This window comes from Ancylobacter sp. Lp-2, from assembly GCF_020523795.1.
In the GTDB taxonomy this organism is placed as follows: domain Bacteria; phylum Pseudomonadota; class Alphaproteobacteria; order Rhizobiales; family Xanthobacteraceae; genus Ancylobacter.
On sequence record NZ_JAJALI010000002.1, the window covers coordinates 342,795 to 398,801 of the forward strand.

A 56,007-nucleotide genomic window follows, 5' to 3' on the forward strand; every position below is an offset into this window, starting at 1 on the left:
GGACAGGCCGCGATGGGTGAACAGGATCGCCTCGTCGAAGCGGGTCTTGCCATGGCCGGCGCGGGCGGGCAGGCCGATGCCGGCCAGCGGCGCCAGCCGCTCCAGCAGCGCCGGATCGAGGGTGAGCGGCACCAGCGCCGGCCGCGTCGGCGTCACCGCGAGGCCGAAGCGCTCGGCGATGTCGTAACCGAAGCCGGTGGCGCCCATCTTCGGGATCGACTTGCCGCCGGTGGCGACCACGAGGCTGTCGCAGGCCAGCGCGCCGGAGGAGGTGGCGAGCCGGAAGCCGCCCTCGGTGCGCTCGGGCAGCGACGCCGTGGTGGCGAGGCGCAATTCGCCGCCGGCGTCATGCAACTCGCGCAGCAGCAGGTCGACGATCTGCCGCGCCGAGCCGTCGCAGAACAATTGCCCGAGCGTCTTCTCGTGGAAGGCGATGCCGTGCCGGCGCACCAGCGCGATGAAATCCTGCTGCGAATAGCGCTTCAGCGCCGAGATGCAGAAGCCGGGATTGGCGGAGAGGAAGTTCTTCGGCGAGGTGCCGATATTGGTGAAATTGCAGCGTCCGCCGCCGGATATGCGGATCTTCTCACCTGGTGCGCGAGCGTGGTCGATCACCAGGGTGCGCCGCCCGCGCCGCGCCACCTCGATGGCGCACATCAGCCCGGCGGCACCGGCGCCGATGACGACGACGTCCCAGGCCTCGGGGCGTGCGCTCACGGTATGTCTGCCGGCTCGGTCGCCGCCGTGTGGTCGGCGAGCGGATCATAGGCGTGCACGCCGCCGCAATAATCGGTGACGCGCCACCCCTCCGTCGCCGGCTCGATATAGCCGGGCCCGATCGGCACCTTGCCGTGGCCGCCGGGAATGTCGAGCACATAGGTCGGCAGCGCGAGGCCGGAGACGCGGCCGCGCAGCGCCCGCATCAGCTCCTGCCCGCGCTCTACCGGCAGGCGGAAATGCGTAGTCCCCGGCGCGAGGTCGGGATGGTGCAGGTAATACGGCTTCACCCGCGCCTCGACGAGGGCGCGGAACAGCGCCGCCAGCGTCCCGGCGTCGTCGTTCACCCCGCGCAGCAGCACGCTCTGGCCGACCAGCGCGACGCCGGCATCGGCGAGGCGGGCCAGCGCCGCGCGCACCTCGCCGTCGAGTTCGCGCGCATGGTTGGCGTGCACGGCGACATAGGTGGTGAGGCCGGGCACCCGCAGCGCCGCGACGAGGGCGGCGGTGACGCGCTCGGGCGCCGCCACCGGCACGCGGGTGTGGAAGCGCACGATCTTCACATGGCCGATGGCGGCGAGGCGCGCCATCAGCTCCTTCAGCCGCCGCGCCGAGGCCATAAAGGGGTCGCCGCCGGTGACCACCACCTCCCAGATCTCCGGGTGGGCGGCGACATAGGCGAGCGCGCGGTCGAGCGCCTCGTCCGACAGGCTGGCCTCGGCGCCGGGGCCGACCATCTCGCGGCGGAAGCAGAAGCGGCAGTAGACGGCGCAGACGCCGACCAGCTTCAGCAGCACCCGGTCCGGGTAGCGGTGCACGATGCCCGGCACCGGGCTGTGGGCGTCGTCGCCGATGGGATCGGCGAGCTCCTGCGGCTGCTCGTCGAGCTCACGCGCATCGGGCAGGAACTGGCGGGCGATCGGATCCTCAGTATCCCCGACCGGCATTTTCGCGACCAGCGAGGCGGTGACCGCCACCGCATAGCGCGCGCCGATCGCCTCCAGCGCCGGATCGGCCGGCAGCAGGCCGGCCTCGGCGAGCGCGGCGGCGCTGCGCAGCGTGCGCGGCAGGCGGGCGACGGGTGTCGCGGTGGTTGGGGTCGACGTCATGCGCGACCTTGTGACCTTTTCCGCCTTTATCGGCAAGGCGGGTTGTGCTGCATTGGGTTATGGTCCGTCACATATAAGGGAGGCCGTCATGGCGAGCGGATTGGCCGGCATGTCCACGGCGCGCGAGGACGACGTGCTGGAGGCGGCGGCGCGCTGGCGCCACGAAGGGCGCGGCGTCGCGCTGGCGACGGTGGTGGAGACCTGGGGCTCGGCCCCCCGTCCGGTCGGCAGCCATCTCGTCATCGACGAGGCCGGCAGCTTCCTCGGCTCGGTGTCCGGCGGCTGCGTCGAGGGTGCGGTGGTGGCCGAGGCGGCCGAGGTGATCGCCGACGGCGCGCCGCGCCTGCTCGAATTCGGCGTCGCCGACGCCACCGCCTGGCAGGTCGGCCTGTCCTGCGGCGGGCGCATCGCCGTCTATGTCGAGAAGCTGAACTGATGGATCTCGCTGTTCTCGAGGAGCTGAACGCCGAGCGCGCCGCCCGCCGCGCGGTCGTCGTCGTCACCGAACTGGGAAGCGGCCGGCAGCGGCTGGTCAAGGCCGCCGACATCGCCGCCGATCCCCTGGCGGAGCAGCTGGCCGAGGCGCTGCGCACTGCCAAAAGCGGACTGCTCACGCTCGGCAATGAGCGGCTGTTCCTCGCCGTCGAGGTGCCGCCGCCGCGCCTCGTCATCACCGGCGCGGTGCACATCGCCCAGGCTCTGGCGCCGATGGCGCGCCTCGCCGGGCTGGACGTCGCCATCGTCGACCCCCGCACCGCCTTCGCCACGCCGGAGCGCTTCCCGGATGTCGAAGTGCATGCCGAATGGCCGGACGTGGTGCTGCCGCGTCTCAGCATCGACGCCTACACCGCCCTGGCGGCGCTGACCCACGACCCCAAGATCGACGACCCCGCGCTCATCGAGGCGCTGGCGCGCGGCTGCTTCTACATCGGCGCACTCGGCTCGCGTCGCACCCACGCCACTCGGCTCGACCGCCTGGCGGAAAAGGGCGTGCCGCGCGAGGCGCTGGCCCGCATCCACGCGCCGATCGGCCTCGACATCGGCGCAGCGAGCCCGGCGGAGATCGCCGTCTCCATCATTGCCGAGATCGTCGGCGAGCTGCGCCGACGGCCGGCGGCCGACAAGCGGGCGAGCGGACAGGCGGCATGAAATTCGACCGCGTGCCGCTCGACGAGGCCGAAGGCGCGGTGAACGTGCATTCGCTCCGGCTCCCCGGCCTCGACCTGCGCAAGGGCACCCGGCTCGACGCCGGCATGCTGGAGGCGCTCGCCGGGCACGGCGTCGCCGACATCGTGGTGGCGCAGGCCGAACCGGACGACATTTCCGAGGACGCGGCGGCGGCGCGGGTGGCGGAGGCGCTGGTCGGCGCCGGGGCGCTTCCGGACGACGCCTTTACCGGACGTGCCAATATCCGCGCTGGCCATGCCGGGCTGGTGCGCGTCGACCGAGCCGGCATCGACGCGCTGAACGCCGTCGACGAGGCGGTGACGCTGGCCACCCTGCCGGCGTTCCGCGCCGTGCAGCCAGGCGAGATGATCGCCACCGTCAAGATCATCCCCTTCGCCGTGCCCGGCGCGGTGATGGCGGCGGTGGACCAGGCGCTGGCCGCCCGCCCGCCGCTGGTCGAGGTGGTGCCGTTCCGGCTCGCCCGCGTCGCGGTGATCTCGACATTGTTGCCGGGGCTGGCCGAGAAGGTGATCGCCAAGACGCTGCGGGTGACAGTGACGCGGCTCGCCGCCACCGGTGCCGTTTTGTGCCATGAGGAGCGGGTGCCGCACACCATCGAGGGCGTGTGCCACGGGCTGGAGCGGGCGCACGCGGCCGGCGCCGAGCTCGCCATCGTGTTCGGCGCCTCGGCGATCGCCGACCGTCGCGACATCATCCCGGCTGGGCTGGAAGCCGCCGGCGGCATCATCGAGCACCTTGGAATGCCCGTGGATCCGGGTAATCTCCTGCTCACCGGCCGGCTCGGGGCCATGCCGGTGCTCGGCGCGCCGGGATGCGCCCGCAGCCCGAAGGAAAACGGCTTCGACTGGGTGCTGAACCGGCTGCTCGCCGGGGTGCCGGTCACGCGGGCCGATATCGTCTCGATGGGAGTAGGAGGCCTTCTGATGGAAATCCCGTCCCGTCCGCAGCCGCGCGAGAGCGCGGCCCCGCATGCCGGCGGCCCGACCGCCGCCATCGTGCTCGCCGCCGGCCGCGGCACCCGCATGCCGGAGGCCTACAAGCTCACCGCCTCGCTAGACGGCGAGCCGCTGGTGCGCCGCGTGGTGCTCTCTGCGCTCGCCTCGCAGGCGCGGCCGGTGATCGTCGTCACCGGGCACGACGCGGCGAAGGTGCGCGCCGCCCTCGACGGGCTGCCGGTGCAGCTCATCCACAATCCCGATTATGCCGAGGGGCTGTCGAGCTCGATCCGCGTCGGGCTCGGCGCGGTGCCGCCGGAGGCGCCGGCCGCCGCCGTGCTGCTTGGCGACATGCCGAAGGTGCATGCCGGGCTGATCGACCGGCTGGTCGCGGCGCTGGCCGACAAGCCGGGCGCGGTCGCCGCCGCGCCGTCGAGCGAGGGACGCCGTGGCAATCCTGTGGTCTGGACGCGGCGCATGTTCCCGGCGCTGGCGGCGCTCACCGGCGACGTCGGCGCCCGACATTTGCTCGCCGAGAACGCCGAGGCGGTGGTGGATGTCGAGGTGGACGACGACGCTGCCTTCGTCGATGTCGACACGCTGGCGCAGCTTCAGGCGCTGGAACTACACCACATCGCCGAAGCCGCCCGCGTCGATTCCGGCCCGGCGCTGGACGGCATGGAGGCCGAGGACGCCTGAGGCAGGCAGCTCAGGCGCCGGAGCCGCACCACATCGCCGAGGAGGCCCGTGTCGATTCCGGCTCGGCGTTCGATGGCCTCGATGGCAGGAGGTTGAGGACGCGTAGGGCCTGACAGTCAATGTCTGGCGCGTCAGGGTCAGAAGAGCGACGAAACTCCCTCTCCCCGCACCGAACCCGGCTGAGGCCCATCCCGACCGATCCAAGCAACGTAGCTCCCTCTCCCCGAGGGGGAAGAGGGGTGGGGTGAGGGGGATCGACGTTCAAGGCTCCGCAACCGCGCGGCCCCTCACCGACCCGCTTCGCGGGCCACCTCTCCGCTGAAGCCGGAATCGAACTGGACAACAGCCGAGTTCAGGCGTGGAGAGGAAAGGGCCAGACCCTCAGGGCGAGAGGTGATCTACCTTAACATTCGTCATGCCGAGGTGCCGGCAGCAGGCCGACCTCGAAGCACGTAAAGCCCCACAGCCATACCCGCGTCACCGCCCGCCTCTTCAGAACGGCGCGTAGAAGGACAGCGTGCCATAGGCGCCGTCCGGGCTGTCGCTGCTCCAGCGCTGAGTCTCATTTCCAAGAGAACCGCCTCATCCTGAGGTGCGAGCGGTAGCGAGCCTCGAAGGATGCTCGGTGAAGCGCGCCCGAGCATCCTTCGAGGCCCGCCTGTCGGCGGGTACCTCGGGATGAGGTGGCTCTTGGTGAGAGGAGAGGTGGGCTCCTACCCGCCCGCGCCTCCTCAGAACGGCACATAGAAGGACAGCGTGCCATAGGCGCCGTCCGGGCTGTCGCTGCTCCAGCGCCAGCCGCCGGCCAGCCGCCATTGCCGGCCGGGCAGGGGATTGGCGATGTAGATGCCGGCGCCGGCGGTGTTGGAGAACCAGTCGGTGTAGGCCGTCGCCTCGGTGCCGAGTTCCACCTTGTCGGAAAGCGCGCGCCCGAGGCTCGCCCGCGCCGAGGCCGTATCATCAGCCGTCGAGGCGCTGGCGGCGGCGCTCGCCACCCAGCCGGGTGCCGGGCGGTGGAACCATTCGACCACCCCCTTGATGCCGATATGGCTGCCCTGGTCGCGGTTCGAGGGATCGGGCTGGTCGAGCGTGTCCTGGCGCAGGTTCACCCCGCCATAAACGGCCAGCGCATGGCCACCGGCAAGGAACTGCCAGCCGGCCAGTAACTCGCCCTCCGCCTTGGACGCGTTGTTCCAGCCGCCCGGCACGGCGTCGGTGCGATAGGAATAACGACCGCCGCCGCCTTGCGCGCGCAGCCGGAACCCCTCCGCGTCCATGGCGCCGAAGGGCGACCAGGCGGCGCCGGCCCAGCCATAGGAGGTGTCGCGGGCGACATCGACGCCGGAATAGAAATAGGAACGGTCGGCAAAGGGATTTTGCCGCGCCGGTTCCTCGGCGCTCGCGGCGCCCGGACCGAGGCCGGCCAGCGCGACGACGAAAGCCAGCTGCCACGCCAGACGGACGACACCCGCCATGCGCTCCCCGCCTCAAGAATTGCGATCCATGGGTTGTGGAATGTGAACCCGCAGCCGATACGAGCATCGATCGCCGCGCTCGCCAACGAATCAGCGCGGGTATTCCAGTGCCATACACGCAATAGTTGAGATCGAATCGCGGCGACAACGCCGGGAGTGCGGTGGCGCTACAGCGGCGACGCCATCAGATGCGTCACCGGCACCTCGACCTGCTCGCACACCAGATTGGCGACGATCAGCCGGTGGCAATGTTCGGGATGGCGCTCGAAGCAGAGCAGGCACACCCGCCGGCCGGCCTTCACCAGCTCGACCAACTCGCCCAGCTGCTCCTGCGCGGTCGGGGTCCGCATGTGCTCGGCGAAGATGCGCTGCATGGTGGCGTGCTGGCCGCTACGCGCCGCCTGCCGGCCTTCCGCCGGGGTGCCGAGGCCGCGCAGATGCAGGTAGGAGATGCCGCGCTCTGCCACCCCGGCCGCCAGCAGGCTCTTGGAGAAGCCGGCGCGGCGCGAGGCGGCCACCGCCCGCACGTCCACCAGCAGCTCGACGCCGGCGCGCGACAACTCGTCGAGCACCGCCGGGGAACTCGCCTGCTCGTAGCCGATGGTGAACAGCGCCGGATCGGACATGCCGTCACTGTGGCCGAGCCGCGAGCGCTTGTCGACGCCCGCTTGTCGACCGCAAGCGTGTCGGCAGCCTGCCGGTCTCCCCGTACCGTAATCGTCGGCCGCCCCTTGCCGGAAGGGTGCGAATCTGTGGACTTCTATGTCCGCGCCGTCATTCGCGCGCGCGGGGGTGCTAGAGCGTGCCGGCATAGCAGGAGCGCTAAGCGATTATCGGGACGCGACGCAGACCATGACCATCGCCATCGAGCTCGGGGCCAGTCCGGCCGGCCAGCCGGTGCGGCTCGATCTGGAGGAGCTGCTCTCGACCCGCCTGCTGGTGCAGGGCAATTCCGGGTCCGGAAAGTCGCATCTGCTGCGCCGCCTGCTCGAACAGAGCGCCGGCCATGTACAGCAGGCGATCATCGATCCGGAAGGCGACTTCGTCGGCCTCGCCGAGCGCTTCGGCCATGTGGTGATCGACGCCGAACGCACCCAGAGCGAGATCGGCCGCATCGCCGCCCGCATCCGCCGCCACCGCGCCTCGGTGGTGTTCAATCTCGAGGGCCTCGACGCCGAGGCGCAGATGCGCTCGGCCGCCGCCTTCCTCAACGGCCTGTTCGACATTGAGCGCGACTACTGGTTCCCCATGCTCGTGGTGGTCGACGAGGCGCAGCTCTTCGCCCCCGCCGGCGCGGCGGAGATCTCCGAGGAGGCGCGCCGCGCCTCGCTGATGGCGATGACCAATCTGATGTGCCGTGGCCGCAAGCGCGGCCTTGCCGGCGTCATCGCCACCCAGCGCCTCGCCAAGCTGGCCAAGAACGTGGCGGCCGAGGCCTCCAACTTCCTGATGGGCCGCACCTTCCTCGACATCGATATGGCCCGCGCGGCCGATCTGCTCGGCATGGAGAAGCGGCAGGCGGAAAGCTTCCGCGACCTCAACACCGGCTCCTTCGTCGCGCTCGGCCCGGCGCTGTCGCGCCGCCCGCTGCCGGTGAGGATCGGCTTCGTCGAGACCGGCACCCGCAATGGCCGCCCGGCGCTGATGCCGCTGCCGGACATGGCGCTGGGGGACATGCAGGACCTCATCTTCGAGGATGACGGCCTCGCCGCGCCGGCGTCGGCGCAGCGGCCCGCCGGCCCCTCGGCGGAAGAGGTGCTCGACCAGATCGAGCACGCCACCGCTCCGGTCGCGCTCGAGCCCGACGCCGAGGCCGCCGCTGCCATGGAGGCCGAGCGCGAGGCGCTGATCGAGGAGATCGTCCACCAGTTCGTGGCGGATCCCGATGCGCCGTTCCGCTCGGCGGCGACGCTCTACCCGGATTTCACCGTGCATTGCCGGGTGCGGCGCGTCGGCTCGCGCATGCCCGACCTCGCCGAGTTCACCCGTCGCCTCGCCATAGCCCGCGCCGGCGTCGCCGGGGCCGGCGGGGAGGGGCGCGATGTCGAATGGCGCCGGGCGGTGGAGCAGGCCGCCAGCCTGCCGGAGGAGATGCAGGGCGTGTTCCTGCTCATCGCCCGCGCCGGCATGGAGGGCGCGCCCTCGCCGGCGGACGAGGAGCTGGCCCGCGCCTATGGCAGCCGCTCGCCCTCGCGCGGGCGTTGGCTGCTCACCTATATGGAAGAGCGCGGCCACCTCGTCTGCGAGAACGACTTCCGCGGCCGCCGGGTGGTGCGCTTCCCGGCACTCGGCTGGAAGACCGCGCCGGGCGATCCGAAGGGCGCTTCCGCCACGGCCTGACGGGAGGGCGCGGCTGCGTCCCGAGGTGGCCGCTCCGCATTTACCTGCGCCTCGACCTTTCTTTCCTCTCCCCGTCGGTGAGAGGCTACGACATTGGGAAGCGTGGAAGACCCTTCACCCTAACCCTCTCCCCAATGGGGAGAGGGAACTCCGCAACCCGCTCACCCCCCGTACAGATAGCTCGGCAGCCACAGGGCGATGCCGGGGAAGATGTAGAGCAGCGCCATCGCCACCACCACGATGACGATGAACGGCATCACGCCGGAGAATATCTCGTCGATCGACACGTGCTTGGGCGCCACGCCCTTGAGATAGAACGGCGCCATGGCGACCGGCGGCGACAGGAACGAGGTCTGCAGGTTCAGCGCCACCAGCACCCCGAAGAAGATTGGGTCGATGCCGAAATGGTCGAGCAGCGGCAGGAAGATCGGCAGGAAGATCACGATGATCTCCGTCCATTCCAGCGGCCAGCCCAGCACGAAGATAATGACCTGGGTGAGCAGCAGGAAGCCGATCGGTCCAAGGTCGAGCGACATGATGAACTCTTCCACCACCCGCTGGCCGCCCAGCAGCGCGAACACCGCCGAGAACACCGCCGAGCCGACGAACAGCCAGCACACCATCGCCGAGGCGCGGGCGGTGAGAAATACCGAGTCCTTCAGCTTCGCCAGGCTGAAGGTTCGGTAGATCAGCGCCAGCAGCACCGCGCCGGCCGCGCCGATCGCCGCGGCCTCCGACGGCGTGGCGAGGCCGAGGATGATGCAGCCGAGCACGGCGGTGATCAGCATCACCAGCGGCAGAAACGAGGTCAGCAACGCCCAGATGACGGTCAGCGCCGGCACGTTGCGCTCCGCCGCCGGCAGCTTCGGCGCCAGCGCCGGATTGATCATGGCGCGGACGACGACATAGATCATGTACATCAGCGCCAGGCCGAGGCCCGGTATGAAGGCGGCGGCATAGAGCTTCACCACCGAGACGCCGGCGGTGGCGCCGTAGAGGATCAGCATCACGCTGGGCGGGATGAGGATGCCGAGGCAGCCGCCGGCGCACACCACGCCGGCCGCGATGCGGGTATCGTAGCCGGCGCGCAGCATGGCCGGGAAGGCGAGCAGGCCCATCAGCGTCACCACCGCGCCGACGATGCCGGTGGCGGTGGCGAACAGCGCGCAGGTGATCAGCGTCGCCACCGCCAGCGAGCCCGGCAGCCAGCCGGCGGCGAGCTGGATCGAGCGGAACAGCCGGTCGAGGATGTTGGCGCGCTCGATCACATATCCCATGAACAGGAATAGCGGGATCGAGATCAGCACGTCGTTCGCCATCACCGAATAGGTGCGCTGCACGAACAGGCTGAAGATGCTGGGCCCCTGGGTGAAGTAGCCGAAGCCGACACCCAGCGCCATCAGCGTGAAGGCGATGGGAAAGCCGAGCATCAGGAAGATCAGGAACAGCACCAGCATCAAGATGCCGAGGGCGGGCTCCGAGAGAAACATCACAGCGCCCCCCGCGTGGTGCCTTCGCGCTCGGCGCGGTTGGCGGCTTCCTCGAGGATGACCTTCTCCATCTCCTCGACATCGTGCAGCCGCTGCGGCCAGTCGCCGGTGCGGATGCAGATGATGCAGCGCGCCACCTCGACCACCCCTTGCAGCAGCATCAGCACCCCGGTGATCGGGATCAGCGCCTTGAACGGCCAGATCACCGGCCCGTCCGGGCTGAAGGAGGAGTGCTCGTTGAGCAGATAGGAGAGGTGGAAATAGCCCCAGCCGGAATAGATCAGCGCCAGTATGCCGGGAAAGTAGAACAGGAAATACAGGACGAGGTCGCTCTTCGCCTGCGTCACCGGCCGCCAGTTGCGGTAGAGGAAGTCGCCCCGCACATGGCCGTTGCGCGACAGCGTGTAGGCGCCGGCCATCATGAACAGCGCACCATACAGCATCAGGCTGACGTCATAGGCCCAGGTGGTGGGATCGCGCAGCACGTAGCGGCGGAAGACCTCGTAGCTGATGGCGAGCGTCAGCAGGACGATGCACCAGGCGAAGGCCTTGCCGATGAAGGCGTTCAACCGGTCGACGGCGAGAAGGACGGATTGCATGGAAAGCCTCGGGGAGGGCTGGCTTGCTGGGACGCGGTCGCTACTGGGACTGGCAGGTTTCCCGTGACGACGCTGTCCGGCGATGGGGGCGGCACGGCGAGGCGGACTGGCACTGCGTGACGGGGCGCGCGGGCTGGGCGGGCAGACATGACAAGACGGCGTGTCGATGCGTGACGGACTGGCGTGGCGATCTCGGCGTGATGGCCGCCAAAGCCCTCTCCCCGTGGGGAAGACGGTTGGATGAGGGAGGAAGACAGCCCCAGCCGCGATGAGCACCGGCGCATCCGGCCGACCGGGTGCGCTCAACCGTTTCCCTGCCGGATCTCCGCACCGACCCGCTTGGCGGGCGCCCTCTCCCCGACGGAGAGAGGTGGGTGCGGCCCCAACCTGTCCAACGTCATGCCCGGGCTTGTCCCGGGCATCCACATCTTGGGCCGGGTGCGCCGGGCGGAACGGCGTGGATGGCCGGGACACGTCCGGCAATGACGGCGTACCGGATGATGGAAGCGCGGCAACGCACGTCACCCGCCACCCATCCGACCCGCCGTCACTCCACCAGCCCGACGTCCGCCCAAGGCGGACCGCCGCGACGCCCCCGCTCGCCCTACGCGGTGGGGAAGAAGTGGTCGTAGGCCGTTCTGGAATCCGGCTCATATTCCAGCCGGAAGCCGACGATGCGCTTCGCCCACGCCTTCTGGCTGTCGACCACCTTCTTGAACACCGGGTCGGCGGAGAGGTTGGCGATCACCACGTCCCAGGCCTTCAGCTGCGCTTCCAGCACCGGCTTCGGCGTCGGCATCACTTTGACGCCGCGCGCGCGGATGGCGGCGAGGTCCTTCGAGTAGCGGTCCTGCGCCTTCCACATCATGGTGGAGGAGGTGGCGTCGGCCGCCGCGCGCAGGATCTCCTGAACGTCCTTCGGCATGGCGTCGAACTTGGTCTTGTTGAACAGCACCTCGAAGCATTCCAGCGCCTGGTGGTAGCTCTGGATCATGTAGACCTTGGCGACGTCGGGGAAGCCGAGCACCAGGTCGGAGGAGGGGTTGTTGAACTCCGCCCCCTCCAGCAGGCCGCGGTCGATGGCCGGCACGATCTCGCCGCCGGGCACGATGGTCACCGCCGCGCCGAGCTCCTTGAACAGGTCGGCGCCGAGGCCGACCGTCCGGTACTTCATGCCCTTCATCTGGTCGATGCTGGAGATTTCCTGCTTGAACCAGCCGAGCGGCTGGCTCGGCATCGGCCCGGTGAGCATGCCGACCACGTTGAGCTTCAGCGTGTTCTGCACCAGGTCGTCATAGAGCTCCTGCCCGCCGCCATAGCGGATCCAGCCGAGCAGTTCGTCGGCGTCCCAGCCGAAGGCGGGGGCGGTGCCGAACAGCGAGAACGCCTTGTTCTTGCCGTACCAGTAGGCGGCGACGCCGTGGCCGCCGTCGAGAATGCCGGCGGAGACCGCGTCCAGCATCTGGAAGGCCGGCACCACCGCGCCGGCGGGCAAGAGGTCGAGCTCGACCCGGCCGCCGGTCATCCCGTTGACCCGCTTGACGAAGTCACCAGCGAATTCGTGGAAGATGTCCTTGTTGGGCCAGGTCGACTGGAATTTCAGCTTGATCGGCGCCTGCGCGTGCACCGCCGGGCTGGCGACCGCCGCGGCGCCGGCGACGGCGGCAGTGGCGATGAAGCGACGGCGGGACGGAGTGGCGGTGGCCTGCGTGTCAGCAGTGGTAGGCGCGGCGGCGTGGGCACGCACGTCGGCGCTCTTCCCAGACGTATCGGTCATGGGGCGGTTCCTCCTGTGGCGTTTCCTCCGCGAGCCCTGCGGCCCGCCGGGCGGCGCTTGGCGCGCTCTGTCCCGATGTGACCAGCAGACGATGACCCAAGGTCAAGTGCAAGTACTAATTGCGCGGTTTGCATCAATCCCAATGATACGAAAGTCGCATTTCCTGGGCCTCATGCCGGCTTTTCCTCGGTGGTCGTCATCGGCGTGTCATCGGCCGCCGCTTTGAAGGCCGCAAGCGGGCTGACCCCGCGTCAGGATGAGGATTCCCCCATGCGCTCGATTTTGATGGCCGGCGTCTGCCTCGCCGTGCTCGCCTCGGCCGGCGCGGCTTCCGCGCAGAACGCGCCGCAGAGCTTCAACCGCGTCGCCACGTTCCACGTCGTCGACAACCTGCCGGCCGGCGCCGACGCCAAGAAGTCGACCGCCGCCGAGATCATCACCGTGACCGAGGACGGCAACACGCTGATCTACAGCGACAGCCCCGGCAAGCGCATCGGCTTCATCGACATCACCGATCCGGCGGCGCCCAAGCCCGCCGGCACCGTGGCGCTCGACGGCGAGCCGACCACGACGGTGGTGATCGGCGGCAAGGCCTATGTCGGCGTCAACACCTCCGAATCGAAGAGCAACCCGTCGGGTCACCTCGCGGTGGTCGACATCGCCTCCGGCAAGGTCGAGGACAAGGTCGACCTCGGCGGCCAGCCGGATTCGGTCACCAAGAGCCCGGATGGCAGCTTCCTCGCCATCGCGATCGAGAATGAGCGCGACGAGGACGTCAATGACGGCGTGATCCCGCAGATGCCGGCCGGCAATCTCACCTATTTCCAGGTGAAGGACGGCCGCGTCGTCGACGCCTCCAAGAAGGTCGTCGACCTCACCGGCCTCGCCGCCGTCGCGCCGGAAGATCCCGAGCCGGAATATGTCGACATCAATTCCCGCAACGAGGTGGTCGTCACCCTGCAGGAGAACAACCACATCGTCGTGGTCGATCTGCCCACGGGCAAGGTCACCGCGCATTTCTCCGCCGGCACCGTCGATCTCGACAAGATCGACACCAAGAAGGACGGCGTGATCGACCTGTCCGGCAAGATGACCGCGGTTCCCCGCGAGCCCGACACCGTGCAGTGGATCGACGACAACCGTTTCGTCATCGCCAATGAAGGCGACTGGAAGGGCGGCACGCGCGGCTTCTCGATCTTCGACAAGACCGGCAAGCTCTTGTTCGAATCCGGCACCGCGCCGGAGCACATGGCGGTGCGCATGGGCCACTATCCCGAGAAGCGCAACAAGAAGGGCATCGAGATGGAGGGCGCGGAGGTCGCGACCTTCGGCGGCGAGAAGCTCATCTTCGCCGGCTCGGAGCGCGCGTCGATCGTCTTCGTGTATCGCGACAAGGGTGGCGCCGAAGCGCCTGAACTGCTTCAGGTTCTGCCCGGCGGCATCGGTCCGGAAGGCCTGCTCGCCATTCCCGCGCGCAACCTGTTCGTGACCGCCAGCGAAACCGACGTCCGCGAGGATGGCGGCATCGGCTCGGTGGTCACCGTCTATCAGCGCGCGCCCGGCGCCGCCAACTACCCGACCATCGTCTCCGGCGACGACAAGAACGGCCTGCCGATCGCCTGGGGTGCGCTGTCCGGCTTCGCCGCCGATCCGAAGGATGCCGACAAGCTCTATGCGGTGACCGACAGCTTCTATGCGCAGGGCCGCATCCTCACCATCGACGCCAGCCAGAAGCCGGCCAAGATCACCGCCGCCACCGTGGTGACCAAGGACGGCCAGCCGGCCAAGGGCCTCGATCTCGAAGGCATCGCCATCCGTCCCGAGGGCGGCTTCTGGCTCGCCTCCGAGGGCAACCCGGAGAAGAAGGAAAACCCGACGCAGAACCTGCTGATCCGGGTCAATGCCGACGGCTCCATCGCCGAGGAGATCGCCCTGCCGGAAGCGCTCGCCGGGCAGGCGACCCGCTACGGCTTCGAGGGCGTCGCGGTGACCGGCACCGGCGCTGACGAGACCGTGTGGGTCGGCGTGCAGCGCGAGTGGAAGGACGATCCCAAGGGCGTCGTGAAGCTGATCGCCTACAAGCCGGCGGCCAAGAGCTTCGGCTATGTCCATTATCCGCTGGAGAAGGCGGACAAGGGCTGGGTCGGCATCTCCGAGCTCACCGCCCACAAGGACGGCCTGGTGGTGATCGAGCGCGACAATCTGGTCGGCCCGGCCGCCAAGCTGAAGAAGCTGTATTTCGTCTCGCTGAAGGGCGTCGCCCCCGTCGCGGTCGGCGGCGAGGCCAAGCCCCCGGTGCTCGCCAAGAGCGAGGTGAAGGACCTGCTGCCGCTGCTCGCCGCACCCAAGGGCTATGTGCTCGACAAGGTGGAGAGCTTCGCCATCGACGCCGCCGGCAATGGCTATATCGTCACCGACAATGACGGCGTCGACGGCTCCTCCGGCGAGACCCAGTTCATCCCGCTCGGCGCCGTCAACTGACGCCGCGCCGGCGCCCGTGCCGATCAGGCGGAACTGCCCGATCGATGGGAACAGGCTCCAGCGTCGCGAGACTCTCGGCAGGACAGGCGAGGGCGCCCCGCAAGGGCGCCCTTTGTTTTTGCGTGGGTGGACGAAAGGAGCCGGAGCCCGCATGCCGAGAGTACGGTCCAGCTCCCTCTCCCCGCGCCGAACTCGGCTGTTGCCGAGTTCGGCCTTCGGCAAGGTCAACATCGGATACCTCCGATGTTGACGGAGAGGGGTGGGGTGAGGGGTCTTCTTCGCTTCCCAATGTCGTCGCTCCTCACCGCCCCGCTTCGCGGACCACCTCTCCCCATCCGAACTCGGCAACAGCCGAGTTCGGATGGGGAGAGGGACGAGGCCGTCACCCGCCCGGAACGCCACGCAGAGCCGTGATCGCCTCCCGATCCGTGCCGCCCTGTCGAACCGGCGTCCGGCCGCGATGACCGCCGATGCCACGCGCGGCGCCTTGCCCTCTCCGCCAACGGACAGGGCAGGCGGCTTCCCGTCATCCCCTGATCATGTTATGACTGACTGGTCAGTCATAATGTGGATCGCGCCATGTCCGACGATGTGGAAGCTGATGGCAAGCCCTCATCCTCGCCCGTGCCCCCCGGCCGGGCGAAGAAGCGGCCGGATGCCGAGGCGCGCCGACGCGCCATTCTCGATGCCGCGCTGGAAGTCTTCGCCGAGCACGGCTTCAACGGCGCGCGGATGGAGGATGTCGCCCGCTGCGCCGGCATCGCCAAGGGCACGCTCTACCTCTACTTCAGGGACAAGACCGCGCTGTTCGAAGGGCTGGTGCACGACGCCGCCGACCCGATCCTCGGCAAGCTGGAGCGCGAATTCGCCGGCTTCGAGGGCTCGACCCGCGACTTCCTGCTGCTGCTGTTCCAGCACATCCAGACCGAGGCGGTCGGCTCGCCGCGCCGGCACATCATCCGTCTGATGCTGGCCGAGGGCGAGCGCTTCCCCGCCATCGCCGATTTCTACTACCGCGAGGTGGTCGCGCGCGGCCTGAACCTCCTGCGGGCGCTCAACGAGCGGGCGCTGGCGCGCGGCGAGATCACCTCCGACGCCGCGCTGCGCTTCCCGCAGCTGATCATCGCCCCGGTGCTGATCGCCGCCGTCTGGGAGGGAACATTCGGCCGCCACGAACCCCTGGACCTTGCCGGCATGTTCGCCGCCCATGCCGAGCTGATGCTGCGCGGGCTCGGCTGGAAGGAGATATGATGCGCCTTGCCGTCCTGTTGCCGCTGGCGCTGCTGCTCGCCGGCTGCGCCGATTCCGGCCCGCCCCGCTACCAGGGCTATGCCGAGGCCGACCTTCTGTTCGTCGGCCCCGACGAGGCCGGCCGCGTCATCACGCTGAAGGTCGACGAGGGCGATCGGGTGACGGCGGGCCAGCCGCTGTTCACCATCGATCCGTCGCTGCAGCAGGCCGATGTCGACGCCGCCAGGGCGAGCCTCGAACAGGCGCGCGCCGAGCTCGCCAATCTCCAGGCGGCGGCGCAGCGCCCGGAGGAGATCGCCGTGCTGGAGGCGACCCAGCGCCGCGCCAAGGCGGCGCTCGACCTGTCGCGCATCGAGCTCGACCGCCAGAAGGATCTCTATGCCAAGGCGGTCGGCTCCAAGGCGGCGCTCGATACCGCGCAGGCCACCTTCGACCAGAACACTGCCGCGCTCGACGAGGTGAACAAGCAGATCGAGGTCGGGCGTCTGGGCTCGCGCGAGATGCAGATCGCGTCCGCCCAGAAGGCGATCGACACCGCGCAGGCCAATCTCGCCTCGGCGCAGACCCGGCTCGACCGCCGCAGCCTCGCGGCCCCGGCCGCCGGATCGGTGGAGACGGTGTATTTCCGCCCCGGCGAATTGGTGCCGGTCGGCCGGCCGGTGCTGTCCGTGCTGCCGCCGGACCTGATCAAGATGCGCTTCTTCGTGCCCGAGCCCGACCTCGCCCGCTTCCGGCTCGGCTCGAAGGTGCTGGTCCATTGCGATGGCTGCGCCGGCAGCGTGCCGGCGACCGTGAGCTTCATCGCCAGCTCGTCCGAATACACCCCGCCGGTGATCTACAGCCTCGACGAGCGCTCCAAGCTGGTCTTCATGCTGGAGGCTAGGCCGGACGACCCACTGAAGCTGCGCCCCGGCCAGCCGATCACCGTCGAGCTCGTGCCGTGAGCGAGGCGGCCGACACGCTCCCGCAAGGATCGCTCCCGGACGTGCCCTATGCCATCGAGGTCGAGGGGCTGTCGAAGTCGTTCGGCGACCGGGTGGTGGTGCGCGACCTCACGATGCGGGTGAGGAAGGGGCAGATCTACGGCTTCCTCGGCCCCAACGGCTCGGGCAAGACTACCACGATCCGCATGCTCTGCGGCCTACTGACCCCGGATTCCGGGCGCGGCACCTGCCTCGGGCTGAATATACTGACGCAGGCGCGCGAGATCCGCCGGCATGTCGGCTACATGACGCAGCGCTTCAGCCTCTATGCCGATCTGTCGGTGCGCGAGAACCTCGAATTCGTCGCCCGCGTCTATGGCGTGCCGGAGCCGGTGAAGGCCGCCAAGGCGGCGGTAGAGCGGCTCGGCCTGTCCGGGCGCGACAAGCAGCTGGCCGGCTCGCTATCGGGCGGCTGGAAGCAGCGGCTGGCGCTCGGCGCCTGCATCCTGCCCTCGCCGCAGCTCCTGCTGCTCGACGAGCCGACCGCCGGCGTCGACCCCAAGGCACGGCGCGAATTCTGGGCGCAGATCCACGAGCTCGCCGCCGACGGCCTCACCGTGCTGGTCTCCACCCACTACATGGACGAGGCCGAGCGCTGCCACGAGATCGCTTATATCGCCTATGGCGAATTGCTGGCGCAGGGCACGGTGGATGAGGTGGTGGCCGGCGCCGGCCTGTTCACCTGGAGCGTGTCGGGCGGCGATCCCGCCCCGCTGGCGCGCGAATTGTCGGCGCTGCCGGGCATCGACATGGTGGCGCCGTTCGGCTCCAGCGTGCATGTCGGCGGCCATGACGCTGCCGCGCTGGAGGCCGCCATCGCGCCGTTCCGCGAGCGGCCCGGCCTCGTCTGGCGGCGCGACGAGCCGACGCTGGAGGATGTGTTCATCGACCTGATGAGCCGGTCGAAGGACAATTTCCGATGAGCGGCGGCATGGGCAGCTCGGTCGGAGGCCTCTTCCGCCGCGTCGGCGCGATGATGCGCAAGGAGTTCCTCCAGCTGCTGCGCGACCGGGTCTCCTTCGCCACCATGATCTCGATCCCGCTGCTGCAACTGGTGCTGTTCGGCTACGCCATCAACACCACGCCGCGCCATCTGCCGACGGCGGTGCTGGCCTATGAGAACACCGCGCTCACCCGCTCCATCCTCGCCGCCATCGAGAACACCAAATACTTCAAGGTGGTGAGCCACCCGACCAGCGCCGCCGAGGCCGATCACCAGATGCTGGCCGGCGAGGTGTCGTTCATCGTCGAGATCCCCGCCGGCTTCGAGCGGGCGGTGCGGCGCGGCGAGAGCCCGTCCATGCTGGTCGCCGCCGACGCCACCGATCCCGTCGCCTCCGGCAGCGCCATCGCCGCCCTGAATGCGCTCGTCGATACTGCGGTGAAGCGCGAGCGCTTCGCGGTGGAGGGCGGGCCGGAGGGCTCGGGGCTGGAGAGCGCGCCGCCGGCGTTCCAGATCATCACCCATGCCCGCTACAACCCGGCGGCGGTGACGCAGCTCAACATCGTGCCCGGCCTGCTCGGCACCATCCTCACCATGACCATGCTGATCTTCACCGCGCTGTCGGTGACCCGCGAGATCGAGCGCGGCACCATGGAGACGTTGCTCGCCATGCCGATCCGCCCGGTGGAGGTGATGCTCGGCAAGATCGCGCCCTATGTGCTGGTGGGGGCGGGGCAGGCGCTGCTGATCGTCGGCGCCGGACGGCTGTTGTTCAACGTGCCGATGATCGGCTCGCCCGGCCTGCTCACCCTGCTCACCGTGCTGTTCATCGTCGCCAATCTGTCGATCGGCTACACCTTCTCGACGCTGGCGCAGAACCAGCTTCAGGCGGTGCAGATGACCTTCATGTACTTCCTGCCGAATATCCTCCTGTCCGGCTTCATGTTCCCCTTCGCCGGCATGCCGGTCTGGGCGCAATGGCTGGCGGAGACCATGCCGCTGACCCACTATCTGCGCATGGTGCGCGGCATCATGCTGAAGGGCGCCGATGGCACCGACCTCGCGCAGGACATCGTGGCGCTGGGCGCCATCATGCTGGTGGCGATGTTCATCGCCGTGCGCCGCTTCCGCCAGACGCTGGACTGAGATGCGGGCCGTTGCGCGCAAGGCCCGGATCGTATCCCATGTCGTTGGCCACGCGCCGGATTTCGCCGATCCGGCCGTCACAGCGCGTTCATGCTGTCGGCCCTAGTTGGTCGGGACACATGGACAGTGGGGACGAGGATGGATCGCGTGGTGCCCGGCCCGCAGGCAGCCGGTTCCGGCAAGCGGGTGCAGGACTACATCGACGAGATGCCCGTCTGGGCCGACGGCACACCGGTCGGCCACGCCCCGATGACCCGGATGCAATGGCGGATCTGGTGGCTGGCGGCCTTCGGCAAGTTCTTCGAGGGGCTGGTCGTGTTCATGACCGCGGTGGCGATCCCGCTGATCGCCGTCGAGTTCGACATGAGCGCCACCCAGCACGGCCTTGTCGGCGCGGCCTCGCTAGCCGGAATCCTGGTCGGCGCGCTGGCGCTCGGCGGGCTGTCGGACACGTTCGGCCGCAAATTCATGTTCGTGGTCGAGATGATCATCTTCATGGTCTTCCTCGTCCTGCTGGCGCTGAGCCCCAGCTATTTCTGGCTGGTGGTGTTCCTGTTCGGGGTCGGGGTGGCGCTGGGCTGCGACTATCCCACCGCCCATCTGATCATTTCCGAGAGCATTCCGAGCGCCGCGCGCGGCCGGCTGGTGCTGGGCGCCTTCGGCTTCCAGGCGCTCGGGGCGCTGGCCGGCAGCGCGGTCGGCTATCTCGTGCTGGTCAATCTGCCGGACGTCTCCGCCTGGCGGTGGATGTACGCCACCGCCATTATTCCCGCCGCGCTGGTCACGATCGGCCGTTTCTACATCACCGAGAGCGCGCCATGGCTGTTCGCGCATGGCCGCTTCGAGGAGGCCGAGCGGGAGGCCACCAAGCTGCTCCGGCGTGATCCGGTCTATCCGCACCAGGTAAAGCTGGCGCACACGCCGGGCCATCGCCGTGGCCATCTCCCCGACGCCGGGTGGACGGCATTGTTCAATGCCCGCAACCGCCGCGCCACCATCCTCGCTTCAGTGCCGTGGTTCCTGCAGGATCTCGGCACCTATGGCATCGGCCTGTTCACGCCGACCATCCTTGCGGCGTCGCTCGGCCATGCGAGCACGCAGGCGCACGACCTCACCGATGTCATCGCCAACCAGATCCTGGCCGCCGAGGGGGCGGCGCTGATCGACCTGCTGCTCATCCTCGGCATCGTCGGGGCGGTGGTGCTGGCCGACCGGGTCGGGCGCATCCCGTTGCAGGCGGCTGGCTTCATCGGCTGCGCGGCCGGGCTGCTGATCGCCTCCTTTGCGAGCGGCTACCCGGATCCCGTCCGCACGGTGCTGATCTTCGCCGGCTTCATGCTGTTCAACTTCATGACCAATATCGGCCCGAACGCCCAGACCTACCTGCTGGCGGGCGAGGTGTTCCCGACCCATCTGCGCGGCAAGGGCGCGGGGCTGGCGGCGGCATTCGGCAAGGTCGGCGCCGTGCTGACCGCGTTCCTGTTCCCGCTCCTGCTGGCCGACATCGGCACCACCTGGCTGCTGTATGGCCTTGCGACGACCTCGGTGCTCGGGGCCGCGGTCACCTTGCTGTTCCGCATCGAGACGGCGGGCGTCAATCTCGACCGGGTCCACGACCCCGCGCTCGATGCCGGGCTGGACGCGGCGGCCGGCGCCGGCCGGGAGGCGGCGTAGGGGCGGGCCGGCATGCTGCAATCGGGCCGCATGGGCGCCCCTTCAATGGTATGGAAGGATGGTGACGCTCGATGATCGGAACCGGTGAGGAACGCGCGTGGCCTTCCCTCAGCTTGGACGTCTTGAAATCCTGAAGGCCACCGATGTGTGGCGCTTCGAGGCGCAGACCTTCACGCCGTGGCTGGCGGAAAATCTCGAGCTGCTGTCCGAGGAGTTGCAGATCGGCGATCTGGAGCTCCGGGGGACCGAGGTCGCGGCGGGCGATTTCCGCATCGACCTGCTGGCCGAGGACGGGGAGGGCAATCCCGTCATTGTCGAGAACCAGTTCGGCAGCACCGATCACCGGCATCTCGGCCAGCTGATCACCTATGTCGCCAGCCAGCCGGGCCCGGCGACCGTGGTGTGGATTGCCGAGCGCGTGCGCGAGGAGCACCGCGCCGCCATCGACTGGCTGAACGCCAGCACCATCGAGCGCCTCAACTTCTTCGCGCTGGAGCTGGAGGCGCTGAAGATCGGCGACAGCCTGCCGGCGCCCTATCTCAATATCGTCGCCAAGCCGAACAACTGGACGCGCGCCGTAAGCGCGGCGGCGCGGCAGGCAGCGAGCGGCATGCTCGCCGAGCGCCACCACAGCCGCGCGGCCTATTGGCGGGGGTTCGATGCCTATCTGCGGGCCGCCGGCGCGCGGTTTCGCGTGCGCCCGGACAATATCGCCCACTGGAGCTCCTTCGCCATCGGCCGCGCCGGTCTGGTGCTCAGCGCGACGATCACGCCGAAGCGGCAGCGGATCGGCGTCGAGCTTTATGTGCGGAACGATCCCCAGAAGCTGGTCTTCGAACAGCTGGAGCGGCGGCGGGCCGAGGTTGAGGCGGCCATCGGCTTCCCGCTGGAGTGGGAACGGCTTCCGAACCGGGCCGCCAGCCGGGTCGCGCTGTATCTGACGGGTGTCGATGCCTTCGACGAAGCCCAGCAACCGCGCCTGCATGCCTGGATGCTGGACATGCTCGGCCGGTTCCGGGCGACGTTCGCGCCGATCGTGCGGGAGCTGGTCCTGCCGGACGATACGGCCGGGCCGGACGATATGCCGGCCGCCGATCCAGCCTAGGGGCCGCTCTCGATAACTCCGGCGTCGATGCCGATTGCTGATCCAAGGCTCTTGGAAGGAGCCGCGGGATGGCGACGCGGGTTCAATGGCTTCGCGATGAAAAGTGGGTTCACATTGAGCCTCCGCTGCCGCGCGGTCGCAAGGGGGGCTCATCGTGTGAACGACCGTCGGGTGATCTCCGGGATCGTTCATAGGCTGAAGAACGGTGCGCGCTGGCGGCACTGTCCGCCGAAGTTCGGGTTCGACACGACGGTCTACAAGCGCCGCAACCTCTGGAGCCGGCAAGGGCTATGGCTGAAAATGTTGGAGGCCCGGACCGGCCATGGCGGCATCTTCGACGGGACGGCGATCGACGCCGTCCACGCCAAGGCGCGCCGCTTGGCGACGGGCGCGAAAGGGAGCCTTCGCCCAAGCCATAGGCCGCTCCGCAGCGGTCGCACGACCAGGGCCCATGGCGTGGTCGACGAGCGTGGCAGGCCGCGCGTGCCGCGGCTCCGCGCCGGCAACATCAACGATGTCGGCATGGCCGAGGCCCTGATCCAGGCCGCCTGTCCGTTCCGTCGCCTGCTGGCCGACAAAGGCTAGGATGCCGACCACCTGCGCAGGCGCGTCGCCGAACGGGGTCCAAAGGCCGTCATCCCCTCCACAACGTGAAGGAAGGCCCCGATCGCCTGTGACGCCAGCGCCGACAGGGAGCGCAACCGTGTCGAGCGCATGTGCCGCAGGCTCGAGCACTTCCGCCGCATCGCCACGCGATACGACAAGCTCGCCACCACCTGCTCCTATTCGCTCAATTGGGTCCGGCCCCCCAAGCGGATCTGGAGCAGGAGCTGACGGCCATAGCGAAAAGGGCGCGGCTTTCGCCGCGCCCTTCCGCATTTCCGAGCTGTCCGCGCCCTGCTCGCCGCCCCGCCGGACTTGCCCGGCTGGGCGCGCGAATCGCGGGCGCGGTATGGACGTCGATCAGAAGTCCATGCCGCCCATGCCGCCCATGCCGCCGCCCGGCATGGCCGGGGCCGCACCGGCCTTCTTGGGCGCCTCGGCGATCATCGCCTCGGTGGTGATCAGCAGCGAGGCCACCGACGCGGCGTTCTGGATCGCCGAGCGCAGCACCTTCGCCGGGTCGATGACGCCGGCCTTGTACATGTCGACATACTCGCCGGTCTGGGCGTTGAAGCCGTAGGAGTAGCTATCCTTCTCCAGGATGCGGCCGACGATCAGCGAGCCATCCTCGCCAGCGTTGGACGCGATCTGGCGAGCCGGATACTGCACCGCCTTGCGGACGATCTCGACGCCGGTCTTCTGGTCGGCATTGGCGGTCTTCACGCCTTCCAGCGCCTTGATGGCGCGGAGGAGGGCGACGCCGCCACCCGGCAGGACGCCTTCTTCGACGGCCGCGCGGGTCGCGTGCAGCGCGTCGTCAACGCGGTCCTTCTTCTCCTTGACTTCGATCTCGGTGGCGCCGCCGACGCGGATCACCGCGACGCCGCCCGCGAGCTTGGCCAGACGCTCCTGCAGCTTCTCACGGTCGTAGTCCGAGGTGGTCTCCTCGATCTGCGCCTTGATCTGCGCCACGCGGGCCTCGATGTCCTTCTTGCCGCCGTTACCGTCGACGATCGTGGTGTTCTCCTTCTCGATCACCACCTTCTTGGCGCGGCCGAGCATGTTGAGCGTCACGGTGTCGAGCTTGATGCCGAGATCGTCGGAGATCGCGGTGCCGCCGGTCAGGATGGCGATATCCTGCAGCATGGCCTTGCGACGGTCGCCGAAGCCCGGCGCCTTCACGGCCGCGACCTTCAGGCCGCCACGCAGCTTGTTGACGACGAGGGTCGCAAGGGCTTCACCCTCGATGTCCTCGGCGATGATCAGCAGCGGCTTGGAGGTCTGCACGACGGCTTCGAGAACCGGCAGCAGCTCCTGGAGGCCCGAGAGCTTCTTCTCGTGGATGAGGATGTAGGGATCCTCGAACTCCACGCGCATCTTCTCGGCGTTGGTGATGAAGTAGGGGGAGAGGTAGCCGCGGTCGAACTGCATGCCCTCGACGACGTCGAGCTCGGTGTCGGCGGTCTTGGCTTCCTCGACGGTGATGACACCCTCGTTGCCGACCTTCTGCATCGCCTCGGCGAGGAACTTGCCGACCTCGGCGTCGCCATTGGCGGAGATGGTGCCGACCTGGGCGATCTCGGCGTTCGAGGTGACCTTCTTGGCGTTCTTCTTGAGGTCCGCCACGATGGCCTCGACCGCGAGGTCGATGCCGCGCTTCAGGTCCATCGGGTTCATGCCGGCGGCCACCGACTTGGCGCCCTCGCGGACGATCGCCTGGGCCAGCACGGTGGCGGTGGTGGTGCCGTCGCCGGCGAGGTCGTTGGACTTCGAGGCCACTTCGCGCACCATCTGGGCGCCCATGTTCTCGAACTTGTCCTCGAGCTCAATCTCCTTGGCGACGGTGACGCCGTCCTTGGTGATGCGGGGAGCGCCGAAGCTCTTCTCGATGACGACGTTACGACCCTTGGGGCCGAGCGTGACCTTCACCGCATTGGCGAGGATGTCGACGCCGCGCAGCATCTTGTCGCGCGCATCGCCGGAGAACTTAACTTCTTTGGCAGACATGTCTTGAAACTCCGAGTGTCGTGTCTGGTTCGCGGTTCGGGAGCCTGGGCCGCGGCGCTCGGAGGAGCGCCGGGCACTCGGGCTCCCGGCGGATCACGCGGCCTTCTTGGCCGAGCCGGCGCCCTCGACGATGCCGAGGATGTCGGATTCCTTCATGATGAGGTAGTCGACGCCGTCGAGCTTCACCTCGGTGCCGGACCACTTGCCGAACAGCACGCGGTCGCCGGCCTTGACGTCGAGCGGGACGAGCTTGCCGGCTTCGTCGCGGGCGCCGGGGCCGACGGCGACGACTTCGCCCTGCGAGGGCTTTTCCTTGGCGCTGTCGGGGATGATGATCCCGCCGGCGGTCTTCTCTTCCGCATCGACACGCTTGACCACCACGCGGTCATGCAGGGGACGGAACTTCATCGGTTCTCTCCAGAAAGTCTTGAACGAGCGGTGAATCTGCCGAACGACACCGGGCGGAACGGCCGGATGGCCCTCTACCCCGCGTGTCGTCGGCGACCATCTAGGAGCCTGCTGCTATGCGCGCAAGAGGCCGCAGGCAAAAAACTGGCAGTCCCGGGGCGAGAGTGCCAGCGACGGTTAAGGCCATCCTGTTAGCACTCTGTCGCATATGCTGCCAATGCATTGATATCGAACGTGAAATACAAATTTTGCGCTTGCCGACCCCGGCGGGGCGCGCGCATCATCTCCTTTGCATATTCGCGAAAGGAGGTTCCGCATGGCATCCGATGCTGCGCCGGTCTCGGCGGATTTCGTCCGGCAGATGGGCGGTTACGGGTTGACCACCGCCCACATACTCTACCGCATGCCCGACCACCCCGTTCTCCTCCAGACCTATCTCTGGCAGCATTACGATCTCTTCCCGCATTTCCCGGAGCTGCAACGCTTTCTCGACTTCTGGGAGCGGGAGCTCGAAGGGCCGCTGCACTCCGTGACGGTGGCGCATTCGCGGCTGATCCGGCCGACGGAACTGCGCGCGGTGGAGGGGGTTTTCCGCCTGAACTGAGCACCCGGCCGCGCCTCCCGGGCGGGCCTATGCACAAAATGCCCTCTCATTGCCGCTTTCCGCGTGTTAAGAGGGCGCCGACGGGGTGCGCGTTTGCACCCCAAGGGTGTCGAAGGCATTTGGTCGGGATCGTGGATCATCGTTCTCCGCGCACGTCGGAGCTGCTCAGCGCATTGGCGACTGCCCATTCGGCAGAGCGGATCGGCGTTGGTGAAGTGGTGCACGCGCTGCGCAACCGCGCCTTCGGCCTGTCGATCCTGCTGCTCGGCCTGCCCAACGCCTTGCCGATGCCGCCCGGCATCCCGGTGATCTGCGGCCTGCTGCTCTGCCTCGTCGGCGTGCAGATGATGATGGGGCGCGACGAACTCTGGCTGCCCGGCTGGATCGCCCGGCGCACCTTCTCCCGCGCGCTGCTGGAGAAGATCGTCAACGGCGCATTGCCGTGGGTGCGGCGCTTCGAGAGCTATTCCCGACCGCGCCTGCACTATTTCTCCAACGGCTCGGCCCGCCTCGTGCTGGGCGGGCTGGTGCTGCTGCTCGGCCTGCTGCTGCTGCTGCCGATTCCGATCTTCGGCAATCTGCCGCCGGGAATCGCCGTGTGCATTCTCGGCCTCGGCCTCGTCGAGCGTGACGGCGCCTTCATCTGCGCCGGCATCGTCGCCACCGCGATCAGCGCCGGCGTCATGGGCATGCTGACCTGGATGCTCTACCAGGGCGCACTGGCGGTGATCTGAACCGCCTCGGCGCTGCCGGGCCGGATTCGGCCCGGCCGCCCGGCGGCCGGATCACCGGCGCGCCGCAGCCCTGCTGTTCCGCCTCAGCCCGGCGGATCGACCTTCACGCCCTTCGGTCCCACCTCGATCTGCAGCGTGTTCTGGTCGCGCTGATAGGCCTGGTAGGCGAACACGCCGGCGACCACCACCAGCACCGCGATGACGGCATAGAGTACGGAACGGCTCATCTCATCCCCTTGTCGGATGACGGGGTAGCTCGACTCGGGGGCCGGGCTCGCCCGTCGCGCCCGCCATCTGGCGGGCGGAGGTCGAACGCCGTTCGGTGGCCTCGGGTTCCATTCCGGCGGCGCACTCCTGCCGCAACGTCGGCTGCGACGCCTCTGCGGCAGGTACCGGTTTTCCCTAACGGTCGGCTCGCCGTGCAGGCGAATTTGTCGCACGTCCCGACCTCGTCTTAATGACGAAACGCTACGTCACGTCTTCCGGGATATTCGCCAACCGTCATCGCACCGGAAGAGCTCAGCCATGTAATACTTGTATATGCCTGGGCATACCCTAAGGTATCGACTAACGTATTATAAGATATACATCAAACAACACGTTAGAACACTTATATTTTTGGCTATCAAAAAGTTTAGTTTTGCTAGTATTCCCTCCGTGGTATTTTGTGTACGGTCATAGAAAGACGCAATCGGATTAGCTCCTCACCTAACCAATCGTAATTCATTACCTTGGGTTATGGGGTGCACGGCTTCAGGGGAGCTGTTCAAATCCGGTGCGACAGATCGTCCGGGCGGCGCCGAGAGGTGTTGGGCCCGCAAGCGGCCGGGAAAAGAGCCGTGGATTTCAGCATTCAGGTCGAGGAAAGAAATCATGCAGGCCACAGTTAAGGCGACGCGCCCGTGGGAGCCCTGGGTCCAGCTCGCTTGCGGCGTTCTGTGCATGGCGATGATCGCCAATCTTCAATATGGCTGGACCCTGTTCGTCGATCCGATCGACGCCAAGCACCAGTGGGGCCGCGCGGCCATCCAGACCGCGTTCACCATCTTCGTGCTCACCGAGACCTGGCTGGTGCCGGTCGAGGCGTGGTTCGTCGACAAGTACGGCCCGCGCATCGTGATCACCTTCGGCGGCGTCATGATCGCCTTGTCGTGGATCACCAACGCCTATGCCTCGTCGCTCACCATGCTCTATGCCGGCGCGATCTTCGGCGGCATCGGCGCCGGTTCGATCTACGGCACCTGCGTGGGTAACGCGCTGAAGTGGTTCCCCTATCGTCGCGGCCTCGCGGCGGGCGCCACTGCCGCCGGCTTCGGCGCCGGCGCGGCCATCACCGTGGTGCCGATCGCCAACATGATCGCCGCCTCGGGCTATGAGAGCGCGTTCCTGTATTTCGGCATCGGCCAGGGCATCGTCGTCCTCGTGCTGGCGCAGTTCCTCTATCCGCCGCGCAACAAGATCGCGGCGCCGAAGAAGCTGTCGTCGCTGCCGCAGAGCAAGGTCGACTACCAGCCCTCGCAGACGCTCTCCAAGCCGGTGTTCTGGGTGCTGTACCTCATGTTCGTCATGGTCGCTTCGGGCGGCCTGATGGCGGCGGCGCAGATCGGCCCGATCGCCCACGACCTCGGCGTTGCCAACACGCCAGTCTCGATCATGGGCATCTCGGCGGCAGCTCTGACGCTGGCGATCTCGCTCGACCGTATCTTCGACGGCTTCGGCCGGCCGTTGTTCGGTTATGTGTCGGACCGCATCGGTCGTGAGAACACCATGTTCATCGCCTTCGGCACCGCCGCGGTGATGCTGCTGATCCTGGTCTTCCACGGCTCGAACCCGCTGGTGTTCGTGCTGGCGACCGCCTGCTTCTTCGGCGTGTTCGGCGAGATCTACTCGCTGTTCCCGGCGACCGCCGGCGACACCTTCGGCTCGAAGTTCGCCGCCACCAACGCCGGCATGCTCTACACCGCCAAGGGCACCGCCGCCCTGCTGGTGCCGGTCGCCAGCATCGTGGCGTCGTTCTACGGCTGGTACGCGGTGTTCGCCATCGCGGTCGGCCTCAACGCCACCGCGGCACTTCTCGCCCTGTTCGTGCTGAAGCCGCTGCGTGCGCGCTTCATCGCCCAGAGCGCCAATGAAGTGTCGGTGGAAGCGCCGTCGGCGGCGAGCGGCCAGCCCGCTCACTGAGCCTTCGCGACAAAAAATGAAGCGCGTCGTCCCCCCGGACGGCGCGCTTTTTCTTTTGGTCGCCAGTGATTGGGAGTGACGGCGCGAGCGCGCGGGAGGAGATGGCGCCGTCCGGCCGTCTCGGCGGCTTGGTCGATACCATCGAGGCTCACCTCGGCCGGCTCGCAGAGATTGGCCGAGGCGACCATCATGACGAACGATCGCCCCCCGATGCATCGGCAAGGATCAGGCGCCGGAGACATCCAGGAAGGGCTTGCCGGGCCCGGGGGGCGCGATGATCCGCCATCACTGCACGTTCGTAGAGACGGCGGGGGAGGCGACCATGAAGACGAAGGTCCAATCCCCCTACGTTATAGACAGGAACCGCGCGGCTCCGCTCAGCCGGGGGCGAGGCTTCCGTAAAGCTCCGGCCGCCGGTCGGCGAGATGGCCGTTGGTGACCCGCGCCGCCGCCAGCGCCGCCGGGTCGAGGTCGGCATAGATGATCCCGTCCTCCTCGCCGGCGAGCACCAGATGCCCGCCGCTCGGCTCGCCGACGCAGCTCATGCCGAGATAGGTGAGGTCGCCCTCCTGGCCGACGCGGTTGGCATAGGCGACGTAGAGCAGGTTCTCGAAGGCCCGCGCCGGCACCACCACATTGGAGACCCCGACGAAGGGCTTCATGTTGGCGGTCGGCACAAGGATCAGGTCGGCGCCGTTGAGCGCCAGCGCCCGCGCCGCCTCCGGGAACTCGATGTCGTAGCAGATCAGCAGGCCCATCTTCAGCCCGGCGATCTCGACCACCTCGCCGATCCCGTCGCCGGGGGCGAACAGGTCGCGGTCGAGCGAGCCGTAGAGATGCGTCTTGCGATAGGTGAGCCGCACCGCGCCGGTACGGTCGACGAGGCGTGCCGCATTGTAGATCGCCCCGTCCGGCCCACGCTCGGGATAGCCGTAGCATAGCGCGATGCCGTGCCGGCGGGCGAGGATGGCGGCATGCCGGGCGGCGGGGCCGTCCGGTGCCTCGGCCCGCGCCTGCAGCGCGGCGCGGCCGATATTGTAGCCGGAGAGGAACATCTCCGGCGCCAGCAGCAGGTCGGCACCGGAGGCGGCCGCCTGCGCTGCCGCGGCGCCGAGGCGGTCGAGATTGGCGGCGGGGTTGCCGTGCCGATCCCCCGCCGTCTGCAGCATGGCGAGACGCATCAGCCTGCCTTCCGCGCCTTGTGCGCCGTTACCGCCATGCAGAAGATCTCGAACAGCACCTGCGCGGCGGCGTGCGGGGTGTTGGAGGTCGGGTCGTATTGCGGCGCCACCTCGACCACGTCGCCGCCGACCACGTTCAGCCCGTTGAGGCCGCGGAAGATCTCCAGCGCCTCGCGCGAGGTGAGGCCGCCGATCTCCGGCGTGCCGGTGCCGGGCGCGAAGGCCGGGTCGAGGCTGTCGACGTCGAAGGAGACATAGACCGGCCCGTCGCCCAGCACCTGCTTCGCCTTCTCGATGATGGCGGGTACGCCGAGCCCGGTGACCTCCTCGGCGTGGATGACGGTCATGCCGCTCTCATAGGAGAACTCCCACAGGAACTCCGCCCCGCCGCGAATGCCGATCTGGATGGTGCGCTCGGGGTCGAGCACGCCGTCGAGCACCGCGTTGCGGAATGGCCCGCCATGGTGGAACTTGGCGCCCTCATAGGTGCCCGAGGTGTCGCAATGGGCGTCGATGTGGAGCATGCCCACCGGCTTCTTCTCGCCGACCGCCTTGAGGATCGAGCCGGTGATCGAGTGGTCACCGCCGACCGAGAGCGGGATCACCCCCGCCGCGACGATCTTCTTGTAGAACGCCTCGATGTCGGCGTGGCAGGCGTCGAGGCTGAAGCGCGAGCGGAACGGCACGTCGCCGATGTCGGCGACCTTCACCTCGGCGGCCGGCACCATGCCGAGCACGTGCTCATAGGGGCCGATGCGCTCGATGGCGCGCACGGCGCGCGGCCCGAGCCGGGCGCCGGCGCGGTTGGTGACGCCGAGATCCATCGGCACGCCGATCAGCGCCATGTCGAGGCCGCCGAAATCGGCGAGCTCCTGCACCTCCGGCCGATAGGGGGCGTCGAGCAGGGTGGCGGCGCCCGCCCATGGCCAGACCCGCTTCTCGCCGTCCTTGAACTGCAGTTCGGCGACGCGCTTGAAGGTGGCGTCATAGACGACGCCACCGGCGACGTCGGCATATTTCGCCCGCAGCTTGGCGAGCTTGTCCTGGTCCGACATAGGGCCCTCATCAACAAAGGATGCGGGCAATCTATCCGGGTAGGGCCAAGCCGGGGAGGGGGCCTAAGGTCGCCCCCGCCATTTATCTGTGCATCTCACCCGATGCTCATCAGGCTGGCATTGCCGCCGGCCGCCGCGGTGTTGGTGCTCACCGAGCGCTCCAGCACCAGGAGGTCGAGCGGATAGCCGGCCCCGCGCGCCAGTTCGTCCGGGTTCAGCCCGTGCACCAGCGCGATCGGTCCGTCACGGTCGGCCACGGACTGGTTGAGCTGGCGCAGCGCGTCGCCATCGCCTTCGAACAGCACCGCGTCGAAGCGGGCGGTACCGATGTCGCCGGTCGTCTGGATCCGCCCCTTCAACGCCTCCGGCAGAGCCGGCGGCGTCGCCGAGGCGATCAGCGCGCGGTTGCCGGTGGCGAGCGCCGAGCAGACCTGCACGGCGAGGCCCGCCTCCGTCTGGGCGAGGCACAGCACGGTGCCGCGCGGCACCAGTTCATAGGCGTTGCGCTCGCCCACCGGGCCGGGCAACACGGTGGAGGCCAGCAGCGCCGGCGCGCCCAGTACCGCGCCGCACAGGTCGCGCGCCGCCGGGTCGGAGACGAAGTCCGTCCAGGTCCGCGCCGCCTCGGTGGCTTCGGCGGAGACCGCCGGCCGGCTGGCCGCCGGGCGGGTGGCGAGCAGCCGGCCGAGATAGAGCGGCCCGCCCGCCTTCGGCCCGGTGCCGGAAAGCCCGTGTCCGCCGAAGGGCTGCACACCCACCACCGCGCCGATGATGTTGCGGTTCACATAGATATTGCCGGCCTCGATGCGCGAGGTCACCTCGCCGATGGTCTCGTCGATGCGGGTGTGCAGGCCGAAGGTGAGGCCGTAGCCGGTGGCGTTCACCGCCTCGATCAGCTCGCCGATCTGCTCGCGCTTGTAGCGCAGCACGTGCAGCACCGGGCCGAACACCTCGCGGGTCAGCTCGGCGGTCGAGCTGATCTCGATCAGCGTCGGCGGCACGAAGGTGCCGTGCGCGCAGTCCTCCGTCAGTTCCAGTTGCTCCACCGTGTGGCCGGAGCGGCGCATGCGCTCGATATGCGCCTCGATGGTGGCCTGCGCCTCCGAGGTGATCACCGGGCCGACATCGGTGGCGAGATGCACGGGGTTGCCGATGGCGAGCTCGTGCAGCGCGCCCTTCAGCATGGTCAGGGTGCGCTCGGCGATGTCGTCCTGCAGGCACAGGATGCGCAGGGCCGAGCAGCGCTGGCCGGCGGAATCGAAGGCGGAGGCGAGCACGTCGCCCACCACCTGCTCGGCGAGCGCCGAGGAATCGACGATCATCGCGTTCTGCCCGCCGGTCTCGGCGATCAGCGGGATCGGCTGGCCGTCCGGCGTGAGTCGCCCGGCGAGTTGGCGCTGGATCAGCCGCGCCACCTCGGTCGAGCCGGTGAACATCACGCCGCGCGTGCGGGCATCGCCCACCAGCGCCGCGCCGACATCGCCGGCGCCGGGCAGCAGCTGCAAGGCCCCGGCGGGTACCCCGGCCTCGCGCAGGATGTTCACCGCGGCGAAGGCGATCAGCGGCGTCTCTTCCGCCGGCTTGGCCAGCACCGGATTGCCGGCGGCGAGCGCGGCGGCAACCTGCCCGGTGAAGATGGCGAGCGGGAAGTTCCACGGGCTGATGCAGACCACCGGCCCCAGCGGGCGGTGGGTGTCGTTGGAGAAGCCGTCGCGCGCCTGCGCCCCGTAATAACGCAGGAAGTCGACCGCCTCGCGCACCTCGCCCACCGCATTGGGGTAGGACTTGCCGGCCTCGCGCACCACGATGCCGATCAACTCGGGCATCCGCGCCTCGAAGGCGTCGGCGGCGCGGGCGAGGCAGGCGGCGCGCTCGGCCGGTGTGGTGGACTGCCAGATCGGCGCCGCCGCCACCGCCAGTTCCATGGCGCGGGCGCACAGTTCCGGCGTGGCGTCCTCCACCGCGCCGACGAAATCGCGCCGGTCGGCCGGATTGCGAATGTCGCGGGCAACGCCTGCCGTCGCGCCATCGCCGAGCAGCGGCACCGCCTTCAGCGGCTGCGTCGAGCCGGTCAGCAGCGCCGCCGCCAGCGAGGCGAGGCGCTGCTCGTTGGAGAGGTCCAGCCCCTGCGAGTTGCGCCGCTCCGCGCCGAACAGCTCGGCCGGCGCAGCGATCTTCGGGTGCGGCGCGCCGACCGGCTCCAGCCGTCCGGCCACCTCGGCCGGCGCCTCGATCAGCTCGTCGATCGGCACGTTGACGTCGGCGATGCGGTTGACGAAGGAGGAATTGGCGCCGTTCTCCAGAAGGCGCCGCACCAGATAGGCGAGCAGCGTCTCATGCGTGCCGACCGGCGCGTAGATGCGGCACGGCCGGTTCAGCTTGTCCTTGCCGACCACTTCCTCATAGAGCGGCTCGCCCATGCCGTGCAGGCACTGAAACTCGTACTGGCCGCCATAATAGTTCGGCCCGGCGATCTCGAAGATGCTCGCCACTGTCTGCGCATTGTGGGTGGCGAATTGCGGGAACACCGCGTCGGCCGCGCCGAGCAGCTTGCGGGCGCAGGCGATGTAGGAGACGTCGGTGTGCACCTTGCGGGTGTAGACCGGAAAACCCTCCAGCCCGTCGACCTGCGCGCGCTTGATCTCGCTGTCCCAATAGGCGCCCTTGACGAGGCGCACCATCAGCCGGTGGCCGGAGCGGCGGGCGAGGTCGATCAGGTAGTCGATCACGAAGGGGCAGCGCTTCTGATAGGCCTGCACCACGAAGCCGATGCCGTTCCAGCCGGAAAGGCTCTCCTCGAAGCACAGCGCCTCCATCAAATCGAGCGACAGCTCCAGCCGGTCGGCTTCCTCAGCGTCGATGTTGAGGCCGATGTCGTAGTGGCGGGCGAGGCGGGCCAGCGAGACCACGCGCGGCAGCAATTCGCCCATCACCCGCTCATATTTGGCGCGGGAATAGCGTGGATGCAGCGCCGACAGCTTGATGGAGATGCCTGGCCCCTCATGGATTCCGCGCCCGGCGGAGGCCTTGCCGATGGCGTGGATCGCCTGTTCGTAGTCGGCTAAATAGCGCTGGGCATCCTCCGCCGTGGTCGCCGCCTCGCCGAGCATGTCGAAGGAGTAGCGAAAGCCCTTCGCCTCCATGGCGCGCGAATTGGCCAGCGCCTCGGAGATGGTCTGGCCGGTGACGAACTGCTCGCCCATCATCCGCATGGCGACATCGACGCCCTTGCGGATCAGCGGCTCGCCGCCACGGCCGATCAGCCGGGAGAGCGCGCCGGTCAGGCCGGCCTCGCTATTGGTGGTGGTGAGCTTGCCGGTCAGCACCAGCCCCCAGGTGGCGGCGTTGACGAACAGCGATGGCGAGTGCCCGACATGCGCCTGCCAGTCGCCATGGCCGATTTTGTCGCGGATCAGCGCGTCGCGGGTGGCGCGGTCGGGAATGCGTAGCAGCGCCTCTGCGAGGCACATCAAGGCGACGCCTTCCTGGCTGGACAGCGCATATTCGTGGATCAGCCCCTCGACCGGCCCCTTCTGCCCCTTCTCGCGCAGCGCCGAGACCAGGGCGCGGGCGCGTGCCGATGCCGCCTCGGCCTTGGCCGCGGGCAGGGTGGCGGCCGGCAGCAGCATGGAGACGCATTCGGTCTCCGGCTGGCGATAGGCGCCGGTGATGCGGGCGCGCAGCACGCTCTGCGGCTTCACTCCCCGGGCGAAGGGCAGGAACGGGCTGTCGGTTTCAACATGGTGCGCCGCCGCGTCGGGCTCCGCCGGCTCGGGATCGATCGGCAGGCCCTGCTCGATGCGCTCGACGATGCCGATCACCGCCTGCTTCAGCAGCGAATGCGGCGTGCGCCCCTCGCTCTCCGCCGCCGCCTTGAGGCGGGCCCGCAGCTCGTCGTCGATCTTCAGGCCGATGGTGGTCGTCGCCATGGTTGCCCCCGCCAGATGGAAATATGATCACCGCTCGAATATACGGGTTGCACCTTTTTCGCAAGAAGGTGCAACCCCGTCCTCATCGGTCATTCAGGCGCCGGATCTGTTCGCATCGGCCACCGCATCGGCGATGATATTGCTCTTGCGTGGCGGCCAAACCGGCTTACCTCACCATGCTGACCGCCATCAGCCAACGGCTCCTCTCATGAACGCTCCCGCGATCCGCGTGCCGCTCTCGGTGCTCGACCTCTCCTTCGTCACCTCCGGAGGCACCGGACCGCAGGCGCTGGCCGGCACCATCGCGCTGGCCCGGCAGGTCGATGCGCTGGGCTTCACCCGCTTTTGGGTCGCCGAGCACCACAATCTGCCGTCGGTCGCCTCCGGCGCGCCGGACATCATGGCCGGCCAAATCCTTGCGGCGACACGGAATTTACGTGTCGGATCCGGCGGCGTGATGCTGCCGAACCACTCGCCGCTGATGGTCGCCGAACGCTTCAAGGTGCTGGAGGGGCTGTATCCCGGCCGGGTCGATCTCGGCCTCGGCCGCGCGCCCGGCACCGACCAGCTCACCGCCCGCGCCCTGCGCCGCCGCCGCGACATGGATCCGGCCGACGATTTCCTCGACCGGCTGAAGGAGCTGATCGCCTGGGAGACCAATGGCTGGCCGGACGACCACCCGTATCGCCACATCGCGGTGATGCCGGTCGACGTACCGCTGCCGCCGATCTGGCTGCTGGGCTCCTCCGGCTACAGCGCCCGGCTGGCGGCCCAGCTCGGCCTCGGCTTCGCCTTCGCGCATCACTTTGCGAATCATGATGTTTTGGACGCCATGCTCAGCTATCGCGACGGCTTCCGCCCCTCGCCGAACCTGGCGAAGCCGCACGCGATCCTGGCGCTGGCGGTGGTGTGCGCCGACACCGACGAGGAGGCGGAGTATCTCGCCGGCAGCATCGATCTCTCGCATCTGCGGCGCCAGCACGGCGAGTACCGGCCGATCCCGACGCCTGAGGAAGCCGCCGCGCATCCCTATAGCGAATCCGACCGCCGCTTCATCGCCCGCAACCGCGAGCGCGTGCTGGTCGGCGGCCCGGAAAAGGTGGCGCAAGGCCTCGCCCGCTTCATCGAGACCACGCAGGCGGACGAATTGATGATCACCACCGCCATCCACGGCCTCGCGGCGAAGCAACGCTCCTACGAATTGCTCGCCGAGATGGCCGGCCTGTCCGTCCCCGCCTGACGCGACGAGCGGGTCACCAGCCAGATGCCGAGCGCGATCGGCAAAATGCCAATGATATCAAGGGCAGGCACGCGCTCGCCGAGCAGCAGCCAACCGAAGAACAGGCCAAGCGGCGGCATGGCGAAATGCAGGCTGGAGGCGGCGGTCGCGCTCGACCGCGTCAGCAGGAAGAACCACAGCCCGTAGCCGCCGATCGACACCGCGAAGACGAGGAAGCCCAGCCCGACAAGGAACCCGCCGGTGACATGCACATCGGCGAGGCTTTCGGTGAGCGCAGCGAAGGGCAGCAGCACCACCGCGCCGGTGAGGCACTGGATGGCATTGCCGGTCCACACGCCGCCGCGCGGCTTGAAATATTTGAAGGCCAGCGTGCCGGCGGCGAGGCCGAGCATGCCGATGCCGATCAGCAGCGTGCCGAACGCATCCTCGTGCCCGCCGACGAGCCGCGAGCGCAGCACGATGACCACGCCGAGGAGGCCGAGCCCGAGCCCGAGCCACTTGGTGAGGTTCAGCCGCTCTCCCAGCAGTGGCCCGGCGAGCAGCGCCACCACCAGCGGGTTGCAGCTGATCAGTACCGCATTGTAGCCGGACGAGGTGATGGTCAGCCCGATCCAGTTCACCCCGAGATAGACGGCATTGTTGAGGATGCCGCACAGGATCAGCGCGTAGACGTCGCGCCGGCGCATGCTGGCGAGCCTGGCCCTGCCGTCCACTTTCGCCGCCAGCGCCAGCATGATGCCGCCGGCCAGCGTCAGGCGCACCACCAGCAGGATGAGCGGCGGGCAGTCCATCAGCGCCATCTTGGCGAAGGCGAAGGCCGAGGACCACAACAGGCAGAAGGCCAGCACCAGCGCGAACAACTGGCGGCTCGACACCGCGCCGGCACCCTCGGCGGGGAGGGTGGCATTGCCACCTGACAGGGAATTCTGGCTCATCTCGGCGCCTCGGAACGCTTGGTCCGTGAAAGTCGCGCGACCATAGGCGCCCCTGCCGGCATCGGGAAACGAGATGTTCCGATAGGGGGCATTCGGAACGTCGATGACCACCGGGTGACCGCCGCGACACCCACGCCCCCCGGCACGTCGCCGTGTCTTTACGCTTTCCTTATGCGCGGCCCGTGCATCCGCAATCGAAACCTGACCCGTACCGGGCGCAATCTCCCGCGATCCTGAAACCTTGGGAGCTCTGCCATGGCAGACGTCGTTTTTCTCCTGGTCGGCATCGCCGCGCTCGCTGCGCTCGGCGTCTATGCCCGCCTCCTCGCCCGGCTGTCGTGAGGCCGCAATCATGATCGAACCGCTTCTGGGGCTCGCCGTGGCCCTCGCGCTCGGCGCCTATCTCGTGGTGACGCTGCTGCGTCCCGAGCGCTTCTGAACGACGGGAGACAACAACAATGACACTCGTCGGATGGGCGCAGATCGCCGTCCTGTTCCTCCTCGTACTCGTCACCGTCAAGCCGCTCGGCCTCTACATGGCCCGCGTCTTCTCCGGCGAGCGGACCTTCCTCTCACCCGTGCTTTCCCCGGTCGAGCGCGGCTTCTACCGCCTGTCGGGCATTGACGAGAACCGCGAGCAGGGCTGGCTCGCCTACACGCTGGCCATGCTGGCCTTCTCGGTGATCGGCTTCGTGTCGCTCTATGCGATCATGCGTTTCCAGGACGTGCTGCCGCTGAATCCGCAGGGCTTCCCGGCGGTGCCGCCGGACCTTGCTTTCAACACCGCGGTCAGCTTCCTCACCAACACCAACTGGCAGAACTATGCCGGCGAGACCACGATGAGCCATCTCACCCAGATGGCCGGGCTCACCGTGCACAACTTCACCTCGGCGGCGACCGGCATCGCGCTGGCCATGGCCGTCACCCGCGCCTTCGCCCGCTCCAAGGCGACCACGCTCGGCAATTTCTGGGTCGATCTCGTCCGCGCCAATCTCTACGTGCTGCTGCCCTTCGCGGTGGTGACGGCGCTGGTGTTCGTCGCCATGGGGCTGCCGCAGACGCTCGACGCCTCGGTCACCGCCACCACGCTGGAAGGCGCGCAGCAGACCATTGCGCTCGGCCCGGTGGCCAGCCAGGAGGCGATCAAGCAGATCGGCACCAATGGCGGCGGCTTCTTCAACGTCAATGCCGCGCATCCGTTCGAGAACCCGACGGCGCTGTCGAACCTCCTCAACATCTACGTCATGCTGGCGATCTCCGCGGCGCTGGTCATCACCTTCGGCCAGATGGTCGGCGACCGCCGGCAGGGCTGGGCGTTCCTCGCCACCATCGCGGTGCTGCTCATCGCCGGCGTCGGCTTCGTCTACTGGGCGGAGACCTATGGCAACCCGATCCTGACCAGCCTCGGCCTCGACCCGTCCATGGGCAACATGGAGGGCAAGGAGGTGCGGTTCGGCCAGTCGGCGAGCGCGCTCTATGCCGCGGTCACTACCGGCCTGTCGGATGGCGGCGTCAACGCCATGCACGGCTCGTTCACCGGTCTCGGCGGCATGGTGCCGATGTTCCTCATCCAGCTCGGCGAAGTGCTGCCAGGCGGCACTGGCTCGGGCCTCTACGGCCTGATCGTCTTCGCGCTGCTCTCGGTGTTCGTCGCCGGCCTGATGGTCGGGCGCACGCCGGAATTCCTCGGCAAGAAGATCGAGGGCCGCGAGATGAAGTACGCCGTGCTGGCGATCCTCATCCTGCCGCTCGCCATTCTCGGCTTCGCGGCGATCTCGGCCATGCTGCCCTTCGCGGTGGCGAGCGTCGGCACACCGGGTCCGCACGGCCTGTCGGAGATCCTCTACGGCTTCACCTCGGCGGCTGGCAATAACGGCTCGGCCTTTGGCGGCCTCACCGGCAACACGCCCTGGTACAACACCACCCTCGGCATCGCCATGCTGCTCGGCCGCTTCGCCTATGTCATCCCGGTCATGGCGCTCGCCGGCTCCATCGCGGCCAAGGTGAAGGCGCCGGTCTCGGCGGGCACCTTTCCCACCCATACGCCGCTCTTCGTCGGCCTGTTGATCGGCATCATCCTGATCCTGGGCGGCCTGCAATTCTTCCCCGCACTCGCCCTCGGGCCGATCGTCGAGCAGTTCGCCATGCTCGCCGGCCAGACCTTCTGAGGTTCCGACCCATGTCGAATCGTACAACCTCCGCCCACCAATCGTCCCACGCGCCGGCGGCGCCCGGCCTGTTCGCCCCGGCCATTCTCGGCCCGGCGGTGGTCGCGGCCTTCCGCAAGCTCGATCCGCGCCAGCTGATGCGCAATCCGGTGATCTTCGTCACCGAGGCGGTCGCGGCGCTGGTCACCCTGCTGTTCGCCCGCGACCTCGTCATGGGCGGCGACGCCGGCTTCTCCGGCCAGATCGCCGCCTGGCTGTGGTTCACCGTGCTGTTCGCCACCTTCGCCGAGGCGGTCGCCGAAGGGCGCGGCAAGGCGCAGGCCGACAGCCTGAAGCGCGCCCGCTCGGAACTCACCGCGCGGCTGAAGCATGAGGGCAGCCGCATCGAGAAGGTGCCCGCCACCACGCTGAAGATCGGTGACGTCGTCATCGTCGAGGCCGGCGAGCTGATCCCGGCCGATGGCGAGGTCATCGAAGGCGTCGCCTCGGTCAACGAGAGCGCCATCACCGGCGAATCCGCCCCGGTGATCCGCGAGGCCGGCGGCGACCGTTCCGCCGTCACCGGGGGCACCCAGCTGCTGTCCGACCGGCTGGTCATCCGCGTCGCGGTGGCGCCGGGTGGCGGCTTCGTCGACCGCATGATCGCGCTGATCGAGGGCGCCAAGCGGCAGAAGACCCCGAACGAGATCGCCCTGTCGATCCTGCTCTCGGGCCTGACGCTGATCTTCCTCATCGCCGTCGTCACGCTGTGGGGCCTCGCCGGCTATTCCGGCACCGTGCTGTCGGTGACGGTGCTCGCCGCCCTGCTGGTGACGCTGATCCCGACCACCATCGGCGGCCTGCTCTCGGCGATCGGCATCGCCGGCATGGACCGGCTGGTGCGCTTCAACGTCATCGCCACCTCTGGCCGCGCGGTGGAGGCGGCCGGCGACGTCGACACGCTGCTGCTCGACAAGACCGGGACCATCACCTTCGGCAACCGCATGGCGACCGACTTCCTCCCCGTGCCTGGCGTTTCCGAGAAGGTGCTGGCGGAAGCCGCATTGCTCGCCAGCCTCGCCGACGAGACTCCGGAGGGCCGTTCCATCGTCGCCTTGGCGACAGGCGAGTACCGCGTGCCGGGTCCCACCGCGCAGCCGGACGCGGTGATTCCCTTCGCCGCCGAAACCCGGCTGTCGGGCGTCGACCTCGGCACCCGCAAGTTGCGCAAGGGCGCGGTGGACGCCGTGCTGCGCTTCGCTGGCGTCGAGGAAGCCCGCGCGCCGGAAGCCTTCCGCGCCGCGGTGGACCGCATCGCCCGTTCCGGCGGCACCCCGCTCGCGGTGGCCGAGGGCGACCGGTTGCTCGGCGTCGTGCACCTGAAGGACGTGGTGAAGCCCGGCATCAAGGAGCGCTTCGCGCAGATGCGCGCCATGGGCATCCGCACGGTGATGGTCACCGGCGACAACCCGGTCACCGCCGCCGCCATCGCCTCGGAGGCCGGCGTCGACGACTTCCTCGCCCAGGCGACGCCGGAGGACAAGCTCGCCTATATCCGCAAGGAGCAGGAGGGCGGCCGGCTGATCGCCATGTGCGGCGACGGCACCAATGATGCGCCCGCGCTTGCCCAGGCGGATGTCGGTGTCGCCATGCAGACCGGTACCCAGGCCGCGCGCGAAGCCGCCAACATGGTCGACCTCGATTCCTCGCCGACCAAGCTCATCGAGATCGTCGAGATCGGCAAGCAACTGTTGATGACGCGCGGCTCGCTGACCACCTTCTCCATCGCCAACGACGTGGCGAAGTACTTCGCCATCATCCCGGCGCTGTTCGTCGCCACCTATCCCGGCCTGAACGCGCTCAACATCATGGCGCTGACCTCGCCGCAATCGGCGATCCTGTCGGCGGTGATCTTCAACGCGCTGATCATCATCGCGCTGATCCCGCTCGCGCTGAGGGGCGTCTCCTACCGTCCGTCCGGCGCGGCGGCGCTGCTGCGCCGCAACCTCCTCGTCTACGGCGTCGGCGGGCTGGTCCTGCCCTTCATCGGCATCAAGCTGGTCGACCTCGCCGTCGCCGCCCTGCATCTGGTGTGATCATGTTGAAGCATCTTCGTCCTGCTATCGTTCTCACCGTACTTCTCACTGCACTGCTCGGTCTGGCCTATCCGCTCGCCATCACCGGCATTGCGGGGGCGGCCCTGCCGGCACAGGCGAGCGGCAGCCTCGTCACCCGCAACGGTACTCTGGTGGGCTCAGTCCTGATCGGCCAGAGCTTCGCCTCCGAGCGGTATTTCTGGTCGCGCCCCTCGGCCACCGGCCCGGATCCCTACAATGCCGGGGCGTCCTCCGGCTCCAATCTCGGCCCGACGGCCGCCAAGCTGAAGGACCGGGTCGCCGCCGACGTCGAGAAGCTGCGCGGTGCCGGCATCGAGGGCGATATCCCCGCGGATGCCGTCACCACCTCCGGTTCGGGTCTCGACCCGGACATCTCGCCGGACTTCGCCCGCGCCCAGGTCGCCCGCGTCGCCAAGGCGCGCGGCCTCGACGCTGCCGCGGTCGATGCCCTCGTCGACCGCAACGTGCAAGGGCGCGAACTCGGCTTCCTCGGCGAGCCGCGGGTCAATGTGCTAAGGCTCAACCTCGCGCTCGACGGACTGAAGAGCTGACGGGATTTCAACGAGATGGCGGCAACCGAGCCCCGTGACGAGGGCAGGCCGGATCCGGACGCGCTGCTGGCGGTGATGCGCCAGGAAACGCGGCCGGACGGCACGCGCGCCGACGGGCGCGGCCGCCTCACCATCTTCCTCGGCGCCGCTCCGGGCGTGGGCAAGACCTATGCGATGCTTGCCCGCGCCCGCAAGCTCAAGGCCGACATCGTGGTCGGCCTCGCCGAGACCCATGGCCGTTCCGAGACTGCCGAGCTGCTCGACGGCCTCGAGGTCCTGCCGCGCCGGCGCGTGCCCTATAAGGGCCGCGTCATCGAGACCTTCGACCTCGACGCCGCGCTGGCCCGCAAGCCGCGCATCCTGATTCTCGACGAGCTCGCCTCCTCGAATCCCGAGGGCTCGCGCCATCCCAAGCGCTTCCAGGACATCGAGGAACTGCTGGCCGCCGGCATCGACGTCTGGACGGCGCTGAACATCCAGCACCTCGAAAGCCTCGCCGATGTGGTGGCCAACATCACCGGCATCCATGTCCGCGAGCAGGTGCCGGACACCGTGCTGCAGAAGGCCGACGAGATCGTGCTCGTCGACCTGCCGCCGGCGGAACTGATCGAGCGGCTCAAGGACGGCAAGGTCTATCTGCCGGAGAGCGCGCGGCGCGCCTCCGAGCGGTTCTTCCGCCTCGGCAACCTCACCGCGCTGCGCGAGCTGGCGCTGCGCCGCACCGCCGACCGCGTCGACGACGACATGGTCGACTATCTCAAGGGCCACGCCATCGAGGGGGCCTGGGCCTCCTCCGAGCGGCTGCTGGTCTGTGTCGGCGCCGATGTGCTGTCGGAAAAGGTGGTGCGCGAGGCGAGCCGGCTGGCCTCCGGCCTCAACGCCTCCTGGACCGTGGTGTCGCTGGAGCGTGCCGACCGCGAGACCGGGGAGGGCGCTCCGGCGCGCATCGATGAATTGCTGCGCCTCGCCGAACGGCTGGGGGCGGAGACGCGGCGGATCACCGCCAACGACTTCGTCACCGAGCTCATCCGCCTCGCGCGCCGCGAGCACGTCACCCAGATCGTCATTGGCGCCCCGAACCGCCGTCGCTGGCCCTTGCTGCGTCGGCCGTCGCTCGCCGACGAGATCGTCGCCCAGGTGCCCGGCATCGCCGTGCACATCGTCACCAGCGACCAGGCCGAGGACACCTTGGCGCCGCGCCGCCGCACTCGCCGGCCGCGCGAGCTGGCCCGCAGCGCCGTGTATGCGGTCGCCAGCGTCGTTGCCGCCGCGCTGATCGGCACCGCCATCGAGCGGACGATGCACCTGCCCAATGTCTCGCTGCTGTTCATGATGGCGGTGGTGGTGGCGGCGATCCGCGCCGGCTACGGCGCCGCCCTCCTGGCCGCCATATTGTCAGGCCTCGCCTACAATTACTTCTTCATCCCGCCGCTCTACACCTTCACCATCGCCTCGCCGCACGAGGTGTTCGCCTTCGTGGTGTTCCTGCTCGCCGCGCTGCTGGCCGGCGGCCTGGCCTCGCGGGTGAGCGAGCAGGCGCGCACCGCCCGGGCGCGGGCGAGTTCGCTGCAATCGCTGTATGATTTCTCGCGCAAGCTCTCCGGCAATGCCGAGGCCGAGGACGTGCTCTGGGCGGCGGTGTCGCAACTGCACGAGACCTTCGGCCGTCCGGCAGCGATCCTCACCTCGCAGAACGGCGCGGTGGCGCTGGCCGCCGCCTGGCCGCCCGACGCCGATCTCGAGGTTGGCGACATGAGCGCCGCGCGCTGGGCCTTCGAGCACCGCGAGGCCGCCGGGCGCGACACCGGCACACTGCCATCTAGCCGCTGGCAGTTCCGGCCGATGACCAGCCCGCACGGGGTGGTCGGCATTCTCGGCCTGCGCTGGGATGGCGAGCCCTTCGACGGCGCCGCCGAGCCGATGCTGGCGGCGATCATGGACCAGACCGCCATCGCGCTCGACCGGGCGCGGCTGGCCGAGCAGAGCATCGCCCAGGCGGCGCGGCTGCAGAGCGACAGCCTGCGCACCGCGCTGCTGTCCTCGATCTCGCACGATCTGCGCACGCCGCTCGCCACCATCACCGGCGCGGTGACCAGCCTGCGCCAGCTCGGCACGCGCATGGACGCGGCGAGCCGCGACGACCTGCTCGCCACCATCGAGGAGGAGGGCGGGCGGCTGTCGCGCTTCGTCTCCAACCTGCTCGACATGACCCGCATCGAGTCCGGCACGCTGGAGGCGCGGCGCGATTGGCTCGACGTCGGCGACGTCATCCGCGCCGCGGTGGAGCGGTGCGCCCGCTATTACCCCCAGCTGGTCATCGACGTATCGATCGCGCCCACGCTGCCGCTGATGCAGGGGGACAGCGTGCTGCTCGGCCAGGTGCTGTTCAACCTGCTCGACAACGCCGCCAAATACGCCGCCGGCGAGCCGGTGCGGATCTTCGCCCGCACCGAGGGAGGCGAGATCGTCATTTCGGTGACGGATGCCGGCAAGGGAATCGCGCCCGGGGATATCGACAAGGTGTTCGAAAAGTTCTTTCGTCCCGGCTCGCCGGACGGGCGCCCGCCCGGCACCGGATTGGGATTGTCGATCGCGCGAGGTTTCGTCGACGCCATGGGCGGCAGTATCAAGGCCGAGAGCCCGGCCACCCGGCGACGCGGCACCCGCATGGTGCTGCGGTTCCCGATTCCGCCCGGCGAGGTATCCGCCGCGTCGCCGGAGGCGCCCCTGCCGGAGACGCCTGCATCATGAGCGCCGACCGTATTCTCGTCGTCGACGACGAGCCGCAGATCCATCGTTTCCTGCGCCCCGCGCTCAGCGCCGCCGGCTACGACGTCGTGGAAGCGTCGACCGGCGCGGCGGCGCTGAAGGCGGCGGCGACGGCGGCGCCCGATGTCGTCATCCTCGATCTCGGCCTGCCCGATATGGACGGCAAGGACGTCGTCGCCCAGTTGCGCGGCTGGTCGCAGGTGCCGATCATCATCCTCTCCGCCCGCGACCGCGAGAGCGAGAAGATCGCCGCCCTCGACCTCGGCGCCGACGATTATGTCGAGAAGCCCTTCGGCATCGGCGAGCTCACAGCCCGCATCCGCGCCGCGCTGCGCCATCGCCTCGCCGCCGATGCGGAGGCCGATCACGTCGAGGTGGACGGCCTCGTCATCGACACGCTGCGTCGCCTCGTCAGCCGCGACGGCGCGCCGGTGAAGCTCACGCCGAAGGAATACGACCTGCTGGCGCTGCTGGCCCGGCATACGGGGCGGGTGGTCACTCACCGCACCCTGCTCACCTCGATCTGGGGTCCCGCCCATGGCGAGGACCTGCATTATCTCCGAGTGTTCATCGGCCAGCTACGCGCCAAGATCGAGCGCGATCCCACCCGGCCGGCGATCATCCGCACCGAACCGGGCGTCGGCTACCGCTTCATGGCGGAATGAACGTCAGGCGATGCCGTCGAGCAGGTCGGCGACCTCGTCGGGCATGCTGAGGAAGGGCGAGTGGCCGGCATCGAGCTGGTGCACGGTCGCACCCGGCACGGCGGCCTGCATCTCGCGCTGCACCGGCAGCGGCAGGGCGCAGTCCTGCAGGCATTCGACATAGTGCCGCTCCAGCTGGCCGTAGCGGCTCGGCGTGACGGTCGAGACCGCCGCGAACGGCACATGCGGCGTGACCGGGATGAGGTTGGGCAGCGCCACCTCGATCTGGTGCGGCGTGCAGTCGGAATAGAGCGAGCGCACGATGAGGTGGCGCTTGGTGAAGTCGAGGCCCAGCCCTTCGCGCGTCACGCGCAGCATGCCCTGCGTCTCGAGGATCGCCGGATGCCGGAGATGGGTCTGCGTCATCACGAAGTCGCGGGCGCTCTTGCCGTTCGGCGCCATGAAGCCGGTGAGATAGACCAGCGCCTGCACGCGCTCCGGCATCAGCTCGCCGAGCCAGCTGGCGGTGGCGCCCCCGACGCTGTGGCCGACGAGGATCGCCCGGCCCTCGATGTCCTCCAGCGCGGCGCGGGCGCTAGCAGCATAGGTCGGAAGGTCTGGAATATGGGCGATGGGCGTCGGGTCGAAGCCGTGCCCGGCCATATCGGGGGTGATCACCGCATGGCCCATGGCCGCGAGCCGATTCGCCACCTGCACGAAGCAGCCGCCCCAGTGCCAGGCACCGTGAATGAGGATGAAGGTCGCCATCGATTCCTCGCCATTCGATCTGGTATTTTGTGCGCCGTCCTAGACCCCGGCCCGCCCGCCGTCCAGAGCCCGAACATGCGCGGTGCCGGCTTCCGTCGCCCGCCCGGTCGGAGTATGTTTTTGCGCCATGGCGCCGGATTGGGCAGCGGGCGCCGGGCGGGAGCAAACATGCCGTATCGTCACCTCATCGGGCCGCGCAGCTACGTTTTCGCCGATCTCAAGGAGTTGATGGCCAAGGCTACGCCGCTGCGTTCCGGCGACATGCTGGCCGGCATCGCCGCCACCTCGGCGGAGGAGAACGTCGCCGCCCGCATGTGCCTCGCCGAGGTGCCGCTCGCCACCTTCCTCACCGAGGCGCTGGTGCCCTACGAGGCCGACGAGGTCACCCGGCTGATCATCGACACGCACGATGCGAGCGCCTTCCGCCCGGTCTCCCACATGACGGTCGGCGACTTCCGCGACTTCCTGCTGTCCGATGCCGCCTCGCCGCAGGCGCTGGCTGCGCTCGCCCCCGCCGTCACCCCGGAGATGGCGGCGGCGGTGTCGAAGATCATGCGCAACCAGGACCTCATCGCGGTGGCGCGCAAGTGCCGGGTGGTGACGAAGTTCCGCGACACCATCGGCCTGCCCGGCACCATGGCGGTGCGGCTGCAGCCGAACCATCCCACCGACGACCCGGCCGGCATCACCGCCTCCATCCTCGACGGCCTGCTCTATGGCTGCGGCGACGCGGTGATCGGCATCAATCCCGCCTCGGACAGCATTCCGGTGCTCAGCGAGCTGCTGAAGCTCACCGACGACATCATCGCCCGCTTCGACATTCCGACCCAGGCCTGCCTGCTCACCCACGTGACCACCTCCACCGAGGTGATCAATCGCGGCGTGCCGGTCGATCTCGTCTTCCAGTCGATCGCCGGGACGCAGGCCGCCAACGCGTCCTTCGGCATCAACCTCGCCACCTTGAGGGAGGGGCACGAGGCGGCCCTCTCGCTGAAGCGCGGCACACTTGGCGACAATGTGATGTATTTCGAGACAGGGCAGGGCTCGGCGCTGTCAGCCAATGCCCATCACGGCGTCGACCAGCAGACGCTGGAAGCGCGCGCCTATGCGGTCGCCCGTCCGTTCCGCCCGCTGCTGGTCAACACGGTGGTCGGCTTCATCGGCCCGGAATATCTCTATGACGGCAAGCAGATCATCCGCGCCGGCCTCGAGGACCATTTCTGCGGCAAGCTGATGGGCGTGCCGCTCGGCTGCGACGTCTGCTACACCAACCACGCCGAAGCCGACCAGGACGACATGGACACGCTGATGACGCTGCTCGGCGCGGCCGGCGTCACCTACATCATGGGCATTCCCGGCTCGGACGACGTGATGCTGAACTACCAGTCCACCTCGTTCCACGACCAGCTCTATCTGCGCGACGTGCTCGGCCTGAAGCGGGCGCCGGAATTCGAGGCGTGGCTGCAATCCATGGGCATCACCGGCCCGGACGGGCGGCTCAAGCCGCAGGGCGGCGCCAACCCGCTGCTCGCCTACGCCCCCGGCCTCGCGGCGTGAGGGCATGGCGATGAGCAACGAAACCCGCCCCACCAACGGCTACATCATCGAGGACGCCTGGGCGAAGCTCGCCCGCGCGACGCCGGCGCGCATCGCGCTCGGCCGTGCCGGCACCGGCCTGCCGACGCGCGAGGTGCTGCGCTTCGCCCTCGCCCATGCGCAGGCGCGCGACGCCGTGCACACCCCGTTCGAGGCGGAGGCGACCGCCGCCGCCATCGCCGCGCTGGGCTTCGAGACGCTGCATGTCGCCTCCGCAGCCCCCTCGCGCGAGGCCTATCTGCGCCGGCCCGATCTCGGCCGCAAGCTCTCGGAGGAGGGGCGCGCCACGCTCGCCCCCTATGCCGGCAGCGCGCCGGATCTCGCTTTGGTGGTGGCCGACGGCCTGTCCTCGACCGCCATCCACGCGCAGGCGGCGCCGTTCCTCGCCGCGCTCAAGCCGCGCCTCGCGGAGGAGGGCTGGAGCACCGGCCCGGTCGTCATCGCCTCGCAGGCCCGGGTGGCGCTCGGCGACGAGGTCGGCGAGATCCTGGCGTGCCGGGCGGTGGCGGTGCTGATCGGCGAGCGGCCGGGCCTGTCCTCGCCGGACAGTCTTGGCCTCTATCTCACCTTCGCGCCGAGGGTCGGCCGCTCGGATGCCGAGCGCAACTGCATTTCCAATGTGCGCGGGGATGGGCTGTCCCACGACCATGCTGCCTTCAAGCTGGCCTGGCTGCTTAAGGAAGCCCTCGCCCGCCGGCTGACCGGCGTCAGCCTGAAGGACGAGAGCGACCTGCTGCTGGTCGCCGGCAAGCCGCCCGCCTCACGCCTCGCCGGCTGACGGGGTGGCCGACGGAACGAGGGCCGGCCCGAGTTCCCCCAGCACCCAGTCGCGCAGCGTCGCCACCTCCGGCCGGTTCTCCGCGCCCTCGGGAAACACGAAGTCGAAGCCCAGCCCTTCGATCACCGGGCCGAAGGGCTGGATCAGCACGCCGGAGCGCAGTTCAGGCGCCAGCAGCGGCAGGCTGAGCAGGGCGACGCCCTGTCCGGCCACCGCCGCCTCGATGGCGCTGTTCTCATCCGTGAAGGTCAGGCCCGCCGTCGTGTCGAAGCCGGTGAGCCCCGCCTTCTCCGCCCAGTCGCTCCAGCTCGGCGTCTTGTTGTGAGACTTGGCGAGCAGCCAGTCGAAATGGATCAGATTGGCCTGCCGGAGGTCCTCCAGGCGCCTCGGCGCGATGCGCGGGCTGCACACCGGCGCGAAGCATTCGCTCATCAGCGGCACCGAGACGAGGCCGGGATAGCTGCCGCGCCCATAGCGGATCGCGGCATCCGCCTCGCCGGCGATGAGGTCGACCGCCTCGTCGGAGGCATGCAGGCGCAAATCCCAGCCCGGATGCAGCGTGCGGAAGCGGCCGGCACGCGGCACCAGCAATCGTGCCGAGAAGGCGAGCGTGGCCGACAGCGTCGCCAACCGGCGCCCGGGACGCGGGCGCGCCTGCGCCACCGCATCCGCCATCACCTCGAAGGCGCTGCCGAGCCGCGCCGCCAGGTCGAGCCCGCCGGCGGTCGGCACCACCTTGCGGGTGCGGCGGATGAACAGCGGCGTGCCGAGTTCCTCCTCCAGCAGGCGCACCTGATGGCTGATGGCGGTCGGCGTCACCCCGAGTTCCGCCGCGGCGTCCTTGAAGCTCTCCAGCCGCGCGGCGGCTTCGAAGGCGCGGAGCGACCCCAGCGGCGGCAGGCGGCGCATGACAACCTCATGGATGAATTCATCTCATCCATTGACTGAGAACTTCGCGTTTGTCGAGCTGGTTCAAGGAGCTTATCTCCATGCCGGCAAGAGACACGTGAATGTGTCTCATCTTTTCGACAGGAGTGATCCATGACCGCGTGGCTGTTTCTCGTGCTGGCGGCAGGGTTTGAAATCGTCTTCGCCCTCGCCATGAAGGCCTCCGAGGGCTTTACCCGACTGCTTCCCAGCCTGCTCACTCTGGTGGCCGGCGGCATCAGCCTCGCGCTGCTCACGTTCGCGATGAAGACCATGCCGGTGAGCCTCGCCTATCCCGCCTGGACCGCGATGGGCACGCTCGGCGCCGTCATTCTCGGCGCGGCCTTTTTCGGCGAGCCGCTCGGCCTCGGCAAGCTGCTCGCCACCGCCGCGCTGATCGGCGGCGTCGCCGGCCTTCAGATCAGCGGCTGAGGAGCCACGCCTGCAAGGCGCCGCGCTGGGCCGAGACATGCCAGCGCGGCAGCAGGGCATTCGCCGTACGCTCGCGCGCCGCGGCGGAGGCCGGCAGCGCGGTATCGCCATGTCCCTCGCCATAACGACTGTCGGTGGCCGCGACCACCAGCACCGGCGCCGCGCCGAACTGGTCCGCCGTGACATCGACGATCAGGCCGCCCTGCTGGACCCAGGCGTGTGATTGCCATTGCCGCCCATCGAAGAAGCCGTATGGCCCGATCTCCGGCTCCTGTTCCCCCAGCCGCGGCGTGCCGCTGACCCAGCGGGCGGACAAACCATGCTCCTCGATCACATGGACCAGAAACAGGCTGGAGCGTCCGCAGGTCCAGCGCGACGTCACCGTGGGAGCTTCGCCCCAGGCCGAATGCCACTCGGGCCAGATCGCCTCTAGAAAGTCCCGCGCCGCGACGGCGATGTCCCACAGGAGTTCCCGATGGCCGCCGCTCACGGCTGCCATTCGTAGATCCAGCGATAGCGCTCCAGCACGCCGGCGCCGCCCTTGGCGCGGATCACCAGATTGCGTGCGAACGCCATCGGGCCGGAGAGGTGGTACACCCGGTCCATGCCGCGCGCGGCGGCCTGCACCCGCGCTGTACGCGGCCGGCGCAGCGCCTCGTAGCGGCGCAGGGCGGAGGGGATGTCGCCTCCCTCCCGCAGGCAGGCAGCCAGCACATCTGCATCCTCGATCGCCTGCGCCGCCCCTTGGGCGAGGAACGGCACCATGGCGTGCGCGGCATCGCCGAGCAGCGTCACCCGCCCGCTGCTCCACGCGTGCAGCGGGTCGAGATCGAACAGCGCCCAGCGCAGCCAGGCGCCCGGCGCCGCCAGCAGCGCCTGCACATCGGCGCACCAGCCTTGGAAATGCCCGGCGAGCTCGCCCTTCTCGCCCTCATGGCTCCAGCCATGCGCCTGCCGTTCGTCCGGGGTGATGGCGACGAGGTTGACCGCCTTGCCGCCGCGCACCGGATAGGTGACGAGATGCGCGCCAGGGCCCAACCAGAGCCGCGTCGCCGCGTCGGCGAGATGCGCCGGCAGCCGCGCCACCGGCGCCGTCGCCCGCCAGGCGGCGCGATGCCGGAAGGAGGGCAGGGTGTGGGGAACCAGCTGTCCGCGCACCGCCGAGCGCAGACCGTCGGCGCCGATCAGCGCCGCGCCGTCGAAGATCGCCGGTGTCTCGCCGCGCCGGATGACCACGCGGACGCGGCCATCCTCCTCGCTGAAACCCTCGATGGTGGAACGCAGAAGCAGCCGGATGCGCGGCTCGGCCAGCACCGCCTCGGCGAGCGCGGCCTGAAGATCGGCGCGGTGGATGACGAGAAAGGGCGCGCCGAACCGTATCTCGGCAGCCTCGCCCATCTCCGCCTCGGCCAGCAGCCGGCCATGGCGCGCGTCCATCACCCGCATGAAGGCGGGCTGCACGGCGCGTTCCTTCACCCGCTCGAGCACGCCGAGCCGGGAGAGGCAGCTCGTGGCGTTGGCGGCGAGCTGCACGCCGGCGCCTGCTTCCTGCAGCGCTTCCGCGCGCTCCAGTATGGTAACCTCGAATCCGGCCCGCGCCAGTGCGAGCGCGGCGCTCAGCCCCCCGACACCGGCACCGGCGACGAGGATGTCACGCTCGGACAAGGAGCCTCCTCAGGCCGCGGCGGCCTCGTAGAGGCAGCCCGCCGGCACCGATTCGTCGCCGTGCAGCTTGGCGTCGAACTTGTAGAGGGTGGAGCAGTAGGGGCAGATGATCTCGTCGTCCGAGCCCATGTCGAGGAAGACATGCGGGTGGTCGTAGGGCGGCTTGGCGCCGACGCACATGAATTCCTTGGCGCCGATGGAGATAGCCGGCACGCCCGCCGAATTGTGGAAATGAGGAACGACGTGGCCCGCCATGTGTCTGCCCTGTCCGGATGGATCGAAGGGCGGCAGGATAGCCGCTGGCGTCTCCCGGCGAAAGGGGCGGCGCGGCGGCACGCGCCTCGATCCCAAGATGAGAACGCCGAAACCCGGCTTCCCGCTCAGCCGTTCATGGCCTCGTACCGCGCCCCCCTCGGCGTACTCTTGGCTTCGCCACAATGCGCGCGCATGACGCAGCGTGCTCCGCTGGTCTTGCATGATGCGCCGTCCGAACCTCGCCCGCCTCTTCGCTGCCGCCTCGCTCCTGCTCGCCCTTGCCGGCTCGGCCCACTGGCTGCTGCCGCTGGGACGGGAGGCGTTTGCGCTGCTGATGGCGCGGGACGATGCCGCCCGCCTCGCCGATCTACGCCTCGACAAGGCGCTCACCGCCGAGCGCGCCAATCGCGAGATCGACGAGGCGCTGGCCAATGACGACGCCGAGTTGGCGGCGAGCTTCCTGGAACTCGCCGACGCCCGCGCGCTGCCGATCCCGGCGGAGCGGCGGGCACGGGTGCTGGCGGCCTCCACCCATGCCGCCACGACCCTGCGCGAGGCGGGCGCGTTCGGCCGGGGATTCGTCACCGGGGAGGCGGAGGACCTGCCCAGCCTCGCCGGCGCCACGGCGGGTGACCTCACCGTCTGGGGTGACATTCGCGATCTCGGCCGGCAGGCCGGCAATTATCTGCGCGGCGACGCCGTCGATCCGCTGATGACCGGCCTCGCCGGGGTCGGCATCGCAGCAACCGCCGCCACCTACGCCGCCTTCGGTGCCCCGGTGACATTGCGGGCCGGCCTCAGCCTCGCCAAGGGTGCTCGCCGCACCGGCGCGCTCGGCCTGCGCCTCGGCGACGATCTCATCGGGCTGCTGCGCTCCGGCCGCCGCGCCCGTGCGATTGACGCCGTCGCCGATATCGGGCGTGTCGGCGAAAAAGCGGGCATGCGCGCGACGCTCGCCGGCCTGCGCCATGCCGACGACGTCACCGACGTCGCCCGACTGCGCCGGCTCTCCGAGGCCAAGGGCGGCCAGACGCTGGCGGTGCTGAAGACCCTCGGCCGCGGCGCCCTGGTGCTCGGCGAGATCGCGGCCAAGCTCGCCTTCTGGGTCGTCGCGGCGGCGTTGAATCTCCTGGGGCTGGTGGCATCGCTCAACAGCACCGTGGTGGCGCTGCTGCGGCCGCTGTGGCGCGGCGGTCGCGCCGGCCTCCTGCCGGCCTGAGCTTTCCGAACGACCGCATCACGAGCCGCCCGTCCCCATGGTTCCGAGCGGCGGCGCATGTCCGGCATGCGGAGGATCGTCTTGGCACGCCTCGCCCTGCTCAGTAGCTTGCCGGCTTCCCACTATCCCGCCTTGCCGGAGTCCCAGCCGCCATGCCGACCTTCTCCCGTGACGGTCTCGAATTCGCCTATCTCGACGAGGGCGAAGGCGAGCCGATCGTCCTCGTCCACGGCTTCGCCTCCACCAAGGAGATCAACTGGGTCGGTCCGGGCTGGGTGTCGACGCTGACCCGCGCCGGACGCCGCGTCATCGCCATGGACAATCGCGGCCACGGTGCCTCGGTGAAGCTCTACGACCGCGACGCCTACGATCCATGGATCATGGCCGGCGACGTGCTGGCGCTGATGGCCCATCTCGGCCTGCCGCGCTTCGACGTCATGGGCTATTCGATGGGCGGGCGCATCGGCGCCTGCGTCGCGTTGCTGGCGCCGGAGCGGGTGCGCACCCTCATTCTCGGCGGCATCGGCATCCATCTGGTCGAAGGCGCCGGCCTGCCGGTCACCGTCGCCGAGGCGCTGCTGGCCGACAGCCTCGACGACGTTACCGATCCGATGGGCCGCACCTTCCGCGCTTTCGCCGAGCAGACCAAAAGCGACCGCCAGGCGCTCGCCGCCTGCATCTATGGTTCGCGCCGCACGCTGACGCGCGAGGAGGTCGGCCAGATCCGGGCGCCGACCCTGATCGCCATCGGCACCCGCGACGCGGTGTCCGGCGCCGCGCGCCCGCTCGCCGAGTTGATCCCCGGCTCCGAAGTGCTGGATATCCCCGATCGCGAGCACATGCTGGCCGTCGGCGACAAGGTGTTCAAGCAGGCGGCTTTGTCCTTTCTCGACCGGCACGGATGAACTTCTTGCATCGGCCGGCCGCGCGGGGCGGGACCGCATAGGCCGCGGCCCTCAGCTGTGCTAGAACGACGCCAATTCGTGGCCGCCGCCGGCTGAATGCGGCCCACGCCCCAGGGCGGAAGACAGGACACAAGGCGATGGTGCAGGCTGTTAACACCCGCGCGGACCATGCGACGCGCTCCCTCATCGAAAAGGTCGACCCGGTGTGGTCGCGCATCCGCCAGGAGGCGGAGGAGGTCGCCGCCAACGACCCGGCGCTGGCCAGCTTCGTCTATACGACGGTGCTGCATCACCAGTCGCTGGAGAAGGCGGTGGCGCACCGCATCGCCCAGCGGCTCCATCATGCCGACGTCCCAGCCGAACTGATCCGCCAGGCCTATGACGACGCCTTCGCCGCCGATCCCGCGATTGGCGTCGCCATCCGCGCCGACATCATGGCGGTGTGCGACCGCGACCCGGCGACCGACCGGGCGCTGCAGCCGCTGCTCTATTTCAAGGGTTTCCACGCCATCGAGACCCATCGGCTGGCGCATTGGCTGTGGCACAATGGCCGGCGCGACTTCGCGCTCTATCTGCAGAGCCGCGCCTCGGTCTGCTACCAGGTCGACATCAATCCGGCGGCACCGTTCGGCCGCGGCATCTTCTTCGACCATGCCACCGGCATCGTGGTCGGCGAGACGGCGGTGATCGAGGACGATGTCTCGATCCTGCAGGGCGTCACCCTCGGCGGCACCGGCAAGGAACATGGCGACCGCCACCCGAAGATCCGCTACGGCGTGCTGATCGGCGCCGGTGCCAAGGTGCTCGGCAATATCGAGATCGGCCATTGCGCCCGTATCGCGGCCGGCTCGGTGGTGCTGAAGCCGGTGCCGGCCAAGACCACGGTGGCCGGCGTGCCGGCACGCATCGTCGGCGAGACCGGCTCGTGCTGCGATCCCTCGCGCAGCATGGACCAGCTGTTCGATCTGCCCTTCCTCGGCGAGTCGATCTGAGAGGGGTCATCTGAACCGGGGAAGCAGACCCGGGCGCGGTTGCGCCGCGCGCCGGGCCGTGGCAAGGCTCCCGGACGTGGCTGCGGCCTGACACACATCGTGGGAGCACGGTTTTGGAAAAGAAAGATCTCGAGCGCGTTCAGACCTATATGCGCCGACTGTTCAACAACACGCAGATCAAGGTCGTCGCGCGCCCGAAGAAGAAGGATTCGGCCGAGGTCTATATCGGCGACGAGTTCATCGGCGTGATGTTCGAGGACAAGGAAGACGGCGACCTGTCCTATAATTTCCAGATGGCGATCCTCGACACCGACCTCGAGGATTGATCGATGCCGGTCTACGCGCTTGACGGCGTCCAGCCGGACCTGCCCGCCCTCGGGCGGTTCTGGATCGCCCCCGACGCCGCCGTCATCGGCAATGTCGCGCTCGACGACGAGGCGAGCGTCTGGTTCGGCTCCGTCATTCGCGGCGACAATGAACGGGTCTCCATCGGCGCCCGGGTGAACATCCAGGAGCTGTGCGTCCTGCACACCGACCCCGGCTTCCCGATGACCATCGGCGAGGACTGCACCATCGGCCACAAGGCGATGCTGCATGGCTGCACCATCGGCGCCAACAGCCTCGTCGGCATGGGCGCCACCATCCTCAACGGCGCCCGCATCGGCCGCAACTGCCTCGTCGGGGCGGGGGCGCTGATCACCGAGGGCAAGGAATTCCCCGATAATTCGCTCATCGTCGGCGCCCCGGCCAAGGCGATCCGCGAGCTCGGGCCGGAATGGGTGGAGCGCATCAGTCGCACCTCTGCGCATTATGTGCGCAATTGGCGCCGTTTCGCCGAAGGTCTGAAGCGCATCGATTGATGCGCGGCCTTTCGCAGACAAGATATCGTAATCGTCGATTAAGCAAAAACGCTCCCGCCAATCGGTCGGGAGCGTTTTTATTAGGTAAATGCCCGGCGTTTGTTCAGAAGGCGTCAACCATCCGCGCAGGCGTGCCGGAAGCGGGGAAGGGCGCCGGGAGGAGGCAGGCGACAGGGATAGCCCGCTTCTCTCCCACGTCGCTCACCTGGCGCGGCCGACGGTCGCTGGCGCCAGCACGTCGCCCAGCGAGACCCAGCGATCCGGGTTGCCCTGCGCCTGCCGCTTCACGAAGCGATAGCCGGTTTCGTGCCACAGCAAGATCGGCGCTTCCTGGTTGTCGAGGATCAGGTCGCCACGGTCGCTCACCACGGTGAGCACGGCGTGGCCGGCATTCTTCTTGTCGCGCACCACGGTGATCAGCAGCGTCTCCGGCGGCCAGCCGAGGCGGATCAGCTCGCGGCGTTTCACCAGAACGTATTCCTCGCAGTCGCCATAGCCGTCCTCGGCATAGGTCCAGCGCTCGACCTCGCCATAATGGTCGATGTCGGTCATCGGCTGGATGCGGCGATTGACCTCGTCATTCACCTGCTTGA

The 56,007-nt window shown here is 68.9% G+C and carries 50 protein-coding genes (2 of these 50 running past the window's edge); 30 read left to right on the forward strand and 20 right to left on the reverse strand.

The annotated features are described in order from the left end of the window. Together LGR54_RS06230 and LGR54_RS06235 are read right to left on the reverse strand one after the other, a co-directional pair. On the reverse strand, positions 1 to 717 hold the 5' portion of the coding sequence (locus LGR54_RS06230; RefSeq protein ID WP_370638146.1) for an NAD(P)/FAD-dependent oxidoreductase. It extends 474 nt beyond the left edge of the window; the window shows 717 of its 1,191 coding nt (coding positions 1–717); the start codon lies at positions 715 to 717; the stop codon falls past the left edge of the window. Continuing rightward, entirely contained in the window at positions 714 to 1,826 is a 1,113-nt protein-coding gene (locus tag LGR54_RS06235) for a lysine-2,3-aminomutase-like protein (RefSeq protein ID WP_230361096.1), read from the reverse strand. Before LGR54_RS06235 ends, LGR54_RS06230 begins: the two co-directional genes overlap by 4 nt. A gap of 88 nt (positions 1,827 to 1,914) precedes the next feature. Here LGR54_RS06235 and LGR54_RS06240 point away from each other — a divergent pair, with 88 nt between their 5' ends. The 3 genes from LGR54_RS06240 to LGR54_RS06250 are packed head-to-tail and all read left to right on the forward strand — an operon-like array spanning position 1,915 to position 4,648. Further along, positions 1,915 to 2,262 (forward strand): XdhC family protein, encoded by a 348-nt coding sequence (locus LGR54_RS06240; RefSeq protein ID WP_370638147.1) that lies wholly within the window; start codon positions 1,915 to 1,917, stop codon positions 2,260 to 2,262. After that, positions 2,262 to 2,975 (forward strand): XdhC family protein, encoded by a 714-nt coding sequence (locus LGR54_RS06245; RefSeq protein ID WP_230361097.1) that lies wholly within the window; start codon positions 2,262 to 2,264, stop codon positions 2,973 to 2,975. The genes LGR54_RS06240 and LGR54_RS06245 overlap by 1 nt, the downstream gene beginning before the upstream one ends. Next, entirely contained in the window at positions 2,972 to 4,648 is a 1,677-nt protein-coding gene (locus tag LGR54_RS06250) for an NTP transferase domain-containing protein (RefSeq protein ID WP_230361098.1), read from the forward strand. The genes LGR54_RS06245 and LGR54_RS06250 overlap by 4 nt, the downstream gene beginning before the upstream one ends. Positions 4,649 to 5,379: 731 nt before the next feature. Here the strand turns inward: LGR54_RS06250 and bcsS are convergent. Then, the gene (gene bcsS, locus LGR54_RS06255; RefSeq protein ID WP_230361099.1) at positions 5,380 to 6,123 is read right to left on the reverse strand and encodes a cellulose biosynthesis protein BcsS; all 744 of its coding nucleotides are present in this window, start codon (positions 6,121 to 6,123) and stop codon (positions 5,380 to 5,382) included. A gap of 167 nt (positions 6,124 to 6,290) precedes the next feature. Then, on the reverse strand, positions 6,291 to 6,749 hold the full coding sequence (locus LGR54_RS06260; protein ID WP_230361100.1) for a DUF488 family protein: 459 nt from the start codon (positions 6,747 to 6,749) through the stop codon (positions 6,291 to 6,293). 226 nt (positions 6,750 to 6,975) lie between these two features. Here LGR54_RS06260 and LGR54_RS06265 point away from each other — a divergent pair, with 226 nt between their 5' ends. Further along, entirely contained in the window at positions 6,976 to 8,463 is a 1,488-nt protein-coding gene (locus tag LGR54_RS06265) for an ATP-binding protein (RefSeq protein WP_230361101.1), read from the forward strand. 161 nt (positions 8,464 to 8,624) lie between these two features. On the opposite strand, the gene LGR54_RS06270 is transcribed toward LGR54_RS06265, so the two are convergent. The 3 genes from LGR54_RS06270 to LGR54_RS06280 all read right to left on the reverse strand — a co-directional run bounded on the left by LGR54_RS06270 (position 8,625) and on the right by LGR54_RS06280 (position 12,329). After that, the gene (locus LGR54_RS06270) at positions 8,625 to 9,953 is read right to left on the reverse strand and encodes a TRAP transporter large permease subunit (RefSeq protein ID WP_230361102.1); all 1,329 of its coding nucleotides are present in this window, start codon (positions 9,951 to 9,953) and stop codon (positions 8,625 to 8,627) included. Further along, positions 9,953 to 10,552 carry a TRAP transporter small permease subunit gene (locus LGR54_RS06275; RefSeq protein WP_230361103.1) on the reverse strand — a complete coding sequence of 200 codons (600 nt, stop codon included), beginning with the start codon at positions 10,550 to 10,552 and terminating at the stop codon, positions 9,953 to 9,955. The genes LGR54_RS06270 and LGR54_RS06275 overlap by 1 nt, the downstream gene beginning before the upstream one ends. Positions 10,553 to 11,156: 604 nt before the next feature. Then, positions 11,157 to 12,329: a TRAP transporter substrate-binding protein gene (locus LGR54_RS06280; protein ID WP_230361104.1), complete on the reverse strand. Its 1,173-nt coding sequence runs from the start codon at positions 12,327 to 12,329 to the stop codon at positions 11,157 to 11,159. Positions 12,330 to 12,599: 270 nt separating this feature from the next. On the opposite strand from LGR54_RS06280, the gene LGR54_RS06285 reads away from it, so the two are divergent. From LGR54_RS06285 to LGR54_RS06320, 8 genes are all read left to right on the forward strand, one after another. Next, positions 12,600 to 14,810: an esterase-like activity of phytase family protein gene (locus tag LGR54_RS06285; RefSeq protein ID WP_230361105.1), complete on the forward strand. Its 2,211-nt coding sequence runs from the start codon at positions 12,600 to 12,602 to the stop codon at positions 14,808 to 14,810. A 579-nt stretch (positions 14,811 to 15,389) separates the two neighbouring features. Continuing rightward, positions 15,390 to 16,061: a TetR/AcrR family transcriptional regulator gene (locus LGR54_RS06290; protein WP_230361106.1), complete on the forward strand. Its 672-nt coding sequence runs from the start codon at positions 15,390 to 15,392 to the stop codon at positions 16,059 to 16,061. After that, positions 16,061 to 17,005 carry an HlyD family secretion protein gene (locus tag LGR54_RS06295; RefSeq protein WP_230361107.1) on the forward strand — a complete coding sequence of 315 codons (945 nt, stop codon included), beginning with the start codon at positions 16,061 to 16,063 and terminating at the stop codon, positions 17,003 to 17,005. The genes LGR54_RS06290 and LGR54_RS06295 overlap by 1 nt, the downstream gene beginning before the upstream one ends. Beyond that, positions 17,002 to 17,967: an ABC transporter ATP-binding protein gene (locus LGR54_RS06300; protein WP_230361108.1), complete on the forward strand. Its 966-nt coding sequence runs from the start codon at positions 17,002 to 17,004 to the stop codon at positions 17,965 to 17,967. Before LGR54_RS06295 ends, LGR54_RS06300 begins: the two co-directional genes overlap by 4 nt. Then, entirely contained in the window at positions 17,964 to 19,133 is a 1,170-nt protein-coding gene (locus LGR54_RS06305) for an ABC transporter permease (RefSeq protein ID WP_230361109.1), read from the forward strand. Before LGR54_RS06300 ends, LGR54_RS06305 begins: the two co-directional genes overlap by 4 nt. A 138-nt stretch (positions 19,134 to 19,271) precedes the next feature. Next, the gene (locus LGR54_RS06310; protein ID WP_230361110.1) at positions 19,272 to 20,807 is read left to right on the forward strand and encodes an MFS transporter; all 1,536 of its coding nucleotides are present in this window, start codon (positions 19,272 to 19,274) and stop codon (positions 20,805 to 20,807) included. Positions 20,808 to 20,904: 97 nt separating this feature from the next. Further along, positions 20,905 to 21,912 (forward strand): DUF4268 domain-containing protein, encoded by a 1,008-nt coding sequence (locus LGR54_RS25985; protein ID WP_230361111.1) that lies wholly within the window; start codon positions 20,905 to 20,907, stop codon positions 21,910 to 21,912. Positions 21,913 to 22,068: 156 nt separating this feature from the next. Further along, the gene (locus LGR54_RS06320) at positions 22,069 to 22,497 is read left to right on the forward strand and encodes a transposase (protein ID WP_230361112.1); all 429 of its coding nucleotides are present in this window, start codon (positions 22,069 to 22,071) and stop codon (positions 22,495 to 22,497) included. A 378-nt stretch (positions 22,498 to 22,875) separates the two neighbouring features. On the opposite strand, the gene groL is transcribed toward LGR54_RS06320, so the two are convergent. Then, positions 22,876 to 24,522, reverse strand: a complete 1,647-nt coding sequence (gene groL / locus LGR54_RS06325; protein ID WP_230361113.1) for a chaperonin GroEL — start codon at positions 24,520 to 24,522, stop codon at positions 22,876 to 22,878. Between the two features lie 93 nt (positions 24,523 to 24,615). Then, positions 24,616 to 24,930, reverse strand: a complete 315-nt coding sequence (gene groES / locus LGR54_RS06330) for a co-chaperone GroES (RefSeq protein WP_230361114.1) — start codon at positions 24,928 to 24,930, stop codon at positions 24,616 to 24,618. A 316-nt stretch (positions 24,931 to 25,246) separates the two neighbouring features. Here groES and LGR54_RS06335 point away from each other — a divergent pair, with 316 nt between their 5' ends. Further along, entirely contained in the window at positions 25,247 to 25,534 is a 288-nt protein-coding gene (locus LGR54_RS06335) for an usg protein (protein ID WP_230361115.1), read from the forward strand. A 131-nt stretch (positions 25,535 to 25,665) separates the two neighbouring features. Continuing rightward, positions 25,666 to 26,268, forward strand: a complete 603-nt coding sequence (locus LGR54_RS06340; RefSeq protein WP_370638148.1) for an exopolysaccharide biosynthesis protein — start codon at positions 25,666 to 25,668, stop codon at positions 26,266 to 26,268. A gap of 83 nt (positions 26,269 to 26,351) precedes the next feature. On the opposite strand, the gene LGR54_RS06345 is transcribed toward LGR54_RS06340, so the two are convergent. Next, complete coding sequence (locus LGR54_RS06345) at positions 26,352 to 26,495, reverse strand: hypothetical protein (protein WP_214009702.1); 144 nt, start codon at positions 26,493 to 26,495, stop codon at positions 26,352 to 26,354. Between the two features lie 646 nt (positions 26,496 to 27,141). On the opposite strand from LGR54_RS06345, the gene oxlT reads away from it, so the two are divergent. Beyond that, the gene (gene oxlT, locus LGR54_RS06350) at positions 27,142 to 28,449 is read left to right on the forward strand and encodes an oxalate/formate MFS antiporter (protein ID WP_230361117.1); all 1,308 of its coding nucleotides are present in this window, start codon (positions 27,142 to 27,144) and stop codon (positions 28,447 to 28,449) included. 377 nt (positions 28,450 to 28,826) lie between these two features. Here oxlT and LGR54_RS06355 read toward each other — a convergent pair whose 3' ends face one another. From LGR54_RS06355 to putA, 3 genes are all read right to left on the reverse strand, one after another. Next, complete coding sequence (locus tag LGR54_RS06355; protein ID WP_230361118.1) at positions 28,827 to 29,630, reverse strand: carbon-nitrogen hydrolase family protein; 804 nt, start codon at positions 29,628 to 29,630, stop codon at positions 28,827 to 28,829. Next, on the reverse strand, positions 29,630 to 30,685 hold the full coding sequence (gene speB / locus LGR54_RS06360; protein WP_230361119.1) for an agmatinase: 1,056 nt from the start codon (positions 30,683 to 30,685) through the stop codon (positions 29,630 to 29,632). Before speB ends, LGR54_RS06355 begins: the two co-directional genes overlap by 1 nt. 95 nt (positions 30,686 to 30,780) lie before the next feature. Continuing rightward, positions 30,781 to 34,614, reverse strand: a complete 3,834-nt coding sequence (gene putA, locus LGR54_RS06365) for a trifunctional transcriptional regulator/proline dehydrogenase/L-glutamate gamma-semialdehyde dehydrogenase (protein WP_230361120.1) — start codon at positions 34,612 to 34,614, stop codon at positions 30,781 to 30,783. Between the two features lie 208 nt (positions 34,615 to 34,822). Between putA and LGR54_RS06370 the strand changes: the two genes are divergently transcribed. Continuing rightward, on the forward strand, positions 34,823 to 35,854 hold the full coding sequence (locus LGR54_RS06370) for an LLM class flavin-dependent oxidoreductase (RefSeq protein ID WP_230361121.1): 1,032 nt from the start codon (positions 34,823 to 34,825) through the stop codon (positions 35,852 to 35,854). Here the strand turns inward: LGR54_RS06370 and LGR54_RS06375 are convergent. Then, positions 35,809 to 36,789 carry a DMT family transporter gene (locus tag LGR54_RS06375; RefSeq protein ID WP_230361122.1) on the reverse strand — a complete coding sequence of 327 codons (981 nt, stop codon included), beginning with the start codon at positions 36,787 to 36,789 and terminating at the stop codon, positions 35,809 to 35,811. The genes LGR54_RS06370 and LGR54_RS06375 overlap by 46 nt on opposite strands. 241 nt (positions 36,790 to 37,030) lie before the next feature. Here LGR54_RS06375 and kdpF point away from each other — a divergent pair, with 241 nt between their 5' ends. Genes kdpF through LGR54_RS06405 form a run of 6 tightly spaced genes read left to right on the forward strand, consistent with a single transcriptional unit; the run spans position 37,031 to position 45,038 of the window. After that, positions 37,031 to 37,228, forward strand: coding sequence for a K(+)-transporting ATPase subunit F (kdpF, locus tag LGR54_RS06380; RefSeq protein WP_230361123.1), 198 nt, complete (start codon positions 37,031 to 37,033; stop codon positions 37,226 to 37,228). Between the two features lie 19 nt (positions 37,229 to 37,247). Next, positions 37,248 to 38,957 carry a potassium-transporting ATPase subunit KdpA gene (gene kdpA, locus LGR54_RS06385; RefSeq protein WP_230361124.1) on the forward strand — a complete coding sequence of 570 codons (1,710 nt, stop codon included), beginning with the start codon at positions 37,248 to 37,250 and terminating at the stop codon, positions 38,955 to 38,957. An 11-nt stretch (positions 38,958 to 38,968) separates the two neighbouring features. After that, positions 38,969 to 41,032, forward strand: coding sequence for a potassium-transporting ATPase subunit KdpB (gene kdpB / locus LGR54_RS06390; protein WP_230361125.1), 2,064 nt, complete (start codon positions 38,969 to 38,971; stop codon positions 41,030 to 41,032). A 2-nt stretch (positions 41,033 to 41,034) separates the two neighbouring features. Beyond that, positions 41,035 to 41,604 carry a potassium-transporting ATPase subunit KdpC gene (gene kdpC, locus LGR54_RS06395; protein WP_230361126.1) on the forward strand — a complete coding sequence of 190 codons (570 nt, stop codon included), beginning with the start codon at positions 41,035 to 41,037 and terminating at the stop codon, positions 41,602 to 41,604. Between the two features lie 15 nt (positions 41,605 to 41,619). Then, the gene (locus tag LGR54_RS06400; protein ID WP_370638149.1) at positions 41,620 to 44,355 is read left to right on the forward strand and encodes a DUF4118 domain-containing protein; all 2,736 of its coding nucleotides are present in this window, start codon (positions 41,620 to 41,622) and stop codon (positions 44,353 to 44,355) included. Further along, on the forward strand, positions 44,352 to 45,038 hold the full coding sequence (locus LGR54_RS06405) for a response regulator (RefSeq protein WP_230361127.1): 687 nt from the start codon (positions 44,352 to 44,354) through the stop codon (positions 45,036 to 45,038). Before LGR54_RS06400 ends, LGR54_RS06405 begins: the two co-directional genes overlap by 4 nt. 3 nt (positions 45,039 to 45,041) lie before the next feature. Here LGR54_RS06405 and LGR54_RS06410 read toward each other — a convergent pair whose 3' ends face one another. Beyond that, positions 45,042 to 45,785, reverse strand: coding sequence for an alpha/beta fold hydrolase (locus tag LGR54_RS06410; RefSeq protein WP_230361128.1), 744 nt, complete (start codon positions 45,783 to 45,785; stop codon positions 45,042 to 45,044). A gap of 168 nt (positions 45,786 to 45,953) precedes the next feature. Here LGR54_RS06410 and LGR54_RS06415 point away from each other — a divergent pair, with 168 nt between their 5' ends. After that, the gene (locus tag LGR54_RS06415; RefSeq protein WP_230361129.1) at positions 45,954 to 47,342 is read left to right on the forward strand and encodes an ethanolamine ammonia-lyase subunit EutB; all 1,389 of its coding nucleotides are present in this window, start codon (positions 45,954 to 45,956) and stop codon (positions 47,340 to 47,342) included. 10 nt (positions 47,343 to 47,352) lie between these two features. Beyond that, positions 47,353 to 48,159 (forward strand): ethanolamine ammonia-lyase subunit EutC, encoded by an 807-nt coding sequence (gene eutC, locus LGR54_RS06420; protein WP_230361130.1) that lies wholly within the window; start codon positions 47,353 to 47,355, stop codon positions 48,157 to 48,159. On the opposite strand, the gene LGR54_RS06425 is transcribed toward eutC, so the two are convergent. Then, a complete protein-coding gene (locus LGR54_RS06425; protein ID WP_230361131.1) occupies positions 48,142 to 49,068 on the reverse strand; it encodes a LysR substrate-binding domain-containing protein in 927 nt (308 codons plus the stop codon). The two genes, eutC and LGR54_RS06425, sit on opposite strands and share 18 nt — an antisense overlap. A gap of 132 nt (positions 49,069 to 49,200) precedes the next feature. Between LGR54_RS06425 and LGR54_RS06430 the strand changes: the two genes are divergently transcribed. Next, positions 49,201 to 49,518, forward strand: a complete 318-nt coding sequence (locus tag LGR54_RS06430; RefSeq protein ID WP_230361132.1) for a multidrug efflux SMR transporter — start codon at positions 49,201 to 49,203, stop codon at positions 49,516 to 49,518. Here the strand turns inward: LGR54_RS06430 and LGR54_RS06435 are convergent. From LGR54_RS06435 to LGR54_RS06445, 3 genes are read right to left on the reverse strand one after another with little or no spacing between them, the layout of a single operon-like run. Beyond that, complete coding sequence (locus LGR54_RS06435) at positions 49,508 to 50,017, reverse strand: hypothetical protein (RefSeq protein ID WP_230361133.1); 510 nt, start codon at positions 50,015 to 50,017, stop codon at positions 49,508 to 49,510. The two genes, LGR54_RS06430 and LGR54_RS06435, sit on opposite strands and share 11 nt — an antisense overlap. Further along, on the reverse strand, positions 50,005 to 51,183 hold the full coding sequence (locus tag LGR54_RS06440; RefSeq protein ID WP_230361134.1) for an FAD-dependent monooxygenase: 1,179 nt from the start codon (positions 51,181 to 51,183) through the stop codon (positions 50,005 to 50,007). The genes LGR54_RS06435 and LGR54_RS06440 overlap by 13 nt, the downstream gene beginning before the upstream one ends. Positions 51,184 to 51,192: 9 nt before the next feature. After that, positions 51,193 to 51,438: a zinc-finger domain-containing protein gene (locus tag LGR54_RS06445; RefSeq protein ID WP_214009683.1), complete on the reverse strand. Its 246-nt coding sequence runs from the start codon at positions 51,436 to 51,438 to the stop codon at positions 51,193 to 51,195. A 220-nt stretch (positions 51,439 to 51,658) separates the two neighbouring features. On the opposite strand from LGR54_RS06445, the gene LGR54_RS06450 reads away from it, so the two are divergent. The 5 genes from LGR54_RS06450 (at position 51,659) to LGR54_RS06470 (ending at position 55,414) form a co-directional block, all read left to right on the forward strand. After that, entirely contained in the window at positions 51,659 to 52,657 is a 999-nt protein-coding gene (locus LGR54_RS06450; RefSeq protein WP_230361135.1) for a hypothetical protein, read from the forward strand. Positions 52,658 to 52,809: 152 nt separating this feature from the next. Next, entirely contained in the window at positions 52,810 to 53,562 is a 753-nt protein-coding gene (locus LGR54_RS06455; RefSeq protein WP_230361136.1) for an alpha/beta fold hydrolase, read from the forward strand. A gap of 137 nt (positions 53,563 to 53,699) precedes the next feature. Then, positions 53,700 to 54,554: a serine O-acetyltransferase gene (gene cysE, locus LGR54_RS06460; RefSeq protein WP_230361137.1), complete on the forward strand. Its 855-nt coding sequence runs from the start codon at positions 53,700 to 53,702 to the stop codon at positions 54,552 to 54,554. A 113-nt stretch (positions 54,555 to 54,667) separates the two neighbouring features. Further along, positions 54,668 to 54,880: a DUF3126 family protein gene (locus LGR54_RS06465; RefSeq protein ID WP_213351414.1), complete on the forward strand. Its 213-nt coding sequence runs from the start codon at positions 54,668 to 54,670 to the stop codon at positions 54,878 to 54,880. A gap of 3 nt (positions 54,881 to 54,883) precedes the next feature. Next, entirely contained in the window at positions 54,884 to 55,414 is a 531-nt protein-coding gene (locus LGR54_RS06470; RefSeq protein WP_230361138.1) for a gamma carbonic anhydrase family protein, read from the forward strand. Positions 55,415 to 55,615: 201 nt separating this feature from the next. Here the strand turns inward: LGR54_RS06470 and LGR54_RS06475 are convergent, their stop codons facing one another. Further along, positions 55,616 to 56,007 carry the 3' portion of a transglutaminase-like cysteine peptidase gene (locus LGR54_RS06475; RefSeq protein WP_230361139.1) on the reverse strand. The gene runs 247 nt beyond the window's last position, so the window shows 392 of its 639 coding nt (coding positions 248–639); its start codon lies off the right edge, out of view; its stop codon occupies positions 55,616 to 55,618.

What these genes read in the sequence shown, in the direction of transcription:
- LGR54_RS06250 (WP_230361098.1), top strand. Translation starts at nt 2,972, where the DNA reads ATGAAATTCGACCGCGTGCCGCTCGACGAGGCCGAAGGCGCGGTGAAC.
- LGR54_RS06435 (WP_230361133.1), bottom strand. Translation starts at nt 50,017, where the DNA reads ATGGCAGCCGTGAGCGGCGGCCATCGGGAACTCCTGTGGGACATCGCC.
- oxlT (WP_230361117.1), top strand. Translation starts at nt 27,142, where the DNA reads ATGCAGGCCACAGTTAAGGCGACGCGCCCGTGGGAGCCCTGGGTCCAG.
- LGR54_RS06410 (WP_230361128.1), bottom strand. Translation starts at nt 45,785, where the DNA reads ATGGCGACCTTCATCCTCATTCACGGTGCCTGGCACTGGGGCGGCTGC.
- LGR54_RS06405 (WP_230361127.1), top strand. Translation starts at nt 44,352, where the DNA reads ATGAGCGCCGACCGTATTCTCGTCGTCGACGACGAGCCGCAGATCCAT.
- LGR54_RS06345 (WP_214009702.1), bottom strand. Translation starts at nt 26,495, where the DNA reads ATGAGCCGTTCCGTACTCTATGCCGTCATCGCGGTGCTGGTGGTGGTC.
- LGR54_RS06400 (WP_370638149.1), top strand. Translation starts at nt 41,620, where the DNA reads ATGGCGGCAACCGAGCCCCGTGACGAGGGCAGGCCGGATCCGGACGCG.
- speB (WP_230361119.1), bottom strand. Translation starts at nt 30,685, where the DNA reads ATGTCGGACCAGGACAAGCTCGCCAAGCTGCGGGCGAAATATGCCGAC.
- LGR54_RS06470 (WP_230361138.1), top strand. Translation starts at nt 54,884, where the DNA reads ATGCCGGTCTACGCGCTTGACGGCGTCCAGCCGGACCTGCCCGCCCTC.
- LGR54_RS06285 (WP_230361105.1), top strand. Translation starts at nt 12,600, where the DNA reads ATGCGCTCGATTTTGATGGCCGGCGTCTGCCTCGCCGTGCTCGCCTCG.
- LGR54_RS06310 (WP_230361110.1), top strand. Translation starts at nt 19,272, where the DNA reads ATGGATCGCGTGGTGCCCGGCCCGCAGGCAGCCGGTTCCGGCAAGCGG.
- LGR54_RS06280 (WP_230361104.1), bottom strand. Translation starts at nt 12,329, where the DNA reads ATGACCGATACGTCTGGGAAGAGCGCCGACGTGCGTGCCCACGCCGCC.
- LGR54_RS06295 (WP_230361107.1), top strand. Translation starts at nt 16,061, where the DNA reads ATGCGCCTTGCCGTCCTGTTGCCGCTGGCGCTGCTGCTCGCCGGCTGC.
- putA (WP_230361120.1), bottom strand. Translation starts at nt 34,614, where the DNA reads ATGGCGACGACCACCATCGGCCTGAAGATCGACGACGAGCTGCGGGCC.
- bcsS (WP_230361099.1), bottom strand. Translation starts at nt 6,123, where the DNA reads ATGGCGGGTGTCGTCCGTCTGGCGTGGCAGCTGGCTTTCGTCGTCGCG.
- LGR54_RS06265 (WP_230361101.1), top strand. Translation starts at nt 6,976, where the DNA reads ATGACCATCGCCATCGAGCTCGGGGCCAGTCCGGCCGGCCAGCCGGTG.
- LGR54_RS06355 (WP_230361118.1), bottom strand. Translation starts at nt 29,630, where the DNA reads ATGCGTCTCGCCATGCTGCAGACGGCGGGGGATCGGCACGGCAACCCC.
- LGR54_RS06450 (WP_230361135.1), top strand. Translation starts at nt 51,659, where the DNA reads ATGATGCGCCGTCCGAACCTCGCCCGCCTCTTCGCTGCCGCCTCGCTC.
- LGR54_RS06375 (WP_230361122.1), bottom strand. Translation starts at nt 36,789, where the DNA reads ATGAGCCAGAATTCCCTGTCAGGTGGCAATGCCACCCTCCCCGCCGAG.
- LGR54_RS06240 (WP_370638147.1), top strand. Translation starts at nt 1,915, where the DNA reads ATGGCGAGCGGATTGGCCGGCATGTCCACGGCGCGCGAGGACGACGTG.
- LGR54_RS06275 (WP_230361103.1), bottom strand. Translation starts at nt 10,552, where the DNA reads ATGCAATCCGTCCTTCTCGCCGTCGACCGGTTGAACGCCTTCATCGGC.
- eutC (WP_230361130.1), top strand. Translation starts at nt 47,353, where the DNA reads ATGAGCAACGAAACCCGCCCCACCAACGGCTACATCATCGAGGACGCC.
- LGR54_RS06260 (WP_230361100.1), bottom strand. Translation starts at nt 6,749, where the DNA reads ATGTCCGATCCGGCGCTGTTCACCATCGGCTACGAGCAGGCGAGTTCC.
- LGR54_RS06305 (WP_230361109.1), top strand. Translation starts at nt 17,964, where the DNA reads ATGAGCGGCGGCATGGGCAGCTCGGTCGGAGGCCTCTTCCGCCGCGTC.
- groL (WP_230361113.1), bottom strand. Translation starts at nt 24,522, where the DNA reads ATGTCTGCCAAAGAAGTTAAGTTCTCCGGCGATGCGCGCGACAAGATG.
- groES (WP_230361114.1), bottom strand. Translation starts at nt 24,930, where the DNA reads ATGAAGTTCCGTCCCCTGCATGACCGCGTGGTGGTCAAGCGTGTCGAT.
- LGR54_RS06270 (WP_230361102.1), bottom strand. Translation starts at nt 9,953, where the DNA reads ATGTTTCTCTCGGAGCCCGCCCTCGGCATCTTGATGCTGGTGCTGTTC.
- kdpC (WP_230361126.1), top strand. Translation starts at nt 41,035, where the DNA reads ATGTTGAAGCATCTTCGTCCTGCTATCGTTCTCACCGTACTTCTCACT.
- LGR54_RS06425 (WP_230361131.1), bottom strand. Translation starts at nt 49,068, where the DNA reads ATGCGCCGCCTGCCGCCGCTGGGGTCGCTCCGCGCCTTCGAAGCCGCC.
- LGR54_RS06415 (WP_230361129.1), top strand. Translation starts at nt 45,954, where the DNA reads ATGCCGTATCGTCACCTCATCGGGCCGCGCAGCTACGTTTTCGCCGAT.
- LGR54_RS06245 (WP_230361097.1), top strand. Translation starts at nt 2,262, where the DNA reads ATGGATCTCGCTGTTCTCGAGGAGCTGAACGCCGAGCGCGCCGCCCGC.
- kdpB (WP_230361125.1), top strand. Translation starts at nt 38,969, where the DNA reads ATGTCGAATCGTACAACCTCCGCCCACCAATCGTCCCACGCGCCGGCG.
- LGR54_RS06290 (WP_230361106.1), top strand. Translation starts at nt 15,390, where the DNA reads ATGTCCGACGATGTGGAAGCTGATGGCAAGCCCTCATCCTCGCCCGTG.
- LGR54_RS06445 (WP_214009683.1), bottom strand. Translation starts at nt 51,438, where the DNA reads ATGGCGGGCCACGTCGTTCCTCATTTCCACAATTCGGCGGGCGTGCCG.
- LGR54_RS06335 (WP_230361115.1), top strand. Translation starts at nt 25,247, where the DNA reads ATGGCATCCGATGCTGCGCCGGTCTCGGCGGATTTCGTCCGGCAGATG.
- LGR54_RS06455 (WP_230361136.1), top strand. Translation starts at nt 52,810, where the DNA reads ATGCCGACCTTCTCCCGTGACGGTCTCGAATTCGCCTATCTCGACGAG.
- kdpA (WP_230361124.1), top strand. Translation starts at nt 37,248, where the DNA reads ATGACACTCGTCGGATGGGCGCAGATCGCCGTCCTGTTCCTCCTCGTA.
- cysE (WP_230361137.1), top strand. Translation starts at nt 53,700, where the DNA reads ATGGTGCAGGCTGTTAACACCCGCGCGGACCATGCGACGCGCTCCCTC.
- LGR54_RS06430 (WP_230361132.1), top strand. Translation starts at nt 49,201, where the DNA reads ATGACCGCGTGGCTGTTTCTCGTGCTGGCGGCAGGGTTTGAAATCGTC.
- LGR54_RS06235 (WP_230361096.1), bottom strand. Translation starts at nt 1,826, where the DNA reads ATGACGTCGACCCCAACCACCGCGACACCCGTCGCCCGCCTGCCGCGC.
- LGR54_RS06370 (WP_230361121.1), top strand. Translation starts at nt 34,823, where the DNA reads ATGAACGCTCCCGCGATCCGCGTGCCGCTCTCGGTGCTCGACCTCTCC.